This is a genomic window from Amycolatopsis sp. NBC_00345 (assembly GCF_036116635.1).
Classification (GTDB): Bacteria; Actinomycetota; Actinomycetes; order Mycobacteriales; family Pseudonocardiaceae; genus Amycolatopsis.
The window spans coordinates 2,051,717-2,107,331 of record NZ_CP107995.1; the positions used below are offsets into that span (position 1 = coordinate 2,051,717).

Sequence of the window (55,615 nt, forward strand, 5' to 3'; positions counted from 1 at the left end):
AGGTGCTGTTCTCGACCTCCGGCGGCGCGGCCAACGACCTGGTCATGAAGCTCGCCCGGCACTACCACGCGCTGCGCGGGGACACGGCCCGCACGCTGGTGTGCGGTCTCCGGGGCAGCTATCACGGCCTGACCTTCGGCAGCTTCGCCCTCACCGGCGAGGACCTCGGGCAGCGGCTGTACGGCGTCGACCAGCGGCTGGTCCGCCACGTCACGCCGAACGACCCGGCCGAGCTGGCCACGCTGATGGAACGCCAGGGCAGCCGGATCGCGGCCGTCGTCGTGGAGCCGGTGCTCGGCAGCGGCGCGGTGCCGTTGAGCGAGGAGTTCCTGGCCGAGCTGATCCGGCTGCGGGAGCGGTACGGCTTCCTCCTGGTCGCCGACGAGGTGGCCACCGGATTCGGCCGCACTGGCAGCTTCTTCGCGTCCCAGCGCTGGGCGAGCCGGCCCGACCTGCTGGTCACTTCGAAAGGCCTGACCAACGGGACGAGCGCTGCCTCGGCCGTCGTCGTGTCGCGCCGGGTCGCGGAGGTCTTCACCGCGGCCGACGCGATGCTGAGCCACGGGGAAACCCAGGCGGGCACGCCCGTCACCTGCGCCGCGATCCTCGCCACGATCGACGAAATGCGCCGCCTCGACGCGGTGGCCGCGGGCCGGCGCCTGTCCGCCCGGCTCGACACCGAACTCGCGGCGCTGGTGGCCGAGGACCCGCACGTCGAGTCGGTCACCGGCCTGGGCTGCTTCCGCGCGGTGCGGCTCCGGCGGCCGGACGGGAGCCCGCTGCCCCAGGCGGAGGTGCCCGAGGTCGTCACGGCGATCCGGCGGGCGGGCGCGCTCGTGCACCCGGGGGTCAACGGTTTCCAGCTCATCCCGGCGCTGACCTACTCCGAAGAGGACCTCGCGGAACTGCTGGCCTGTGTCCGGGCGGGTCTCGCTGCCCACTCGGGCGCGTCGCGGTGAACCCGGTGGGCGTGCTGTACAGCCCGACCAGGGTGCTGTTCGGCTGTGACGGGCTGCCGAGCCGGCTCGCCGGGCGGCCGGAGCGGCGGGTCACGCTGCTGCTCGACTCGGGGGTCGCCGACAGCGTCATCGCGGCGACGATCCGACGGCAGCTGACGCACGCGCGGCTGCAGGCCGACGTCGTCGTGCTGACCGGTGCCGGCACGCTCGAGAGCGTCCTCGGGCTGGCCGACCGGCTGGCGGGCACCGAGCTGGTCGTCGGCGTCGGCGGCGGTTCGCTGCTCGACCAGGCGAAGCTGGCCACGACGCTGCGGGACAACCCGGCGGCGCGGCGGCATCTCACCGTGCCGCAGCGCACCGGCCTGCTGGCGCTGCCGCCCCACATCGTGCGCGCCGTCCCGCTGGTGCTGGTGCCGACGACGCTGGGGACGGGCTCGGAGCTCAGCACCTCGGCCTGCCTCGACTACCCGCAGGGCAAGCGGCTGATCATGGGGGAGGCGCTGCTGCCGGACGTGGCGGTGCTCGACCCGGCCGCGACCGCCACGCTGCCCGGTGAGCTCGTCGCCGAAGGGGTGCTGGAGGCGTTGTGCCGCCTGATCAACCCGTACGTCGGCGGCCACGACGACCAGGTGACCGAGGACGCGCTGGTCGAGGCGATCGCGGGGCGGCTGATGACGCTGGGGCACCGCGTCGGGGCCGCGGTGACCGGCGCCGTGCCAGACGCGGTGCCTGACCCCGTGCGGGCCGAGATCGCCAAGCTCAGCGGGCTGAGCCACAGCGGCTGGGTCCACCAGGGCCGCAGCCCGTACTCGGTGAAGGGCTGGCTCGTCACCAACGAGCTGTCCTCGGTGCTGGGCGTCCGCAAGATGACCGCGGTCGCCGCGTTCCTGCCCGTGCTGTGGCAGGCCGTCGCCGACGGGGACACCCGGCTGGGGTCGGCGCCGCGGCTGGCCCGGCTGTGGGAGCGGCTGCGCGTCACCGACCTCACGCTGCCGGCGGACCCGGTCGCGGGCGCGCGGGCGCTGATCGGCTCGTGGGGCGTGCACCACCGGCTGGAGGCGACGCCGGAGCAGCTCGCCGAGGTCGCGCGCCGGGTCGTCCGGTCCTGGGGCGCGGGCCTGCCCATGCTCGGCGGGCTCTCCGCCGCCGAAGTCCTGGCCATGGTGACCGACGCGGCGGCGGCCGCCAAGACTTCCGTGCCGTGATCGGCGGTGCGGGACTTGAAAGACGACTGGAGGGGGAGGAGGAAAAACCAATGCAGGACAACAACACTCTCGCGCGCCCGGCTCTCGAGCTCGGCATGCAGGAGCTGGAAGCCATGGAGGCGCCCGGTTTCTGGGACACCGTCGGAGGCATCTTCACCGGCGTCTCGGTGGCCAGCGCGGCCAGCTACGTGAGCTACGCGGTGAGCGTCGCGACCGTCGCCACCTGATCCGCACCGGATCGCTGTCCTCCGCTCGTGCGGAATGGGGAGGGAGGTAACAGATGCAGGAGAACACCGTGGTCCAGCCGGAACTCGAGCTGGGCATGCAGGAGCTGGAGGCCATGGAGGCCCCCGACTTCTGGGGTGGTTTCACGGCCGGCCTGACGATCAGCGGCATGGGGATCGCCAGCGCCACCGTCGTGATCACCTGATCCACCTGGTGAGATGAAGGTCCTGTGGTGGTGCGTACACGGCACCACCACAGGACTTGTCAGCATACCGAATCCCGGAAGGACTCATGAGTTCGATGAACGAATCCCGCCGCAAGCTGTCGCCGGTGGTCACCTTCGCGCCCGTGATCATCGCGCTGGCCATGGCGATCTCCTTGCTGTGGCTGAAGGGGACCGCGATGGTGATCGCCTTCGTCGTCCTCGGTGTCGCCCTCGTGGGCTGTGTCGCGGTCATCGGCGCGCAGGCCAAGCGGCGGCAAGGACGATGAGCGGCGGCGTCGCCGTTTTCCACGGCTTGACCAAGCGCTACGGGCCGGTGACCGCCGTCGAGGACGTCTCCTTCGCGGTCGCGCCCGGCCGGGTCACCGGTCTGCTCGGCCGCAACGGTGCCGGGAAAACGACGTCGCTGCGTATGGCCCTCGGCCTGGTCCGGCCGAGTTCGGGCTCCGTGACGCTGTGGGGGCGGCCGTACGCCGGACTCCCCGGCGCCGCGCACCGGATCGGCGTCAGCATGGACGGCATCGGCCCGCTGCCGGGCGCGACCGGCCGTCGTGACCTGCGGATCTGGGCCCGGACGCTGGGGCTGCCGCGCACGCGGGCCGACGAGGTGCTCGACCTCGTCGGGATCGGCGGGGCGGCGGACCGGCCGGTCAAGGGGTACTCCACCGGCATGCGGCAGCGCCTCGCGCTGGGGACCGCGCTGCTGGCCGACCCGGAACTGCTGGTGCTCGACGAACCGGCCAACGGCCTCGACCCGGACGGCATCCGCTGGCTGCGCCGGTTGCTGCGCGGGCTGGCGGACGAAGGCCGCACCGTCCTGGTCTCCAGCCACCTGCTCGCCGAGGTCGAGCAGACCGTGGACGACGTCGTGATCCTGGACCGCACGGTGCGGTTCGCCGGCTCGCTCGCCGAACTCACCTCGGCCGGCGCCGAGCGGCTGGAAGACCGTTTCTTCGCACTGGTCGGCGACCGGGCCGGGGGGTACTGATGGCCACCGGATTCCCGGACCTGCTGGCGGCCGAGTGGCTGAAGGCCCGCACCGGGCGGCTGTGGTGGCTGCTCGCGCTGGTCGGCGGCTTCCTGGTCCTGGTGTCGAACCTCGGCCTGCTCAGCCAGGGCGTCGAACAGCTCGACGCGGGCACGACCACGCTCGCCGAGCTCACCGACGTGCCGGTCCGCAACAGCATGGCGATGCTGCTGCCCGCGGCGCTGTTCGGGGCGGTCTTCGTGACCAGGGAGTACACCGGCGGCACCATCGGCCGGTCCGCGCTGCTCAGCGGCGGCCGGGACCGGCAGTGGGCGGCGAAGCTGCTCGTGAGCCTCGCCGCCGGCGCGTTGTTCGGCCTGTTCGCCCTGGTGCTGGGCATCGGCTCCGCCTGGGCGTTGCTGGCCGGGCACGGGCACGCGCCGCTCTGGACCGGCGAGACCTGGCTGATCGCGCTCGGCGTGTTCGCGGTGAACGTGCTCGGCGCCGCGTGGGGCGTGTTCCTGGGCTGGATCCTCCGCAAGGACATGGTCGCGGTCGCCGCGCTGGTCCTGCTGGTGCTGGGGGTCGAACCGGCGCTGCACCGCTTCGTGCCCGAAGTCGGCAAGTACTTCCTCACCGTCGCGATGAGCTCGGTGTACCGCGACACCCAGCCGGACCTGCTCCCGATCCCGTTCGCCTGCCTGGTCATCGCGGCCTGGCTGGCCGCGGCCGGTTACCTGGCCCGGAGACTGGTGCGCTCCCGGGACCTCACATGAGCCCCAAGACCGTCGACCGCGCGCCGGACCCGGCGTTGTTCGCGCGGCCGCGCCTGGCCGGCGACGTCCAGGTGCACGAGCCGTCCGGAGAGGGCGCGCCGTGGGTGGTGCAGCGCTCCGGCCCGAAGTACTTCCGGGTCGAGAGCGACCTCGCCCGGCTGATGCGGGTCATGGACGGCGCCAGGGACCACGCCGAACTCGCCGCCGCGCTGGGGCAGCCGTGGGCGGCCGAGGACGTCAGCGGCGCGGTGGCCAAGCTGTCCGCGGGCGGCCTGCTCGCGGACGGGACGGTGCGGAAGACCCGTACCCGCCGCGTCGTCTTCGTGCCTCCGCTCACGGTCCAGTTCACCCTGCTCAAACCGGGCTGGCTGACGCGCCTCGCGCCGCTCCTGCGGCTGCCCGCGAACCGGGCGGGGGCGGTGCTGGCGGCGATCCCGGGCTTCGGCGGTCTGGTCGCGCTGGCGCTGCTCATGCCCGAGGTGAAGGCCGCGCTGGGGCACCCGCTGGCGCCCGGCGTCTACCTCGGCCTGATCGGCGGCCTGCTGGTGACCACCGCGCTGCACGAACTCGGGCACGGCGCGGTGCTCACCTACTACGGCGGACGGCCGAGCCGGATGGGCGTGATGCTGTTCTACCTGGCGCCCGCGTTCTTCTGCGACGTCTCGGACGGCTGGCGGCTGCCGCGCACGGACCAGCGGGTCCGGGTCGCGCTGGCCGGGATCGTGACGCAGTCGGTGATCGCCGGGGCGGCGGCCGTCACCGCGCTGTTCCTCGACCCGTCGCCGGGCCGTGACGGCGTCCTGCTCTTCGCCGTGCTCGCCTACACGACCGGTGCGCTGAACCTCGTGCCGTTCGTGAAGCTCGACGGCTACCTCGCCCTGATGAGCCATCTGGACCTCCCGCACCTGCGGGCGCGGACCATGACCGACGCTCGCCGGTTCCTCGCGCGGGTCCTCTTCGGCGGACGCTACGCGCGGGAGCTGCCGCAGCGGTGGTCGGTCGGCTTCGGCTTGGCCTGTATGGCTTTCCCGCTCTACCTGGTGGGCAGCGCGATGGTGCTCTGGGCCCCGCTGTTCCAGGGGCTGGGGATGCTCGGCGCGTCGGTGCTCGGCTTCGGCGCCTGCTACCTCGTCTACCGGTTCTGGAAGGCCTTCAGCGGCTTGATCGGCCTGGCGCACAAGGCCGGTGCGCGGATCTGGCGGATCATCGCCGGGACGTCGGCGGTGGCCGTGGCCCTCGCCGCACCGCTGCTGTTCGTCACGGTGCCGTACACCGTGACCGGGGGTTACGTCGCGCAGCACGGCCGGGTCGAGCTGGTCCTGCCCGCCACGGCGGACCAGGACGCCGGCCGGCCCGGCAGCGCTGTCCGGCTGTATCGCGCCGGGGTGGTGAACCGGGAGCAGGTCGCCGCGGCGACCGTCGCGGGGCCACGGGCGAAGGAGTGTTCGGCGCCGTTCTCCGCGTTCGCGCCGATGCGGACCGACGTCATCAGCCTGCCGTGTCTCGGTTACGAGCTCACCGCGCCCCGCGGTTCCCTCGAGCCGACCGGGGCGGCGGAACTGGACGCCGGGCGGCTGCCGCTCTGGAACTGGCTGTACGCCAAGTACCTCGCCCCGGCGGGGCGATGGTGAAGCCGCGCTTCTCGGTGATCTGCCCGGCCTTCAACCGGTCCTCGGCGATCCGCGACACCGTCGCCTCGGTCCGCGATCAGTCCGAAGTGGACTGGGAGCTGATCGTCGTCTCCGACGGGTGCACCGACGACACCGAAGACCACGTCCGGGACCTCGTGGCCGCGGATCCGCGCGTCACCCTGCACCGCACCGGACCGCACGGGCACCCGAGCGAACCGCGCAACGCCGGGCTGGCGGCCGCTCGCGGCGAGTTCGTCGCGTACCTGGACCACGACGACCGCTGGCGCCCCGACCATCTGGCGAGGCTGCTGGAGGCGTTCGACGACGGCGCGAACGTCGTCGCCACCGGCTTCGAACGCCGGGACCTCCAGGACCGGACCGTCGCCACGACGATTCCGCTGACCATGCACTGGCACCCCGAAACCCAGCTCGTCGCGCCGCTGTTCGAGCCGTCCCGCGTGGCGCATCGAGCGGGATTGGCGGAACGCGTGGGCGGCTGGCGCGAGGGCGTCGGCCTGGAGGATTGGGACCTGTGGGTCCGGCTGGCCGACGCCGGGCTCCGCTTCACGACACTGATGGCGCCCACCGCGTTGCTCTTCGACGACGGCAGCACCCGGATCAACCGCACGCCGCGGAAACACCTGCTGGTCCTGTCGTCCTTCGACGACGTCCACCAGGCCCGCGACGCGTCCCTCGCCCTGCGCGCGCCGGAGAACGCCGACGCGTTCCGCGCCGCGACGCAGGAAGACCTGGAATCCTGGTACGCCAGGCTTATCCGGTCGGGGGAGCTGATCAGGCCGCACGGCTGGGACGGGGATCTGGACGCCGAGATCGGCGCGGTGTCGGACGCGGTGAGCGAGAGCGCCACCTGGCCCGACCTCGTGCTGGTGCCCCAGCGCGGCCGGTACGTCCTCGCGCTGGCGCTGTGGTGCGGCACCGCCGGCCACGCCCGCCGGGTGGAACGGCTGACCAGGGACGTCCACACCGCGCAGTTCTCGCTGGCCGAGCGGTTGATCGCCGCTTCGGCGCGGACAGTGCTTACCAGGAAAGGGTTTTGACGGTGCAGACCTCGGTTTTCTATCCCCTTCAGCCGTCCGACCCCGGGTCGATGGTGCGGTTCGGCGAGTTCGCCCAGGAGCACGGGGCGCGGCGGCTGTGGATGGGCCAGTCGCTGCGGCTGGAGTCGCATCTGGTGCTCGCGGCGCTGGCCGCACGGGTGCCGGGGCTCGCCCTCGGCACCGGGGTCGCGTTGACGCCGCTGCGGCATCCGTTCACCGCGGCCGTGGACGCGAGGACCCTCGCGGCGCTCTCGGGCGCGCCCTACGTGGCGGGGTTCGGGCCGGGCCAGCCGTCGTTCCAGGGGTCGGTGCTGCCCGCGCCCTACGACCGGCCGCTGCGGGCGGTGCGCGAGTACGCGACCGTCATGCGCGGGCTGCTGGACGGCAAGGTCGTGGACCACGACGGCGAGTTCTACTCCGTCCACGGTGGACTGGAGCCGATCCGGTCGCCCGAGGTGGAGATCGGGCTGGGTGTCCTGCGGTCCGGGATGGCGAGGACCGCGGGACGGGTGGCCGACGTCGCGATCACCTGGCTGACGCCGCACTGGTACCTCAGCGGGGACATCATGCCCACGCTCGCCGACGGCGCCGCGGACAGCGGCCGGAAACCGCCGCGGGTCGTGTCCGTCGTGCACGTCGCGGTCGACCGGCCGAAACGGAACCTGCGCCGCGCCGGCCGCGTCGCCGCCGGCGCGCACCTGGGCTCGGACCACTACACCGACATGCTGCGCCGCGCCGGGATCGCGGCGGACCCGGCGGCCCCGGTCAAGGGCGTCGAAGCGCTCATCGAAGCGAACATCTTCGCCACCGGCACTCCCGAGGAGATCGCCGCCGAGGTCCGGAAGTACTACGACGCGGGCGTGGACGAAGTGGTCCTCAACGCCTGTGGTGTGTTCGCCACCGAGGGGGAGACGGCCGCACTGCGCGATCTGCACGAGATCCTGGCCGCGCTCGGTGCGCGGGAAGAAGTGGGGTAAGGGAGCCATGGACTTTCGGTATCAGCGGTTCTGTGTCGCGGACCGCGCGTTCTACGACCTGCCGGGAGCCGCGCCCGCGGACACCGAGACCTGGGCGGCGGCCGGCCGCCCGCTCCCGGACGGCTGGCGCACCCGGTCCACCGGCGACTGGGCCGGGGTGCTGCCGCCGGCGGTCACGCTGCCGGGGCAGGGCTGGAAGATCCACGTCTCCGCGTGCCTGGACAACGCCGAGACGATCCTCGACATCGTCTGGAAGTACTGCGTCGAGGGCGGGATCTTCTTCAAGTACGTCCGCGGCGCCGAGACCCTCAAGATCCGCAACAGCAAGTACGGCGACCGCAGCGCCAGCGGCAAGTTCGTCACCCTGTACCCGCTCGACGAAGCGCATTTCGAGCGGATACTGACCGAGCTGGGCGACCTGCTGGACGGCCAGGAAGGGCCGTACATCCTCAGCGACCTGCGCTGGCGGTCCGGCCCGCTGTACGTCCGCTACGGCGGCTTCGTCGCGGAAATGGGCCCGTCCGAAACCGGCGATCTGGTGCCCTGTATCAGGAATCCGGACGGTGAGCTGGTGCCCGACGTCCGCGGTCCCGGCTTCCGGCCGCCGGAGTGGGTGCGGCTGCCGGACTGTCTCGCGGAGCCGCTGGCCGCGCGCAACGCGGGCACCCTCGAAGACTTCCCGTACCGGGTGACGAAGGCGCTGCACTTCTCGAACGGTGGCGGCGTCTACCGCGCCACGGACACCCGGTCCGGCGACACCGTCCTGCTCAAGGAGGCCCGGCCGCTGGCCGGCCTCGACGGCGACGGCGCCGACGCGATCACCCGCTTGCGTCGCGAGCACTGGGCGCTGGAACGGCTCAGCGGCCTGTCCTGTATGCCGGAGCTGGTCGAGTACCGGGTGGGCCGGGAGCACCATTTCCTGGCGCGTGAGTTCTTCGACGGCCAGGCCCTCACCTGGGAGATCCTGCGCCGCAACCCGTTCCTCACCGGCGAGGGCACACCGGCGCGGTTCGCCGAGTACGCCGAGTGGGCGCTGGGGATCCTGGACGAGGTCGAGCGTGGCGTCGAGGCGATGCACGGGCGTGGCGTCGTCTTCGGGGACCTCCACCCGCACAACATCCTGCTCCGTCCCGACGGCGGGATCGGCTTCATCGACCTGGAGGCGGCCAGCGAGATCGAAGCGGAGGCCGGGCAGAGCATCGGCGCACCGGGGTACCGCGCGCCCGCGAACTACGCCGGGGCGGCCGTCGACCGTTACGCGCTGGGGTGTCTCCGGCTGGGGATCTTCGTCCCGCTGACCATCGTGATCCCTTGGGAAGCAAGGAAAGTCGACCAGCTCATCGAACTCGTCACCGGCCGGTTCCCGCTGCCGGCGGGCTTCGCCGACCGGGTCTGGGCCGATCTCGGGCCCGCGCCCCATCCGCCGGGGACCCGCTCCGCCCGCGCCGAACCACTCTGGCCGGGCGACGGCACGCTGGGCGCCGCGCTCGGTGACGGCATCCTGAACACCGCGACCCCGGACCGGGCCGACCGGCTTTTCCCCGGTGACGTCGAACAGTTCGCGCCGGGTGGCGGGGTGAACTTCGCGCACGGAGCCGCGGGTGTGCTCTGGGCGCTGGCGGAAGCGGGCGTCCCCGTTCCCGACGACCACGTCGACTGGCTGACCGCCGCCGTCGGCCGGTTGCCGGACCCGCGGCCGGGCTTCTACGACGGGCTGGCCGGGATCGCCTACGCGCTGGACCGGCTCGGCCGCCCCGCCGAAGCCCAGGAGCTGCTGGAACGCTGCGCGAGCGCACCGCTGGACCCGGCGAACGCGACGCTGTTCGACGGCCTTTCCGGCCTCGGGCTCACCTACCTGCGGTTCGCGCGGCTCGACCAGGCCGGCCGGATCCGCGAACACGTCCTCAAGCTGCTCGGCTCGAAGCCCGGCAAACCTCGTCCCGGCTTGCTGCGCGGGGCGACCGGCCCGGCGCTGTTCCTGCTGCGGCTGTACGAGCAGACCGCCGACCGCACGCTCCTCGGCCCGATCGAAACGGCGTTGCGCGGCGAACTGGCCGACCTCGGCTGGCATCCCGGCGTGCCTTCGTCACCCGAGGCGCCTTGGCGCAAGGTTCCCCTGCTCGGGACCGGCAGTGGCGGGCTGGGCATGGTGCTGCACGATTTCGTCGCCCACGTGCCCGACCCGGAGCTGTGCGCGGCTCGCGACGACATCCGGACCGCCGCGTGCCTGCCGTTCCTGAACAACTCGGGGCTGTTCCACGGACGCGCCGGGACGGCACTGGCCCTGCGGCACCTGGCCGACGGCACCCCCGAGGTGGACCGGGCGTTGCGGCAGCACCTCACCGGGTTCGGCTGGCACGCGGTGTCGCACGAGGGAAACCTGCTGACGCTGGGCGACCAGGCGCTACGCCTTTCGACCGACCTCGGCACCGGCTCGGCCGGCGTGCTGCTCGCCGTCCGCGCCCTGCTCGGCGAATCCGCCTCCGGCCTGCCGTTTCTCTGAGCGCACGCCGCGGGGGTCAGAGCCAGCCGACGCGTTCGGCGACGCGGACGGCGTCGACCCAGTTCTGGGCCTGGAGCTTGGCGATGACCCGGGTGAGGTTGTTGCGCACGGTGCCTTCGGCGAGGTTGAGCCGCAGGGCGATCTGGTCGGCGCTCAGCCCGCGCGCGGCCAGCCGCAGCACGCTCCGCTCACGGGGCGTCAGCGGGTTGTCCCCGACTTCGATGGCCGCGGCCATCAGGTCCGAGCTGATCACGCGCTGGCCGGCGTGGACGTTCTTGATCCCGTCGACCAGCTCGGCGAGCGAAGCGCCCTTGCGAAGGAAGCCGCGCACCCCGACGGACAGCGCTTCCCGCACCGTCCCCGGGCCTTCGAGCGCGGTGAGCACGAGCACCCGGCAGGCGGGCAGTTCGCGGCGCAGCGCGGCAGAGACCTGCAGTCCCGTCTCGCCGGGCAGGCCGAGGTCCAGCACGGCCACGTCGGGTTCCGCCAGCTTGGCCAGCGGGACCACTTCGTCGCCGCGTTCGGCCTGGGCCACGACGTCGATGTCCTCGTCGGAGTCCAACGTCGCGACCAGCGCTTCCCGCACCACGCGCATGTCCTCGGCCACCAGCACGCGGATCACCGGCTCGCTCCTTCGAGCTCCGGGGCGGGGGCGGTCCGCGAGGCGCAGGGGACCGCGGCCTGCAGGGTGAACCGGTCGTCGAGCAGCTCGACGGTCAGGGAGCCGCCGCGCTCACGCACTCGCGCGGACAGGTCCTCCAGGCCCTGCCCGCCGTGGGAGATCGACTCACCGTGGGCGCCGTCGTTGGTGATCTTCAGGCAGAAGTGGTCGTCGTGGAGCCCCAGGACGATGGTGCAGAAGCTCGCCTCGCTGTGGCGCACGATGTTCGTGACGGCTTCCCGCAGCACCCAGCCCAGCGTCTCCTCCGCGTCGGCGTCCGGCGGACCGGCGACCTGGACTTCGCACCGCGTGCCGATGGCTTCGAGCAGCCCGGTGGCGCCGGCCAGCTCGCGGTCGAAGCCGGCCTTGCGGGTGCCCTGGACAACCGCGCGCATGTCCCGGAGCGCCTCGTCGGCGATCCCGCGTACCTCGCGCAGCTCCCGCCGGGTGGCCGGCGGGTCCTCCTCGGCCAGCCGCTCCGCGAGCTCGGCGCGCAGGCTGATCGACACCAGGCTGTGCCCGAGCCCGTCGTGCAGGTCGCGCGACATTTCCGCGCGGGCGTCCGCGACGGCGAGCGTGGCGATGTAGTTCCTGGCCTTGCTGAGCTTGCCGGCGAGGTCGCCGATCCTGAGCAGGCTCTGGAGCAGGAAGCCGGACAGCAGCATGACGACCGCGGCGTAGGCGTTCAACGTCCAGTTCTCGGTGATCCACATGAGCGCCGAGCGGGCGACGATGGCGAGGAAGAACAGCCAGGACCACGGCGGCCGGACCACGATCAGGATCAGCCAGCCCAGCAGCATGTCGGCGCCCTGCCAGTGCGGCCCGAGCCAGAAGAACGGCGTCAGCGTCACCAGCGCCTGCGCGCCCAGCAGGACGGCGAGCTCGGTGCGGGTGCGCAGCCCGGCCCGGGTCCGGCGGACCACGCCGACGCACAGCAGGACCGTCGCGATGGTCATCAGGATCCCGGCCTGCAGCGCCTCGGCGTAGCTCTGCTCCTCGACCAGCGACCACACCGTCGGCACCGAGACCACCAGGGAGGCCAGCGCCGCGGCGCCGGTGCAGGCGAGCAGGACGGAGTGCGCCGCCGCCGCCCGGCACCACGAAGACAACGAGGCCCATTGCGTCCGCACGATTATCATGTCCCCATCCCGGCGACCACCGACCTTGGTCGGGTATTCGGCCCGCGCGCCGTCCATTGCCCGCCGCAGCTCGCCCGCGACGATATACGTTCCCCGCCGCTGTTCCTGCCTCGCCGGCTTGTTTCACCCGGCGACTGTGACGCGGCTAACTCCGTCATAAGCGCAGGTCAAGGCGCGGTCACGGGCCACGGGAATGGTCGTGGCCGGGTATTCCGGTCCGTGTGAGGGGTGTGGTGAATAAGGCCCGCACGAGACGGCGGGGCACTCACCACTTGATGAGGTACCACTTTCCTTCGCGCAGTTCCATGGTGGCCTCGGGCAGTTCGGTGTCGGTGAGCTCGGCATCGGCTTTGACCGCTTCGGCGGGGATATGGACCTGCGTGATCGACTCGGTGACGAGGGACCGGTCCACCGTGGCGCCCTGCAAGGCCGCCTTCTCCGAAGCGGAGTACATCTGGAAGGTGAGCAGCAGCGATTGTTCGCACGGGCCGAAGCCGTCGTCCTCCGACTTCTTGGCGGCGTCCCTGCCGATCTCACAGGCCGTGGTGACGTCTTCGTTGCCCATCGCGTGCAGATAGGTCGCGTACCGCCCGACCGCGTCGTCGCCCTCCTTTTTCGTCGGGGGCTTGGCCTCCGAGGTCGCTGAGGTCGCCGCGGTGTCGGAGGCGGAGGACCCGGCCGGTGGCGAGGCGTTGTTCGAAGTGGCCCCCGAGGTGCCGCTCCCGCCCGAGCAGCCGGCGATCAACAGGGCGACCGGCAGGGCGAGGCCCGTGGCGAGCAGGGGGAGTGCGCGAGCGGACATGGAGCACCTCTCAAGTCGGCGAGAACGGCCGGAGCATAAGGGACAGCGGCTGCGTAGCGCGGTGGAACCGGACCAGACGCGGCGCCGAGGGTAACGCCCCCACCAGTCAAGAGTGACACTTTCGCCTGAATTGCCACGCGGGGGTCGACGGCCCGCTATCGCCCGGCCGTGCCCTGCCGGATACTGCCTGTGACGGCGGCGCAGGTCGCTTGCCGCGGCTCGGCCGGCCGGGCTCGGCGCGGCTTTTCTTCCGAAGCCCCGGCGCAAGTGTGACAATTGTGGATAGGATGCCACATCCGGGCGGCGGAGCCGGTGGATCCGGGTCGGCTGCCCTCCGCGAGGCGAGGGCACAGCGAGGGGAAGCGGCGGGGATGAGCGACACCTGGCGTGTGCCCGGGTACACCGAGGTGGACGTGCTCGGCACCGGCGGTTTCGGGCAGGTCGTGCTGGCCAAGCACGAGGCCTCGGGGAAGATGGCCGCGATCAAGTACCTGCGCGCGGAGTTCCTCGCCGACGCGCGGATCGCGGACGGGCTCCGGCAGGAGGCGTGGCTGCTGTCCGGCGTGCGGAGCCCGCACGTGGTCCGGCTCTTCGACTTCGTCGAGACGCCGCAGGGGGCCGCGCTGGTCATGGAGGCGGTGCCCGGCGTGTCGCTGCGCGCGCTGCTGGCGGCGGAGAACGTCCTGGCGCCCGAGGCGGCGCTGACGATCCTGAAAGGCTCGCTGCTCGGCCTCGCCGACGCGCACGCGGTCGGCGTGGTCCACCGGGACTACAAGCCGGGGAACGTGCTGGTGTCGCGGGAGGGCGCGTCGAAGCTGGTCGACTTCGGACTGGCCACTTTGGACGGCCACAACGGACTGACCGCCGGTTCCCCGTCCTACATGGCGCCGGAGCAGTGGGCGGGCCGGCCCGGCCTGCCCGCGACCGACGTGTACGCGGCCACGTGCGTGTTCTACCAGTGCGTCACCGGGCACCGGCCGTTCGAGGCGGACACGAGCGAGCAGCTGCGCGCCATGCACGGGGGAGCGCCGGTGCCGCTGGAAGCGGTGCCCGAGGCGCTGCGCCCGCTGATCGCGCGGGGCATGGCGAAGGACCCGGCGTGGCGGCCGGCGACGGCGGACGCCTTCGTGACCGAGCTGGAAGCCGTGGCCCGCAAGGCTTACGGGAAGAACTGGGAGAAGCGCGGCTGGAAGCGGCTGGCCGCCTCGGCCGCGGCGCTGACGGCGCTGACCCCGTTGGCGCTCCTGACGGCCGCCGGCACGGCCGCCGCACCGGTCGCGGCGGCCGGCGCCGGGACCGGCGTGGCGGCGGGCACCGCGCCAGGCGTGGCGGCGGGCACCGGGGCGGGGGTCGCCACGAGCACCGGGGCCGGGGTGACCGCGACGGTGGCGGGCAAGATCGCCATCGCGGTCGCGATCGTCGGCGGGCTGGTCGCCGGCGGGCTGGTGGTCTTCCAGCGCGGGGACGACCCGCCCGCCCCGCCGCCCCCGCCGCTGTCGGTGGCCATGCAGACCCTGTCCGGCCGGGACCAGGCGCTGCCGATCAGCTACGAGCTCCAGTACCCGCAGGTGTCCGGCGGCCCGGACGCCGCGCTCCGGCAACGGATCAACGACGCGTTGCGCGCGCCGATCGACAAGCGGCTGAAGGCGGTGCGGGACGGGATCGCCGACCCGGACATCGTCGAGCGGATCCGGCAGGAGGACGGAACGGCCGCGCTGCACTCGTCCGCGCGGATCCTGCTGCGGACGCCGAGCGTGCTTTCCGTGCGGTACAACCATGATCTCGACTCGGACGTGCTGGGCCACACCACGTGGCGGTTCCCCGAAGCGTTCTCCGTCGACCTCACCACGGGAAAGGTGCTGGGCCCCCAGGACATGTTCCGGCCCGAGATCCTGACGGCCGCCGGCATGCGGACGCTGACCCAGCGCCTGACGCCTTACACGGGCGATTTCTGCACCGTGCCCACGGTCGAGGGGTATCCGACGCGGCAGGTCAGCATGGACGCCGCGGAGCTGCCCGGGGGCGGTGACCACGTGCCGGCCTCGACGTTCGGGTTCACCGAGACCGGGGCGGAGTTCGAGATCCTCTGGTACGTGCTCGGCTGCGCCAGTGCGGCCGGGAGCGAGAGCGTGGTGCTGCCGTACGCCGGACTCGAAGACCTGCTGCTGCCGAAGTTCCTGACGATGCTGGGCAAGACGGCGCCGTCCGCTTCTTCGACAGCACCATCGACGCCGGGACAGTCCGGTGACGGGGCCACGTACACGAACTCCCGCTTCGGGTTCACCACGCAGGTGCCGCCGGGCTACACCGCGTCGGCGTGGACCCCGGAGAACGGCGCGGGGATGACGTACAGCGATGACGGTATCGGCGCGATGCTCTACGTGTGGGGAACCAACTCGGCCGGCCGGCCGGCGGACAAGCTGGCCCAGCTGGTCACCTCGCTGGAAGGGAACGGCGGCCGGGTGACCTTCAAGTCCGCCGACAGTGACGGCTACACGGTTTCCGGCTACCAGGGCGACGGCAAGATCTACTACGAGCACGAGTCCGTCGGAGCCGGTTCGGCGGCCGGGCTGCGCTGGGTCTACCCGGCCGCCCGGAAGACGGACCTGGACAAGCTCGTCACCGACACGGTGCGGGCCTTCAAGCCCGGTGATCTCTCCCGGCCGCACTGACCGGCCACCGCGCTACTCCGTCGGTCCCCGGAAGAAGACCCGGACCAGGACCCGCAGGCCGAGCACGAAACCGATGAACAGGAACGTGTAGCCCAGGAGCGGGTACAGCCGCACCGTCGACGTGAGCGCCGGACCGGCGTCACTGGTCAGCAGCATGATCGCGCTGACGCTCGCGGCGGCGGCCAGGATGGTCAGCATCACCTGCTGCACGAGGCCGGTGATGAACGCGCGGTCGCGGCGGTCGGCGAGCGCGCGCACCTGGATGGTGAACCGGCCCTGCTCCAGGTCCTCGGTGATCTTGTTGATGCGGTGCGGAAGCCGCTGCATGATCGGCAGCAGGTTGGCGAGCTGGCTCTCCAGCGTCTGGCGGATCTCGGCCGGCGCGGTCACCGCCTTCATCAGCTCGCCGGCCTGCTCGCGGGCCATGCCGAGCAGGTCGGAACCGGGGGACAGCAGCGTGACGGTCCCCTCGACCGCGGCCATCGCGCGGAACGCGGCGGCGACCTGCGCCGGCACGGCGAAGCGGTGCGCGAGAATGAGTTTGAACAGCGCGTTGAACACCCCCATGGTGCCCTGGGTGCCGAGGCCACCGCGGAAGCGGACCATCAGCTCGCCGATGGACCGCTCCAGCGCCCGCTGGTCGATGTCGTCCGGCCGGCCGAGCAGTTCGACCAGCGCTCCGGTCGCGGCCAGCGGGTCGTCGTGGTCGATGGCGAACAGCAGCAAGCCGAGCGCGGTCCGCGCCGGCCGGTCGAGCCGGCCGACCGAGCCGAAGTCGAGCAGGCCGACGGTCCGGTCAGGACGGATCAGCAGGTTGCCCGGATGCAGGTCGGCGTGGAAGATCCCGGTCACCACGATCTGGTGCAGGACCGAGCCGAGGACCAGGGTGGCCAGCTCGTGCCGCTGCTCGGCGGTGAACCCGGCCAGCAGGCCGGCCGCCGCCGTCAGCGGGGTGCCGTCCAGCCGCTCCATGACGAGCAGGGTCGGCGCGGACAGGTCCGCGAAGGTCTGCGGGACGGTGATGCGCTCGTTCCCGGTGAGGGCGGCCGCGACCGCGCGGGTGTTGTCCAGCTCGACGGTGTAGTCGAGTTCCTCGCGCAGTGAGCCGGCGAATCCTTCGGCGAGGCCGAGGATCCCGATGGACCGGCCCCACTGCGTCACGCGGTCCAGCCGCCGGGACAGCTGCAGGATGATGTCCAGGTCCGCGGTGATCTGGCGGCGCGCGGCCGGCCGCTGCACCTTGAGCACCACCTCCCGGCCGTCGTGCAGCCGCGCCAGGTGCACCTGGCCGACCGAGGCCGCCGCCAGCGGCTCGGGCTCGACGCTGGTGAACACCTCGTCGATCGGCCGGCCCAGCGCGGCGGCGATCGCGGGCTCGATGTCCGACCACGGGGCCGGCTGCGCCTGCGCCTGGAGTTTCGAGAGCTCGTCGATGAACGCGGCGGACAGCAGGTCACGCCGGGTGGACAGCATCTGGCCGAGCTTGACGAACGCGACTCCGGCCCCCTCCAGCGCCTTGCGCAGCGCCACTGCCGTCGCCGGCCCCGCCTGGCCGTTGGACCGGCCGAACCGCGCGCCGGCCCGCACGAACCGGCCGAGGCCGTGCCGGGCGGCGATACCGACGATGACGGTGTAGCGACGGGCCCGCCGGCGCTGCCGCCGCCACCGGCCGAGCAGCTCGATCGGATGGGGGACGCTGCCGGTCGGCAGGATCATTTCCACGATCACCAGCGCGGCGAGGCCGAGCACGAACATCCAGGCCACCGACAGCGTGGCGATCAGCATGCCGACGAGCGGATCGACGGCCAGCCGGCCGTCGACGATCAGGCCGGCCCGGACGGCCACGTAGCCCAGCAGCGACGAGTCGATGCCGATCGAGGCGATGCCGAACACGATGGCGCGGAACCAGCCGACGGGTGCGCCGAGGATCCGGCGGGCCAGTCCGGCGAGCAGGAAGACGAACACCACCGTCAGCACCGTGGTGATCACGCCGAACACGACCTGCATCAGCTCTCCCCCGGTAACGCCGGTCCCGTGCCCGGCGGTGTGATCAGCCTGCCTTGCCGCGCTGATTGCAGCACAGCCGGCTACGACTGGCTGCGACCGCCGCGACCACGCAGCGGTGACCGGCCGGTGCCCGCGATCGCCGCCGGCACGAACAGCGCGCGGTGCCGCACGGGCGGTGCCGCACCGGGATGAGTGGCTTTTTCGTTACTGGCAAACGATTCCGCCGGGCCGGAACGCCGGGTAACGGATCGGGACCCATCGGGCCGCGGCCGCCGTTTCCTGTTGCATCCCGGGCGGGTCCGCCGACTGGGGGGTACGGGAACACCGGCTACACGGAGGCGACGACATGAACAGGATGAGCTGGGCGGTACCGGCACTGGTGCTCGCGGCGGCAGGACTCGCCGGGTGCGGCACCGCCGTGCCCGGGCTCGCGGCGCCTGCGTCGCAACCGGCGGCCGGGCAGGAGATCGCGCCGACGACCGTGACGGCGCCCGCCCCGGTGACGGTGACCGCGCCGCCTCCGCCGGTCGTGGTGGTCCAGCCGCAGACGACCGTGATCCGGCCGCCGCCGGCCGCCCCGGCTTCGACCCCGTGCCAACGGCTGCTGGCCGACGGCTACTCGTACAGCGACGCCTACAGCGCATGGGCGAAAGCGGGCTACCCGCTGAGCTGGGACGCGGACCGGGACGGCTATCCCTGCGAGCAGTCCTACGGAAACAGGAACTGAGAGCGCCCGGCCGGGTTTCCGCTCAGGGGCACGTGTGTGCGGCGGGGACTCCCGGATGCGGAGGTGCCGCGGCCGCGATGTCGAGGGCGTGAAGGACCGCGCTGCGGCCCGCGCCGAGCCGGACCGCGTTGGCGAGGTGCAGCCGTACGCCGGGCAGGTAGCGGTGGGCCGGGGTGGCGTCGGCGGCCATGGACATCAGTTCCTTGACCCGGCCCCGCACCGCGCCGGTGCGCCAGGGCACGGCGGTGTAGGCGAAGAACGCTTCGTAGGCTTCGGGGGACAGGCGCAGCAACGCGTCGAGGAATCCGGGGACTTCGCGCTCGAAGTCGTTCCAGTAAGGGTCGTCGCCTTGCATGCGTGAGCGTAGCGCCGCGCGATCCGCGTCGAGCGGCTGGTCGAGCGCCGTCTCGCCGCGTTCGCGCAGGATGCCGGCGACGCGACGGGAACCTTCCATGAGGGTGTGCACGCCACGCCGGCGTCGAGGGCGCCGCGGATTGCCCGGTCGATGCCGTCCCAGTCGAGGGCCGACACCGCGGCGTTGACGGCGAGGGTGATCAGCGCGGCGGCGGACGGGTCGAGGCCGGCCGGGGCGCTTCCGGCAGCTGCGCCCGGAGCGCCCGTTTGCTGATCTTCGTGGCGGACATCGGCCACCGCCCCGGCTCGACGAACCGCACCGCGCGGGGGATCTTGAACCGGGCGATCCCGCCCTGACCGGCGGCCCGCGGGGAGTCAGCGTCCGCATGGTGTCCACAGCGCAACACATCCGACGGACCGTTCCTCGAGCGAGACAGTCGCCCGGCGGGGTGCTCGCTCAAGTCCCCAGGCGCTGTCCTCAAGTGGCTTCTGAGTGGTCTTCGTCGGCGCGGTGCGAGCGTGACCCAGGTCCCGGCCAGGTGGAACCGGCCGCGCTCGCCGACGCGAAGGAGTGCTCGTCAGCATGGCCATTGAACTGCCGATAACGCCGGTGCCCGCCCGCCACGAGAAGCACGAGAAGCACGAGGAGCCCGTGCCGCGCGTCCGGCGCGCTCCTGCCAGCCCGGGGCCGGGCGACGCGCGCCGGCCGGTCTACCTGGTCCAGCAGGGGGTCTGGAACATGTCGCTGGAGTCGATGCCGCTGGCCGCGGGGTACCTCAAATCGGTCGCGCTGGCCGACGACGAGCTGCGGGCGGCGTTCGACATCGAGATCGTCAACTACCGCGGCGGGCTCACCCGGACCCAGATGGCCAACGAGCTCTACGGCCGCCCGCTGCCGGACGTGCTGGCGTTTTCCGTGCTGGGCTGGAACTTCGAGACCTTCGGCGCGCTGGCCCAGACCTACAAGCAGTTGTACCCGGACGGCTGGGTGATCTTCGGCGGCACGCACGTGGCCAACCAGGCCGAGCGGGTGTTCCGGTTGTACCCGGAGGTCGACGTCGTGGTCAACGGGGAGGGCGAGCTGATCTTCCGCGACCTGCTGCGCGCTCGCCGGGCCGGGGTGCCGAAGGGGGAACTCGACCGGATCACCGGGATCTCCTTCCAGACCGCGACCGGGGAAGTGCGCACCACCGCGGACCGCGAGCGGATCGACGACCTGGACGTCATCCCGTCGCCCGTGCTGACCGGCGCGATCGACTTGACCGACGACGAAGGCCGGTTCCGTTACGACGTCGCGCTGATCGAAACCAACCGCGGCTGCCCGTACAAGTGCTCGTTCTGCTACTGGGGCGGCGCGACCGGGCAGCGGATGCGCGCGTTCTCCCGGGCGCGGCTTCGCCAGGAACTCGAGGTGTACGCCAAGCACAAGGTGCACACCATCGTCGCGTGCGACTCGAACTTCGGCCTGCTGCCGATCGACGAGGAGTTCGTCGACGACCTGATCGAGATCCGCGAGCAGTACGGCTACCCGCGGGCGCTCGAGACGTCGTGGGCGAAGAACAAGTCGAAGACGTTCTTCTCCATCGTGCGCAAGATGAAACAGGCCGGCATGCGCAGTTCGTTCACCCTCGCGCTGCAGACGCTTTCCGGCGACGCGCTGGCGACGATGAACCGCAAGAACATGAAGGTGAACGCCTGGGAGGACCTGGCGGAGTGGCTCGAGCAGGAGGGCCTGGACTGCTACGCCGAACTGATCTGGGGCGCGCCGGGGGAGACCGTCGAATCCTTCATGACGGGATACGACAAGCTCGCCCGGCACGTGTCGCGGATCGCGGTGTACCCGTTGCTGTTGCTGCCCAACACCGAGTACGCGGACAAGAAGGACGGGTACGGGATCATCTCGGTCCGCGGCGACAACGACGACTTCGAATACGTGCTCGCGCACGACACGATGACCTTCGCCGAGAACCAGGAGATGGCGCGGTTCATGTTCTGGGCCCGGGTGGTCGCGGAGAACGCCGTCCTGCGCTACATCTGGATCGGCCTGCGCGAGTTCGCCGACGTCACCCAGTCGCAGGTGCTGCGCGACCTCGACCGCTGGGTCTCGGGCTGCGACGACGAGGCGGCCGTGGTGCTGAAGGAGATCGCGATCCGCTCCATCGGCGGCAGTGACGTGCTGGGCGAGGCGATCGGCTACCTCTACGGCTACCCGCAGGCGAAACGGCTGCTCCGGAAATGGTGGGACGAGAACATCCTGCCGCGGGCGAAGCCGGAGGCGGCGGGCGTGCTGGACGCGTTCTTCGGCTACGACCTGCTGACCCAGCCGATCTATCACCCGGACGACGCCGAAGGGCCGGCCGAGGACCTGCCGGTCGTGCGGGTGCGCGGGGAGGAGTACTTCCTCCGCCGCGACGTGCGGCTGGACTACGACGTCCCGGCGATCCACGCGGCGCTGCGGGCCGGGGAGGAGCCTCCGCTGGAACCCCGGCCGGTCACCCTCGACCTCTATTACCGCACCGGCGCGGACGCGGTGGCCGCTTCGACCAACCACGAGGTGATCGTGCACTTCATGGGGATGACCCGGGACGAGGTGCTCCGTTCCGCGGCCGCGTCGGGCACCGACGAGCTGCCGGCGGCGGGCTGAACGCGGTTTGCAGACAACAGAAATCGGGGCGGGTGCCGCGGCACCCGCCCCGATCTTCCTTTCAGAGCATCAGAAACCGGCGCGAGTCTCCGCGTACTCCTTGGCCAGCCGGAGATTGCCGAGGCTGTTCGTGCCCAGCACCCGGCGCAGGTAGTTCCGCGCCCCCTGGACGGTGGTGCCCTCGCCGAGCAGGTGCGTCCGGTCCGGGATGATCGTGGCGGTGTGCCGCGCGCGCGACTCCACGCCCTCGGGCGTCCGCACGAACTCCCAGTGCCCGGTGTGCGCCGCCAGCATCGGCGGGGTCTTGATCTGCTTGTACACGATCTTGTGGTGCGGCAGGCAGATCCGGACCGAACGCGTGGTGTGCGCGGCCCCGTCCCCGGAGACGGTGTCCATGTCGAAGAACTGGATGCCGGGCGCCGGCTCCTCGAGCGTCAGCGCCTTGACGTGCGGGATCCGCTCCGGCCACTTGTCGGCCTCGTAGAGGTACTGGTAGGCGTCCTCGATCGCCCCCGCGATGAAGAGCGGATCCACGAACGAGATGATGCTCTGGGACAGTTCCTCGCGGTTCTCCGCGGCGTACCGCAACGTTTCGAGATAGACCCCGCTGCCGCGGCTCATGGCCTCCAGCCGGCCCGCAGCCAGCGCGTCGTCCTCCTTCAGGAGCGCGAACTCGTGGTGCATGTGGACGAGCGTGCTGTCGTCTTCCCGGGGCTCGAACGTGAATCCGCCGCCCATCATGGCGAACGGCGCCGCGACCGGCTCGTGGCGGAACACGATCCGGGCGCCGTCGTCCTCGCTCCAGCGGCGGGCCCGCCACGTCCGGACGGTGTGGTCGTCCACCAGCGACCAGTGCTGGATCAGCTCGCTCTCGGCGGTGCGCTCGAGGTATTCGGCGTGGATCGCGGCCGGGTGCAGCTGGGGCCAGCTCTCGACGTCGAGCACGAGTTCGCGCACGACGTCGATCGGGGCGTGGATGAGGAGCTTCTCCTCCGTGGTGTGCTTGGTCGATGTCGACACCGGTCGTCCTTTCTGTGCCAACGCATGGCTGCCTCGGACCCACTGTGTCCACCCGCGCTTGAAGGTGGCTCCAACCCGGGTTGACGACGCCGTTCCACAGCCGTTCCAGTGCCCTTCGACTCGGTCCGGGCACGCTGGGCGCCGAGAATCCTCGTGAGATCAGGGAAACGGAGAGCATCGTGACCGCACAGCTGACCCAGCCGGGGGAAACCGCGTCCGGCAGCCTCTACGTGGAGGTGCAGCAGTTCTACGCCCGGCACATGCAGCTGCTGGACTCCGGCCAGGCGCGGGAGTGGGCGCAGACCTTCGCCGAGGACGGCACGTTCGACGCGCCGACCATGCCGGAGCCGATCCGCGGGCGGGCGGCCCTCGCCGCGGGAGTGGCGAAGGCGGTGGAGGAACGGGCGGCCGCGGGGGAGACCCAGCGGCACTGGCACGGCATGGTCGATGTCCAGACCCGGGACGACGGGGCCCTTGACGTCCGGTGCTACGCGCTGGTCTTCAGCACGTTCAAGGGACAGGAACCGCGGCTGCACCGGGTGTGCGTGTGCACGGACGTCCTGGTGCGCGTCGACGGCCGGTTGCTGGTGTCGGCGCGCAAGGTGACCCGCGACGATCTCTGACGCCGGGCTCGCGGCGGCGCCGGCCGGTCCGGCGCCGCCGCGGGGTCACGCCCGCGCGAGCAGGTGGGCGCCGGTCAGCAGATCCTCCGGCGATGCCGTGGATGTGGTGCTGGCCGCCAGGTATCCGTCCGGCCGGATCAGCGCGAACCCGCCGCCGGCCAGCCCGAACGACCGGGCGAGCGCGTCGCCGGGATCGGGCAGGTCCGCCCCGCCGGCCCGGCGGACCGCGACCGCGCCGCCGTAGTGCTTCTCGACGCGGATCAGCTCGTCCTCGTCGGCCGCGCCGAAGGCGAGCAGTGTCCATCGTGGATCGGTCAGGCCCTCGCAGAGCGCGGTCCAGCCCGCGGACGCCTGTGCGGTCTCCGCGGAGCAGCCGACCCGGTCGCCGGGCGCGAACCCGCCGGCGGACGGGGCCGGTCCCGGCGCGGTCAGCGGGCTCGCCGCGTAGTTCTGGGCGAGGCCGGACATGCCGCGCAGGATCTTGCGCTCAGCGCGTTTCTTCGCCGGGGTCAGCCGGTTGAGCACGCCGAGGCCGATCGGCAGCAGCACCGGGGCGAGCACGTTGCGCAGCGCGATGAGCGCGGTCGCCGTCTTCGTCGAACCGAGCAGGAGCTGCCCGACCGGGACGCGCTCGGCTTCGTAGCTGTCCAGCAGTTCCTCGGCGGCGTTCCCGCGCAGCACGTCCGCGAGCTTCCAGCCGAGGTTGACCGCGTCCTGCACGCAGGTGTTCATCCCCTGGCCGGAGGCCGGGCTGTGCACGTGGGCCGCGTCGCCGACCACGAAGCACCGGCCGACCCGCATCTGCTCGATCATCCGCTGCTGGATGGTGAACACCGAGATCCAGGTCGGTTCCGCGACCTGCACCTTCCGCCGCAGCGCGAAGGAGATCTTCTGCTGTAGCCGGGCCCGCACGACCTCCGGCTCGTCGGAGGTCGTGGCGTCCGCGGTGTCCAGCAGCCGCCACTTCCCCGGCTCCGGGAACGGGACGAGCAGGATGGTGCCCCGGCCGGTGTGCATCCAGTGCAGGCTGTCCCGGGGCAGGTCCACGTCGAGGTGCGCGTCGGCGATCAGCCACTTCTCCGTGGAGTCGCCGAGCAGGCGCAGGCCGAGCCGCTTGCGGACGGTGCTGTGCGCCCCGTCCGCGCCGACCAGCCACGGCACCCGGCAGGTCTCCTCCCGGCCGTCCGCGTGCCGGAGCTTCGCCACCACCTCGGCGCCGGTGTCCTCGAACCCCGCCAGCGTCACCGACCATTCGACGGCCACGCCGTGGGTGGCGAGCTTGTCCCGCAGCACCTGCTCGGTCAGCACCTGGTCGATCTGCAGGGTGAACGGGAACCGGGTGGGCAGCTCGGAGTAGTCGGTGCCGAACCGGATCAGCCGCCGTCCGCGCAGGTGCATGGAGAAGTTCGCGACCCGGTGGCCCCGGGCGAGGATCTCGTCCAGCACGCCCATCTGGTGGTAGGTCTCCAGGGTGCGCGCGTGGGTGGCCGTGGCGCGGCTGGTGACCGCGGGCGCGGCGGCCTGGTCGACGACGCGGACGCGCAGGCCGCGCCGGGCGAGCTCGTGGGCCGCGGTGAGCCCGGCCGGCCCCCCGCCGACCACGAGGACGTCGGTCGGGTCGTTTCTCGTGCCACTCATCGGTCTCCTCCAGGCGCGGTGCGAGCGGGTCGCTCGAGCGTGCCGGTGCCGACTCGATGGGCGGCCGAAGCCGGGTGGAGGGCGCGCCCGGCGGGGCGGCGGGTTTCGACCGGACCTGGATCCGCCGCCGAGCCCGGTCCCCGAGCCTCACCGGAGTCGCTCAGCACAGGAGGCAGCCGATCATGACGTCCGACACCGGCACCGCGGTCAGCGCGCTTTCCGGTCCGCCGCTGGAGGTGCTCGGCGACCTGCTGCACGGCCCGCGCATCGACCACCTGCTCACCCGCGCGGCCGCCGCGGCCGGGGAACGGGAGGCGTTGCGCACTCCGGAATCGGCGATCAGCTATGCCGAACTCGACGCGGACACCGACGCCCTCGCGGCCGCCCTGCGGCAGCGGCTGGGCCGATCCGGCGTGACGGTGGCGATGGCGATGGAGCTGTCGCCGGCGTACGCGCTCGGGTTCTTCGGGATCACCAGGTCGGGTAACACCGCGGCGCTGGTCAACCCGCTGCTGCCGCCGGACCGGCTGGCGCACGTGCTGCGGCTGTCCGGCGCGGAGGCCGCGATCCTGCCCGCGGCCGCGTACCGCCGGATCGAGCCACTGCTCGGCACGCTCCCGGCGCTGCGCCTCATCGTGACCACCCAGGAGGAGGCCGGGCTGCCCAGCTTGGCGGAGCTGGTGCGCGAGGGCCGGGGACGGCCGCTTCCCGAGTCCACTATGGACATCGAAGCGGTGGCGTGCCTGCAGTTCACCAGCGGGACCACCGGCCCGGCGAAGGCGGTCCGCCTCACCCACCGGAACCTGCTGGTCAATGCCGCGCAGACCGCCTACGGCCACCGGCTCGACGCCACTTCGGTGCTGTTCAACCACTTGCCGGCGTTCCACATCATGCACCTGACGATCGGCACCGCGGTGGCCGCGACGCACGTGCTGTGCGCCGAGCCCGACGTGGCCGAGGCGGTGCGGGCCGCGGCGCGCGCGGGTGCGACGCACTTCTACAGTCTTCCCGCGAGGTTCGCCAAGCTGGCCGGCGACCCGGCGCTGTCCTCGCTGCGGATCCCGTCGCTGCGGGCGATGCTCTCCGGGGGTTCGGCGCTGTCGCCGTCGGCCGCCGAAGTCCTTTCCGGACAGTTCGGCGTGCCGGTGGCGCAGGGGTTCGGGATGGCCGAGACCTCGCCGATCACCCATCTCGCCGACCTGCGCGAAGGCGCCGTCGTGCCCCGCGGTTCGGCGGGCGTCCCGGTGCCCGGTGCGCAGGCGCGGATCGTCGACCTGGAAACCGGCGTGGTCGTGCCGATGGGGGAGACCGGGGAGCTCCAGCTGCGCGGGCCGCAGCTGATGAAGGGGTACCTCGGCCGGGAACCCGGCGAGGACCTGACCGCGGACGGCTGGCTGCCGACCGGGGACGTCGCCCGGTTCGCCGCCTCCGGTGACCTGTTCATCGTCGACCGGATCAAGGACTTGTTCAAGCGGGACAACGAGATCGTGTCCCCGGCGCTGGTCGAAGCGGTGCTGCGCGGGCATCCGGCGGTGGCCGACTGCGTGGTCTTCGACCATCCGCACCCGCTCAGCGGCGCGGTGGCGCACGCGCTGGTGGTCGCCCGCGGCCCGGCCGTCGAAGCCGAGCTGGCCGCGTTCGTCAACGCCCGGGTGGCCGGGCACGAACGGATCGAGCACCTGGAATTCGTCCCCGCGATCCCCCGGTCGCCGACCGGCAAGGTCCGGCGGGGCGAACTGCGCGAGCAGTACGCCTCCGCGGAGAAACCTTGACCCAGCAAGTCATCCGTACTTGATACCGTCCACTAGGGAGAGAGAACATGTTCACCTTCATCAACCGTTTCACGGTGTCCGGCGACCCCGTCGAGTTCGAGCAGGTGCTCGCCCGCCTGCACGGATTCATGAAGGCCCAGCCGGGTTACGGTTCGCACCAGCTGTACCGGTCGAAGAAGGATCCCCAGATCTACGTGGAGATCGCGCACTGGGACGACCCGGACGCGCACCGGACCGCCGTGTCCTCGCCCGGATTCGCCGAACGGATCGGTGAGCTGCGGCAGCTGACCACGGCCGATCCCGCGCCGTTCGCCGCGGTGGAGTTGGCGGAGGTGCCGGCCTGAACTGGACCCGGACCCGCTCCGGCCCGGCCCGGTGGCTGGTGGCTCTGGCTGGTTTGCGCCACATGGAGTTCTTCTCAGTGGGCTGGGTGGGGTGTGTGTTGTCGTGGGGTGAGGTGTGGGGCCGCTGGTAGGGCTGGGTTTGTGAAGACCGAGTCTTGGAGTCCAGGGGCCCTACGTGGTTTCCTGTGGTGCCACGTTTGATGTGGCGCGCGAGTGAGCCTTGTTCGTCGCCGGGACGCGGCGTGTCGAACGTCGGCATCGGGGCACTCGTATCGGCAGGCAGTGCTGGTGCTGCGGTGGTTCCGCGACGCCACCCCCGTCCATGGCCTCGCCGCCAAACCCCGGGCCTGCTCGCTACATGTCGGGGTCAGGCGGCTGCTTCGTGCCCGGCCTCGCCCGCGGCGTCTCTCGCCCGGCTTTCGTGCAGTGGTGGTGGTGTTGTCGTGTACACCCGCCCGGTCGGTGTGGTGATGGTGCCCTCGCCGCCGGGTGCTGTGGTGTAGGTCCAGTCTGGTTCGTCTTTGAGGCGGTGGTGTCGTCGGCAGCGTGGGCCGAGGTTGTCTTCGGCGGTGTGGCCGCCTTGCGCGAAGTCGCGGGTGTGGTCGATGTCGCTGTACTGCGAGGGACGATGACAGCCGGGGTGCTGGCACACCCGGTCCCGTGCTTGCACGAGGTCGGCGAGGGCGGCTGGTGGCCGGTAGCGGGTGCGGCCGACGCTGAGGACCTGTCCGGTGTCGGGTTCGGTGATGATCCGCCGCCACACCGAGTTCGAGTCTGCGGCGAGTGTCCGCGCCAGCCACGCCGGAACCGTGCCACAACCCGACAACTCGGCGGGATCCTCGTTCAACCCGGCCAGCGTCAAAAGGTCCACATACAGGTAGACAACGGGCTTGACGCCACTGTCACCCGGCGCCCGGTTCAGCAGCCGATCGACCAGGACATCCGCACGCAGTTGATCCAAAGTCCGGACCTCACCGCCGCGGCGGAGCTTCCGTGCTTGGTGGTCGAGGGTGGTGTAGATCGCCGATGCTTGTTCGACGGGCAGATCGCACAGCAGGGTGGACATGGTCTCGTCCTGGTGAATCAGGCAGATGTTACGGTCGCGCCGTCGCGCCCGGGATCTTCGCTCGTATCCTTCGGCATCCACTTTCTGCACTACCCGATTCACCGCGGCCCGTAACGATGATGGATTCTTCCCCGCCAGCCGGGTCGCGATAATCGTGTCGACTTGACGGGCCATTTCGTCGGACAGGGCGATCGTCGGCTCGAATACCATTCGCGCTTTAAATGCGTCGATCTCCCCGCGCTGGAATGCCGCGAACGTCTCCGGTAACCGGGTTGTCAATGCTTGCGCCAACGCGACATCGGCCCCAGCGCGTCGCTCTGTCACCGACAGCTCTAACGCCAGCTCCGCCGTCACCGACCGGGCAGACCCGCCCGTCGCCGCGAACAATGCGACATCAGCAGCCTGCTCGGCCTCCAGCTGCGCCACCCGGATAGCCCGTTCATGAATCCGAGACAACAAATCGGAAGAAGAATCCCCATAACAGCTCACCCCATAATGTTACCGACGCCACCCACCAAAAACGTCACCAAATCGAGTGAACAAAACATCTCCATATAGCGACCGCCACGACAAAAACGCTCGGCCAGAACAATCCCGGCCGAGCGTTTTCCCCAACCCAGCTCAGACTTTCTGCCGCATCGCCTCGTCGATCGCCCGGAGCAGGTCGCCGGGGGTGGCCACCTCGCCGACGACGTCGTCCGGGAGGGCTTTGCCAATGCGCTGCTCGATCCGGCCGACCGTGTTGAACAACGCGAGCGAGTCGTAGCCCAGTTCGTCGAACGCGACGCCGGCGATGTCGCCGCCGAGGTCGACGCCCTCGTCCGCGCCCGCGCACTCCACGAGCACTTCCACCAGGTCTTTCAGGGTGAATTCGGTCATGGAACCTCGTCCCTTTCTCTCTCGTCGGGGTTACACCGCGCGGACGACCACCGCGGCGTTGGATCCGTCGTATCCGCGCGCGAGGACCAGCGCCGCGCGGAGCTTCGCCGGGCGTGGTTCGCCGAGCACCAGGTCGAGCAGCTCGGGAAAGCGGTCGTTCGCCAAGTGCACGGCGCCGGGCACGACCTGGTCGCGCAGGGCCAGGCAGGCGGTGGCGAGGTCCAGCCCGCCGCCGCCGGCGAGCAGCCGCCCGGTCATCGTCTTGGGGACCGAGACGGGCACCGCGCGCGGGCCGAACACGGCGGCCAGCGCTTCGGCCTCCGCCCGGTCGAGCTCGGGCACCCCGCTGGCGTCGGCGAAAACGACGTCGATGCCGTCGGGGCCGAGTTCGGCGTCGGCGAGCGCGAGGTCGATCGCCCGGCGCAGGCCCGGCGGGCGCGGCGAGCCGGGCGGGGGGTCGAACGTCGCCGCGTACCCGGCGATCTCGCCGTAGGGACGGTCGATGCCGCGGAGCCGGGCCGCTGCGGGATCCTCCAGCACGAGCAGCGCGCCGCCCTCGCCGGGGACGTATCCCGCCGCCGCCGAGTCGAACGGCCGGTAGGCGGTGCGGGGGTCCGTGCCGGTGCTGAGCCGGCGCGAGCGGATCATGCACACCAGCGACCACGGGCACAGCGAGCCGTCCACCCCGCCCGCCAGCATCAGCGGGGTGCCGGTGCGCACGTTGCGCCGCGCCTTGGCCACCGCGTCGAGCCCGCCGGACTGCTCGGCGCTCACCGCGCTGCCCGGCCCGCGCAGGCCGTGCCGGATGGAGATCTGCCCGGTGTTGACCGGATAGAACCAGGCAAACGACTGGTAGGCGCTGACGTGCGCGTTTCCCTTGTGCCACAACGCCTGCAGCTCGCGCTGGCCGAATTCGAAGCCGCCGCCCGACGCCGCGGTCACGGTGCCGGCGGCGAATTCGGGCAGCTGCGCCGGATCGGCCCCGGCGTCGCCGAACGCCTCGTCGGCCACCAGCAGGGCGTGCCGGGTCATGTGGTCGGTCTGCGGCAGCAGCCGGTTCGGCAGCCGGCCGGTGAAGTCGGTGTCGACCTGGCCGGCGAGCTGGGTGGAGTAGCCGGCCGGGTCGAACCGGCTGATCCGGCCGACGCCGCTGACCCCGCGCAGGGTCGCGGCCCAGTACTCCTCGGCGCCGAGCCCGTTCGGCGCGGCCACGCCGAGCCCGGTGACGAGCGGGCGGATGGTGGCGACTGCGGTGGTCATCGTTCTCCCAACCGGGGTTTCTCCAGCACGATCGCGCTCTGGAAGCCGCCGAACCCACTGCCGACGGACAGCACGGTGTCCACCCGCGCCTCCCGCGCCTCGAGCGGCACGTAGTCGAGGTCGCAGTCGGGGTCGGGCTCGTGCAGGTTCGCCGTCGGCGGGATCACCCCGTGCTCGATGGTCAGCGCGCAGGCGGCGATCTCCAGCGAACCGACCGCGCCGAGGGAATGCCCGATCATCGACTTGATCGAGCTGATCGGCGTGCGGTAGGCGTGTTCGCCGAGGCTGCGCTTGAACGCGGCGGTCTCGTGCCGGTCGTTCTGCTTGGTGCCCGAGCCGTGCGCGTTGACGTAGTCGATGTCCGCGGGCGTGAGCCGGGCGGTGCCCAGCGCGGCCCCGATGGCTTCCGCGAGCTCCTTGCCGTCCTCGCGCAGGCCGGTCATGTGGAAGGCGTTGCAGCGGGAGGCGTGCCCGGAGATCTCCGCGTACACCCGGGCGCCACGGCGGCGGGCGTGCTCGAGTTCCTCCAGGACGAACACCGCGGCCCCCTCGCCGAGCGCGAACCCGTTGCGGCTGCGGTCGAACGGCCGGCACGCGGTCGCCGGATCGTCGTCTCGCGGGGTGGTCGCCTTGATCGCGTCGAAGCAGGCGACGGTGATCGGCGAGATCGCCGCGTCCGAGGCGCCGGCGATCATCACGTCCGCCGAGCCGTCGGCGATGAGGTCGGCCGCGTGCGCGACCGCGTCGATGCCCGAGGTGCACCCGGTGGACACGACCCCGACCGGGCCCTCCGCCTCGACCTTCCACGCCACCTCTTTCGCCATCGAGGACGGGAGGAAGTAGTCGTAGAGGTACGGGCTGCCGTGCCGCTCGTCGACGAGCCAGGCCGCGCCCTCGTCGCTGACCACCGCGTACTCGTTGTCGAGGCTGATGGTCATGCCGCACGCGGTGCCGAGCATGACCCCGGTGCGGACCGGGTCGAGCCCGTCGAGCACCTCGCTGTCGGACACCGCCTCGCCCGCCGCGACCACCGCGAACTGCGTGGTGCGGTCCCAAGCCCGGGCCTGCCGCCGGCTCAGCCCGGCGGCCAGCGGGTCGAAGTCGCATTCGGCGGCCACCCGGGACCGGAACGGCGTCGCGTCGAAGCTGGAGATCGCGCGGGTGGCCGTGCGGCCACTGGTCAGCAGATCCCAGTACTGCTTCGTGCCGAGCCCACCGGGAGCCACCACGCCGATCCCGGTGATCACGACTCGGCGGTCGTCACCTCTCACCATCATTCTCCCGTCCTCCGCGGCATTCTCTGCCGTGGTCACCAAGAATCGTCACCACAGGGAGTGCAGGCACGCCAGCAGCGTGCGGGCCTGCACGTTCACGTAATGGCTGTGCCGCACCAGCTCGGTCAGCTGGTCGACGGTCAGCCAGCGGTAGTCCTCCGGCTCGGCCAGCGGGAAGTCGTCGGGCACCTCGACCACCAGGTACCGGTTGCGGGCGTGGAAGAAGCGGCCGCCCTCCTCGGACAGCACCGTGTCGAACAGGACCCGGTCCGGCCCGGCCGCGAGCACCTCGTCCAGGTACCGCGGCCGGTACCGGGAATCCGCGTAGTTGGCGGGCATGCACTGCACGGTCGGCGCCAGCTCGGCGCCGTTGACGTAGCCCGGTTCCATCCTGGCCTGCACCAGCACGTGCGGACGGCCTTCGATCCGCCGGGCCAGGAACGCCGCCACACCCTGGTGGTGCGGCACCAGCAGCGGCTGGGTCCAGCCGGGCACCTCGCGGGTGTCCGCCCGGACCGAGACCGCCTGGATGCTGAAGTACTTGCGGTCCTCGCGGTAGATCTCGTCCGCGCCGCGGCGCCAGACCGGCACCTCCCGCAGCGGGATCGCGGTGGCCGTCATGGTGTACCGCGAGCGGATCTCGGTCAGCCAGCTCAGCACCTCGCCGGTGGTGTGCAGGGCCCCCTCGCCGGTCGCCGCGATCGGCATGCAGGACAGCACCGTCCTGGCGTCCATGTTGACCAGGTCGTCGCGCCGGAGCAGCTCCACGACCTGGCCGACGGTCAGCCACAGGAAGTCCTCGTGCGCCGGGACGTCCTCTTCGGTCTCCACCACGATGTTGCGGTTGCGCTTGCGGTAGAACCAGGAGCCCTGCTCGGACTGGATGCTGTCGACCAGCACCCGGCCGCGGCGGGCGCCGGTGAAGTGCTCGAGGTAGCGGATCGGCGAACCGCGGTGCACCCGGGTGTAGTTGCTGCGGGTCGCCTGGACCGTCGGCGAGAGCTGGACGAGGTTGACGTTGCCCGGCTCCATCTTCGCCTGCATCAGGCAGTGCAGCACGCCGCCGATCTTCTTGGCCAGGATGCCCAGCACGCCGATCTCCGGCTGGGTGATGATGGGCTGGGCCCACCGCCCGACCGGGCCGTGGTCGGTCTCCACGGCCAGCCCGCCGATCTGGAAGAACTTCCCGCTGTCGTGCCGGAGGTCGCCGGTGGCCGGGTGCTCGTGCCAGCCGCGCAGCTCGTGGAAGGCGACCCGGTCGACGGCGAAGGAGCCCGCCGCCGACCGTTGCGCCCACCACTGGTCGAAGCGGTCGTCCGGGGTGACCCCCTGGCTGGTGGCCGACCGGCGTAGCTCCGCCGCCGTGCGGAGGTCCTCGGACCGCAGCCGGCGCAGCGGGGTGCCGAGGGTCATCAGGCGCTCTTCCGCCAGTAGACGCCGGACCAGTCGATCTCCACGATCTCCTCGTCGATGCCGAACTTCGTGCGGTAGTCCTCCACCGCGAGCTTGCACGGCTCGAGCGCGTAGTCGTCGATGGTGACGAAGCCGCCGGGGGACAGCTTCGGGTACAGGTGCACCAGAGCGTCCATTGTGGATTCGTAGAGGTCGCCGTCGAGGCGGAGGTAGGCCAGCCGGTCGATCGGCGCGGCGGGCAGGGTGTCCCGGAACCAGCCCTTGAGGAACTCGACCTGGCCGTCGAGCAGGCCGTAACGCTCGAAGTGGTCGCGCACGTGCTCCTCCGGGACGCCGAGCACGGTGTTCGCCCGGGTCAGGTCCCAGCCCTCGTCGGCGGGGTAGGAGTCGCCGTCCGGTGCCGGCATGCCCTCGAACGAGTCGGCCACCCAGACCTTCCGGTCGGTGACGTCGTGCGCGGCCAGCAGCGCCCGCATGAAGATGCACGCGCCGCCGCGCCACACGCCGGTCTCGATCAGGTCGCCGGGGACGCCGTCGGCGAGGATCGTGGTGACGCACTCCTGGATGTTGTCGAGCCGCTTCACCCCGATCATGCTGTGCGCCTGCATCGGCCAGCCGTTCCCGAGCGCGCGGGCTTCGGCGTCGTGGTCGAAGACCTCGGTGCCGCGGTAGCCGGTCCCGGTGTCCGGCGCGATGCGGAAGACATCGCGGTCCTGGTAGATCTGGTTGAGCACGGCCCTCTTGACGAGGTCGAGGTACAGCTGGACTGCGGTGGGCACCGAGGCCTCCTAATTGGTGAGCTGTCGAGCGGTGCGGTCGGGGTGGGGCAGGACGCCGGTCGAGCGGAGGTAGCGGTCGACGACCTCCCGGTGGTAGCCGGGACCGAAGCCGAGCCCGGCCGCTTCGGGCAGGGCGGACAGCAGCTTCGTGGTCGAGATGTCGTGCCGCTGCGGCCGTTCGACGAAGGTCTTCTCCGCGGTGGCGCCCAGGCGGTCTTCGAGCAGCGCGACGATGTCCTCCGCGGCGACCGGGAACCCGGACGCCACGTTGAAGACCTCGCGGCCGATGCCGCGGCGCAGCAGCCCGTCGACGATGGTGACCACGTCGGCGGCGTCGATCAGGTCGCGGCCGGCGCCCCGGTGCACGGTCAGCGAACCCTCGCGGATCTGCCGGATGAACGAGGGCAGCAGCTGGTGCGGCCGCTGGTGGGCGCCGACGGCGTGCGCGAGCCGCAGCACCAGGAACTCCACTCCGGACGCGGCGAGCACCGCCTCCAGCGCGAGCTTGTGCCGGCCGAACGGAGAGCCCGGGAACACCGGTCCGTCCTCTTCGGACGGTCCGTCGCCGTACATGCTCGCCGAGGCGGTGGACAGGTAGACCAGCCGCCGCCGGTCCGCCTGGCAGCGGCGGATCACGTCGTAGAGCAGTCCGGCTTCGCGGGCGTAGTCCTCGAGGCTGGTGTTCGCGGTGCTGGACACGCCGGCCGCGAACACCGTGGCGTCGGGATGACGTTCTTCGAGCACGCGGAGGTTCCGCGCCAGGAAACCCCGCCCTACGATCTCCATCCGGGTCACTCCTCGTTTCGCGCCACTCGCACTCCTCCGGTGCCGGGTTCCACCGTCGACAGCGGCGCTCGAAGACGAATCGCACCGTGATCTCAGCGGGGCGTCCCGGCCGGGTTTCAGCGGCCTTGGACCCGTTCTCGTTCGCCCGCCGCGAGCGTGGCTGAGGTCCCGAGACCCCGAGACGAGGAGCGAGCCGGTGTCTGACAGGAAGGTCGCGCTGGTCACCGGCGCGACACGCGGCGTCGGGCTGGCCCTGGCGCACAGGTTGTGTTCGACCGGCTACGACGTCGCGGTGAACTTCGCGCACGACGCCGGGTCCGCGGAAACGGCGGTGCGTTCGCTCGGCGAGCACGGCACCAAGGTGGTGGCGATCCGGGCCGACCTCGGCGTGGCCGCGGACGTGCACCGGATGTTCGACGAGGTCGCCGAGACCTGGGGCGGGCTGGACGTGTTCGTGCACAACGCGGTGAGCCTGCACCGGATGTCGCCGGTCGCACCGGACGCGGCGGGGATCGCGGCCGACCGGGCGGTGGTGCTCGGCCCGTTCGAGCACGGGGCCGCGCGGCTGGCCGCGCTGCTGCCGGACCGCACCGGCCGGGTGATCGCGATCTCCAGCGTCGGCGCCCGCGGGGTGATTCCCGGTTACGTGAGCCTCGGCACCGCGAAAGCGGCGCTGGAGAGCTACGTCCGCTACCTCGCGATGGAGCTGGCGGGCCGCGGCGTCACGGTCAACGCGATCGCGCCCGGCAAGCTCGAGGGCAGTACCGGCCCGGAGGCCGACCGGGTGCGGGCCAGGACGCCCGCCGGCCGGCTGACCACCGAAACGGACGTGGCCGACGTCGTGGAGCTGTTGTGCCGCCCCGAAGCGGGCCACCTGCACGGGCAGGTGGTCACCCTCGACGGCGGCCTCGGGCTGTGGCCGTGAACCGGAGGCACGTGAAACGAAAAGGAGGCCCGCCGTGCGGCTGATCGACCTGTCCACCCCGGTGGACGCGAAGCAGTGGGAACCGAATCCGGTGGTCCACGAGGTGCTCACCCCGGCCGAGGGCGCGGTGCACATGGCGGAGGAGATGCTCGCGCACGAGAACGTCGAGTTCGACCCCGCGGTGCTCCCGGACGGGGAGCTGCTGTCCCTGGACACGCTGACCCTGACCACGCACACCGGGACCCACGTCGACGCGCCTTCGCACTACGGCAGCAAGGCCGCGTACGGGACGCCGAAGCACATCGACGAGATGCCGCTGGAGTGGTTCCTGCGGCCCGGTCTGCTGCTCGACCTGACCGGCCGGCCGACCGGCACGGTGGACGCGGCCTTCCTGCGCCGGGAGTTCGACCGGATCGGCCGGGCGCCGGAGCCGCTGGACATCGTGCTGCTGCGCACCGGGGCGGACGTGCTGTCCGGCACGCCCAAGTACTTCAGCGAGTTCGTCGGGCTGGACGGCTCCGCCACCGAGCTGCTGCTCGACCTGGGCGTGCGGGTGATCGGCACGGACGCGTTCAGCCTCGACGCCCCGTTCGGCCACATGATCGCCGAGTACCGGCGCACCGGCGCGCGGGAAGTCCTGTGGCCGGCGCACTTCGCCGGACGGCGGCGCGAGTACTGCCAGATCGAACGGCTGGCGAACCTCGACCGGCTGCCCGGGCCCACCGGGTTCACGGTGTCCTGCTTCCCGGTGAAGATCGCCGGCGCCGGGGCGGGCTGGGCCCGCGCGGTGGCGCTGGTCGACGAGCAGGCGTCCGGATGACCGCCGCCGGACACGACCGTTTCGAGAGGAAGGGAGCCCCATGCGTGCGTTGATCGTCACCTCGACCGTGCCGTCCCACCTGACCGCGATGATCCCGCTGGCCTGGGCGTTGCGGGCGGGCGGGCACCAGGTCCGGGTGGCCTGCCAGCCCGACCAGGTCGCGGCCGTCCGGTCGGTCGGGCTGCCCGCGGTGCCGCTCGGCGCGGACACCGGGTTCGCCCAGCGGCACCGGGACAGCGTCGACGGAACGCCGGGACGGCCGTACTACCGGGAGCGCAACACCCTGGTGGACCAGTTCGCGGCGGTCTCCGAGGACATCGTCGACGACCTCGCCGCGCTGGCCGAGGTCTGGCAGCCGGACCTGATCGTGCAGGACCCGCTGACCTTCGCGGCCGAGATCGTCGCGGCCGCGAACGGCATCCCGGCGCTGCGCCACCTCTGGGGCCCAGACATCTTCGGCACCATCCAGGGCAAATGGCTCGCCGGCCAGGTGCGGGAGCGGCTGCTGCCGGTCGCCGAGCGGCTGGGGGCCGGCCCCGGCCCGTGGAGCGAATGGCTGATCGACCCCACCCCGCCGCGGCTGCGACCGGCCGAACCGGGCGCGGGGGAGCACCTGCCCGTCCGGTACGTCCCCGCGGACATCCCCGGCACGGTCCCGTTGTGGGCCTTCGAAACGCCGGCCAAGCCGCGGGTGTGCGTCACCTGGGGCACCTTCTCCGAGGGACTGCCGGAGAAGAACCTGGTGCCGGACATCGTGGCGGAACTGTCCGAATTGGACATCGAACAGGTCGTCGCCATCAAGGAGAGCGAACGACACTTGGTCGGCGCGGTGCCCGACACGGTCCGGGTGGTGTCCGGCCTCCCGCTGCACGCGGTGCTGGCGACCTGCTCGGCGGTCGTGTTCCACGGCGGCGGCAACACCATGCTCGGCTCGATGCTCGAAGGCGTGCCCGCGCTGGCGATCAGCGCGAACTTCGAGCGGACGTTCAACACCGGGCACATGGTCGAGGCCGGTGCCGGTCTGCTGCTCAACCCGGACACCCTCGGCCCGGGGGAGGTCTCCGGCGCCGTGCGGGCCCTGCTGGAGGACCCGGCGTACCGCACGGCCGCGGAAGCGGTGCGTGACGAAATGCTGGCTCTGCCGACCCCGGTGGAGCTGGTTTCCACACTGGAGGACATCGCGGCGGGCCGCCGGGTCCCGGAAAAGGAAGGCGTGAGCCGATGACGAGTTCGACCGACACCGGGGTGACCGTGGCGCAGCTGCACGGGATGACCCGGGGCTTCATGAACACCAGCCTGTTGCGGACCGGGGTCGAGCTGGGCGTGTTCGACGCCCTCGCGGACGGCCCGCGCTCGGCGGAGGAGCTCACCGGCCGCCTCGGCACCCATCCGCGCGGCACCCGGGTGCTGCTCAACGCGCTGGCCGCGATCGGCCTGCTGCGCGTCGAGGGCGAACGCTACCTGCTGCCGCCCGGCGGCGCGGAACTGCTGGTGAGCACCGGCTCCGGCTACTTCGGCAACGCGGTCCGGCTCGGCGCCACGGACTGGGAGTGGGACGCGCACAAGCGGCTGGCCGACACCGTCCGCAAGGGCGGCCCGGTGCTGGAGCACAACGCCGAGGACAGCGAGTTCTCCTACTTCACCCTGTGGGCCGAGCACAGCAAGGACTCCTCGTTCAACATCGACGGGGCGGACGCGCTGGCTGCGTCACTGGCACCCTGGGTGGCAGAACGGTCCACAGTGGACGTTCTGGACATCGGCTGCGGCTCCGGCTACTACGGGTTCGCCCTGGCCAAGCGGGAACCGCGGGCCCAGCTGGTGGAACTCGACCGGTCCGAGGGTGTCGTCGAGCTGGCGCGCAAGCACGCGGAGGAACTCGGCCTGGCCGACCGGGCCACGTTCCTCGCGGCGGACGCCTTCGCCGACCCGCTCGGCGGGCCGTACGACCTGGTCCTGATCGCGAACACCCTGCACCACTTCTCCGCGGAGCAGTGCACGCAGCTGCTGGGTCGGGTCTCGGAGGTGCTCAAGCCCGGCGGCCGGGTCGCGGTGTTCGGCCACGTCTACGTCGACGACGTGGCCCCGGCCGACAACCCGGTGCAGCACATCTTCTCGTTGATCATGCTCACCATGACCGAGGGCGGGGAGGCGCACTCGCTGCGCAGCTACCGGGAAATGCTGGCGGCCACCGGTTTCGGCGAGCCCCAGCTGGAGCCGCTGACGAAGACCCGGTACAAGTTCTTCGTCGCGGACAAGCTCTGAAACCGGCGCCGTGCGCGGTTTCCGGCCGCGCACGGCGCCTTCAGCCACTGCCAGGGAGGCAAACCGTGCCGAAGAGGGAATTCCGGCTGGGAACCAAGGACATCACCCGGATCGGCTATGGGGCGATCCATTTGTGCGGGCCCCGCGCGTGGGGCCCGCCCGCCGACCCGGCGGCGGCCGCCGCGGTGCTGCGCCGGGCCGTGGAGCTGGGGGTGAACTTCATCGACACCGCGGACTCCTACGGTCCCGGGTCGAACGAGGAGCTGATCGCCGACGCGCTGCACCCGTACCCGGACGGCCTGGTGATCGCCACCAAGGCCGGCCAGAGCCGGCCGAGCCAGGCGGAATGGCGCCCGCTCGGCCGCCCGGAGTACCTGCGCCAGCAGGTGGAGCTGAGCCTGCGGCGGCTGAAGGTGGAGCGGATCGACCTGTTCCAGCTGCACCGGATCGACCCGCTGGTGCCCGCCGACGAGCAGTTCGGCGCGCTCGCCCGGATGCGCGAGGAGGGCAAGATCGACCAGGTCGGCCTGTCCGAGGTCACCGTCGAGGAGATCGAGGCCGCCCGGCGGCAGGTGGACGTCGCCGCGGTGCAGAACCTGTACAACCTGGCCGACCGCAAGTACGAGGACGAGCTCGCGTACTGCGCCGCCGAGGGGATCGCGTTCATCCCGTGGCGCCCGATCGCCCGTGGCGAGCTGGCCGAGCCGGCCGACGAACGAGTGCGGGCGCTCGCGCGGCGCTGCGGCGCGACGCCGGCGCAGGTCGCGCTGGCCTGGCTGCTGCACCGGGCTCCGGTGGTGGTCCCCATCCCCGGCACCGCCTCGCTCGAACACCTGGCGGAGAACGTCGCCGCCGCGGACCTCGACCTCGACGACGCCCAGCTGGCCGAGCTCGACGCTTCCTGAACGCGAAACGACGAACCGGGTGCCTGCTCGAACAGGCACCCGGTTCGTCGTTTACGGCGTTTCAGCCCGCCAGCCGGGCGACCACCTCGGCCGGCGTCGGCTGGGCCAGCATCTGCGCGCGCAGCCGGGCCGCGTTGTCCGAAAAGGACTGTCCGGTGAGGACGGACCGGACGGCGGCGCGGATCGACGGCACGTCGATCGAAGTCCCGGTGAGGTGCAGGCCCGCCCCGGTCGGCGCCAGCCGCTCGCCGTTGAGGTCCAGCTCGGGGATCTGCGTGAGAGCCACCTGCGGGACGCCGTAGCAGGCGGCGGTCAGGGTGGTGAGCGCGCCGCCGTGGTGGACCACGGCCGCGCACCGCGGCAGGACCGCGTGCACCGGCAGGTTGTCCACGACGCGGACGGACGGCGGAACCGGCCCGAGCAGCTCGCGCTGCGCGGGCGTGGCGGCCACCACGACCTCGACGTCGAGCCCGGCCAGCGCTTCGAGCACCTGCGGGACCAGGAACAGGGTCAGCCCGCCGAGGTCGTTCGACGTCAGCCCCCAGGTCACGCAGACGCGCGGCCGTTCGGGCGGGGTCTCGGTCCACGGCGGGGCGGCGCCCGGCCCGTTGTACGGGATGTAGCGGATCGGCAGGGTCGAGCCCGCGGGCGGCGGCTGCATCGCGGCCGGCGCGGGATCGAGCGTCCAGGTCGCGGGGTCCCCGTCGACGGCGACGCCGTGCCGTTCGAACATGCCCAGGAATCCCGGCATACCGGGGAGTTCCGCGGCGCCCTCGGCGGAGCCCAGGGTGTCCGGGCCCCACAGGTGCCGGGCCGAGGGCACGCCGAGCACCCCGGCCGTGACCAGCGCCCCGGGCGACATCGGATCGCCGATGACCAGGTCGGGCCGCCACGAGCGGCCGAACGCGACGAGGTCGTCGGTCATCGCGTCCACCGCCTCGGCCATTTCGGCGAGCGCGCCGGCACCCGCCGCGTCGTCGGTGTAGCCCGACGGCGCGGCCTCGTCCGCGGCGGGCAGCGCGAGCAGCTTGCGGCGGATGGCGAGCAGGTCCCGGTCCGGTCCAACGGCCACCGGCTGGATGCCGGACCGCGCGATGACGCCGGTGATCGCGGGCTGCCCGGCCGCGCGCACCTCGTGCCCGGCCGCCCGGAACGCCCAGGCGAGCGGAACCATCGGGAAGTAGTGCGTCGGGCGCGCCGACGTGGCGAAGAGAACCTTCACGACGCTCCTCATGTCTTGTGACTCCGGCGTTTTTTGCGCCCCAATGTGGCGTTCGGTGCGTCCAACGCACCCAATGTGGCGTTCGGTGCGTTCAACGCACCCAATGCCACATTGGGGCGCTCCCGGCCAAGCCGGAGGTGGAGCACGGCGGCCAGGCAGAGAGAGCGTGATCGCGCGGCACCGGGCTCAGTTCGGGCGCTTGCGCGGGATCCAGCTCGGCAGCGTGCCCTCGGCGTTCATCTTCTTCTCGATCACCAGCAGGTTGTGGTAGAAGTGCAGCGCGAAGATCGAGCGGTCGGTGTCCTGGGCGGCCCGGGCCTCCGGCGGGATCAGCTCCTCGTGGTTGAGGCCGTCGATCAGCTCCTTGGTGAAGCCGACACTCGTGCCGGGGTCGGTCAGCGCGTCGCTGGTTCCGCCGAACGACGGCCAGTACGAGGTCTGCATGTCCTCGATGACGTAGAGCCCGCCCATCCGCACGTGCGGGAACAGGTGCTTGAACGAGGTGATGATGTCGGACGAGCAGTGGCTGCCGTCGTCGATCACGATGTCCAGCGGCCCGGTCTCGGCGACCAGCTCGGCCAGGAAGGCCGGATCGCTCTGGTCGCCCTTGAGCACCTTGATCCGCTGCTGGGCCAGCGATTCCTTCTCGACGATGTCGACGCCGTAGATCATGCCGCGGTGGAAGTAGCGTTTCCAGGTGCGCAGCGAACCGCCGCCGGACTGCGGGTCGTCGTAGCCGCCGACGCCGATTTCCACGACGGTCGCCGGGATTTCGCGGAACCGGGAGAAGTGCTCGTCGTAGCGCGGCAGGTAGTAGTGCAGGCCCCATTTGTCGGAGCCGAACCGCAGCGACAGCTCCGGCAGGTCGTGCGTGATGTCCTCGGCGCCGCGCAGCAGGCGCCGCACCGTGGTGAACACCCACGGCTGCTGGAACAGCGAACCCGGTTCCTCGAGGTGGTTCCAGGTGATCACCCTGGTCGGGCTGTTTCGCCGCACACTCGGGCCGAAGACCGCGCGCACGAGGTCGGTCAGGTCCTGCGTCACGACCGCCTGCGGTTCGGCGTCGCCGTCGATCCGGTGCAGCACATCACCTTTGGCGATGGTCAGCTCGTGCCGCACGAGACCGCCGTCGAACCGGAGGTCGAAGCGGGCGGTGATCGGCGGGTAGTCGAGCAGCTCGCCGAAGTCGGCGCGGCTGACGAGTTCGTCGATCAGCAGGTCGGCGGCGTGCTCGGCGCCGATACCGCGCACGGTGGACGTGATCGCGTCGTCGTCCGTGTCCGCGGCGGCGATCAGGCCCCGCACGGTGCTTGGGGACGTGTCGGCCATGTCGCTTCCTCCAGCTGCTCCGGTGATGGTGCGGCCGACTCTGGTCCGGCCGGCTCGAAGCCCGGTCGACGTTCCGTGCACCGCTGCGGGTTCGAGCCGGTTTCCACCGGCCGCCGTTACCTTCGCCGCGACGGCGAGGGAAAGGACAGGCCGAAATGGACAGTGGACTGGACGGCAAGGTCGTGCTGGTGACCGGCGCGAGTTCGGGGATCGGGCTGGCGGCGGCGCGGGCGTTTTCCGCCGAGGGGGCCAAAATCGCGCTCACCTACGCGTCCGATGCCGACGGGGCGGCGCGGATCGCCGAGGAGCTCGGCGCGGCCGGGGACCGGGCCTTGGCCGTCCGCTACCGGCTCGGCGAGCCGGATTCGCCGGCGGAGGCGGTGGAAACGGTGCGACGGCGCTGGGGCGGGCCGGACGTGCTCGTCGCCAACGCGGTCCGGCGGACCGGCCGGCGGGCACCCGGCACGCGCCACGAGGACGTCGACCCGGCGGCGTGGCGCGAGGCGCTCGAAGACAACCTCGCCGACACGCTGCGGACGGTCCAGCTGGTGCTGCCGCACATGCGGGACGCGGGCTGGGGCCGGATCGTGCTGGTGTCCTCGCACGTGGCGCACGACGGCGCGCGGGGGCAGGAGTTCTACGCGGCGGCCAAAGCGGCACTGCACGGGTACAGCCGCAGCCTCGCCTGGGACGTGAGCGCGGACGGGATCCTGGTCAACTCGGTGTGCCCCGGGCTCACCACGACCGACGGGGTCCTCGCGAACCTGCCGGCCGGGGTGCTCGACCGCGAACGGCAGCGGACCCCGACCGGCAGGCTGAGCACCCCCGGGGAGATCGCGAACGCGATCGTGTTCCTCGGGTCGGCGGCGAACGGTCACATCACCGGCGAGACGCTCACTGTGGCCGGCGGCCGGTGATCCGCGCGGCGATGCCGTCGAGCAGGCAGTCGAGGCCGAGCCGGAAGCCGGCTTCGGTCTCGGCGTGCTTGGCGCCCGCCTGCAGGAACCGTGCATAGGACGGGTAGTCGCCACTGGCGATCACGCCGCCGAGGAACTGCCCGACGATCCGGTGCACCTGCTCGTGGTCCCAGGTGTCGGCCTCGCCGGGGCTGGACAGCTCCTCCTCGGCGTCGGTGAGTGACGCGCCGCCGACGTAGCCCGAGATCAGGCTGACGTACCCCATCGCCTCGGTGATGTCCGGGACCACGTCTTCCAGCGTGGCCACCGCGACATCCAGGAACCGCATCGAGTTCGGCCCGAACAGCGGGCGGGTGTGCAGCGCGGCGGCGAACCACCGGTGCCGCCGCTGCGCCGCGCGCAACGCCAGCGCGATCTCCCGCAGATCCGCCCGGTAGTCCCCGGAATTCCCGGCCGGCGGCAGCGCCTCGCCGAACGCGGTGTCGAGCGCCACGTCGACCAGGTCGCAGTCGAGCCAGATGTGGTGCGGCAGGGAGGGGGCCCGGGAGCCCAGCACCGCGCCCGCCCGCTCGATCGTCACCGCGTCCAGGCCCTCGCGGTCCGCGATCCCGACCGCGACCTCGGCGATCTCCGCCCGGCTCAGCGGCGGGTCGAGGTCCTCCGGCTCCGGCCGGGCCCAGTAGAGGTCCGTCAGCCGCGGACGGGACTCGGTGTCCTCGGTGGTCATCGTTCTCCTTCGGTGTGCTCCGCCGGGCGGACGAGGTTTTCCAGTGCGCGCACGGTGTCCATCGGGGTCGGCTGCCCGGCCATCGCGTCCCGCAGCCGCTCCGCACCGTCCTGATAGGACGGATCGCCGAGCAGCGCGGCGACCTCGTCCCGCAGCAGCGCGACCCCGGCGTCGCCTTCGGGGATCTCGAAGTTGTGCAGATGCCGGCCCGCGCCGGTGGCCGCGAGCCGGATGCCGTTGATCGACGGCTCGGGCCGCCGGGTGATCCCGAGCTGGGGCACCCCGGCCGCCACCGCGGTCAGCGTGGTGCCCGCCCCGCCGTGGTGGACCACCGCGTCGCAGCTCGGCAGGACCGCGTTGAGCGGAACGGAGATCAGCGTCCGGGTGCCTCCGGGCAGTTCGCCCGCGAGATCCCGCAGGGTGGCGTTCATCGCCACCACCACCTCGGCGTCGAGGCCCGTCACCGCGTCGATCACCTGCCGGAACAGCGCGACCATCTGGGCCCCCAGCATCATCGAGGTGGACGCGCCCCAGGTCACGCACACGCGCCGCCGCCGGGGCGGGTCGAACAGCCAGTCCGGGATGGTGCCCTGGCCGTTGTAGGAGATGTAGCGCTGGCCGAAGCAGGGCGCGCCGTCGATCGGGTACCGCATGCCCGGCGGGCACGGGTCGACCCAGGCCGAGGGCTCCGCCCGGACCTGGGCGCCGACCCGCTCGAACAGCGCCTGGTAGCCGGGCAGCGGTTCGGTGCCGAGCCCGCGCAGGTGGATGCGCTGGGGACCGGGGCTGCCCCACAGGTGACTGACGTTCGGCACGCCCAGCGCCGCCGCGACGACCGGGCCGGCGAAGCTGACCGCGTCGTGCACGACCAGGTCGGGCCGCCATTCCCGGGCGTAGCCGACGAGGTCGTCGATCATCGCCTCGGCCATGGTGAACTGCAGGCCGGCGATGTTCTCCAGCAGCGCATGGTGGCCCTCGTCGAGCCGGTCGGGGCGCACCGGCCAGTCGTCCGGCCAGCGTTCCTGCTCGTGCCAGGACTTCAGCCGGCCGGCGGTGGAGATGCCGGCCAGGTCGATGTCCTTGCCGACCGGAACGGCGGGCAGGCCGGAGCCCACGATCGCGTCCACGAGCGAAGGGGTGCTCGCGACCCGCACCTCGTGCCCGGCGACCCGGCACGCCCACTCCAGCGGAACCATCTGGAAATGGTGTGATGCCAACGGAAACGTCACGAACAGGATGCGCATCGGCCCCGTCCTCCTGCGGCTGTCGGATTGGCTTGGCCGAAGGCTGGCCCCGGCGGCTCGAACGAGAGTCCAGGAAGGCTCGCGAGGCCGCGGGCAGCCTCCGGGCACCGGCGGCGCCGGAACCAACTTGACAACATGAATCTAATGACGTGATACTAACAACCTGAAGTTAGTGACAGGAAGCTAATGACGTGAATCTAACGCGACTGATGACCCTCGGGCTGCTGGCGAGCGGCGGCCCGCAGCACGGACACGAGATCCGGCTCCACGCCGAACGAAGCAACGTCAGCGCGTGGGGCGGGGTGAGCGTGGGCGCGCTGCACCGCGAGCTCAAGACCATGGACGGCGTGGGCATGATCGAGGCGGTGCTCACCGAGTCGGTGAACGGCCGCCCGCCCCGCACGATCTACCGGATCACCGAAAAGGGCCGGGAAGAACTGCACGCGCTGCGCACCGCGGCGATCAGTGAGCCGCACCTGGGGCCGGACCGGCTCGGAGTGGCGCTGCTGTTCGGCATGATCAGCGACGCGGAGGTGCTGGCCGGGCTGCTGCGCCAGCGCCGGGCGAAGCTCGTGGCCGACCGGGACGGGGTGGTCGCCGAGTGGACCCGGCTCTCGAATCTGGCCGGCGCGCTCGGCAACTTCGGCGCGAAGTCGATGTTCCGGCGCCGGCAGCTGCAAATAGAGGCCGAGGTGGCCTGGCTCGACGAATGCGAGCAGGACCTCCTGAGGGCGGTCTCGTCCACTGACGATGAGAAGAGCAGGAGCTGAGTATGGAGATGATCACCGCACGCGGTCTGGCGCGGTCGTTCCAGAACAAGAAGGGCGAGACCGTCCACGCGGTCAAGGGGGTCGACTTCTCCGTGCGCACCGGGGAGATCGTCGGCTTCCTCGGCCCGAACGGCGCGGGCAAGACCACCACCCTGAAGATGCTGACCACCTTGCTGAAGCCGACCGCGGGCAGCGCCGTCGTCGCGGGCTACGACCTCGCGGCCGACCCGCAGGGCGTGCGCACAGCGATCGGCTACGTCGGGCAGTCCAGCGGCACCAGCCCGATGGCCTCGGTCCGCGAGGAGCTGGTCATGCAGGGGGAGTGTTACCGGATGTCCCGCACGGAGGCCGCGGCGCGCGCCGACGAGCTGCTGCGCGACCTCGACCTCACCGAGCAGGCCGGCACCATGACGATGCTGCTGTCCGGCGGCCAGCGCCGCCGGCTGGACATCGCGCTCGGGCTGATCCACCGGCCGCAGCTGGTCTTCCTCGACGAGCCGAGCACCGGCCTCGACCCGCAGAGCCGCAACAACCTGTGGGACCACATCCGGCGGCTGCGCAAGGACCACGGCGCCACCGTGTTCCTCAGCACGCACTACCTCGACGAGGCGGACGCGCTGTGCGACCGCGTGCTGATCATCGACAAGGGCCGGGTCGTCGCCGAGGACAGCCCCGAAGAGCTCAAGCAGCACATGGGGCACGACACCATCAGCGTCGAGGTCGAGTCCGAAATGGACCGTGCGCGGGCGGCGCTGGAGAACCGGCTCGGCGCGCAGAACGTCGCCGTCGAGGGCACCACGCTGCTGCTGTCCGTCGAGCACGGCAACCGCCGGATGATGGAGCTGCTGCGGATGCTCGACGAGGCGGACGTGGTGCCGCTTTCGGTCCAGGTCTCCCGCCCGAGCCTCAACGACGTCTTCCTGAACGTCACCGGCCGCTCCGCCGAACAGGCCGCGGCCACCGCCTGAGTCCCCTCACCGATAAGGACCACTATGCGTTTTCTCGCCGACTGCGGGATCATCTTCCGCCGCCAGATGTCCACTTTGGTGCGCAGCAAGCTCTCCATGACCGCCGCGCTGATCCAGCCGGTGCTCTACCTCGTGCTGTTCGGGCCGATGCTCAAGGGCGTGGTCAGCTCCACCGGCGCCGACCCGTGGAAGGTCTACGTGCCGGGCCTGCTGGTGCAGCTCGCGCTGTTCGGGGCCGGCTACGTCGGCTTCGCGTTGATCCCGGACCTCAACGCCGGGGTGATCGAACGGCTGCGGGTGACGCCGATCAGCCGGTTCGCCCTGCTGTTCGGCCGGGTCGCGCGCGACGTCGTGCTGCTCGGCGTGCAGGCGATCGTGCTCACCGCGATGGCTTTCCTCCTGGGCCTGCGCGCGCCGATCGGCGGGCTCGTGGTGGCCATCGTGATCGTCGTGCTGCTCGCGGTGAGCCTGTCCGCGCTGTCCTACAGCCTGGTGCTGGCCCTGCCGAAGGCCGCCGAGCACCTGTTCGCCCCGGTGGCCAACACGATCCTGCTGCCGCTGATGCTGCTGTCCGGCATCCTGCTGCCGATGTCCTTCGGGCCCAAGTGGCTGGACATCGTCTCGCACATCATCCCGTTCCGGTTCGCGGTGAACGCGATGCGGGACCTGTTCGACGGCCAGTACCTGACCGCCGCCGTCGGCGAGGGGGTCGCGGTGACGGTCGGCCTGGCGATCTTCTCGGTCGTGCTGGGCAGCTGGACGTTCAACAAGGAGAACGCCTGATCACGCCGCGGTGAGCGCCCGCAGGCGGGGGACCAGGCTCGCGACGGGTGGCTGGGCGGCGATCTCGTCGCCCAGCGCCCGCGCGGCCGCGCGGTACGAGTGCCGGTCCAGCACCGCGGCGCAGGCGTCGCGGACGGTGCCGGGCGTGGCTTCCTCGCGGGGGACCAGGATTCCGCCGCCGGTCGCGTGCAGGCGTTCGGCGTTGGCGCGCTGGTCGGCCTGGACCCCGGGGAGCAGCACCTGCGGGACGCGGTGGGCCAGCGCGGTGAGCATCGTGCCGGCGCCACCGTGGTGCACGATCGCCGCGCAGGTGGGCACGACCTCGCTCATCGGCAGCCAGGCGGCGAGGCGGACCGAGTCCGCGGTCCGCCCGGCGAGCGCGGCGACGTGCGCGCTGGTTCCGGCGACCACCACCTCGGCCTCGAGCCCGGCCAGCGCGCCGATCAGGTCGGCCAGCTCCATTCCGCCGAGCACCGCGGGGCCGACCGTGCCCAGCGTGACGCAGACCCGCGGCCGGTCCGGGCGGCCGTTCAGCCACCGGGGCACCGCCCCGCCGCCGTTGGAGGGCACCGGCCGCACCGCCCGTGCCGGCAGCGCGTCCGGGAAGCGCAGGCTCGGCGGGCTGGGATCGAGCAGCAGCGCGGGGTCCGGGAACGCGTCGAGCCCGAGCGCGGCGAGTTCCGGTGCCAGCTCGTCGCGGCCCGCGTCCCGCAGCACGGTGGGCCGGGACAACGCGGGGCCCCAGTGGTGGTCCACCCACGGGATCCCGGCCGCCACGGCGGCGATCGGACCGGCGAACTCCATCGGCTCGGAGATCACCAGGTCCGGCCGGTAGCGCCGGACGAGTTCCCGGGTGCCGGGCAGCTGCCGGGCGGCCAGCCGGCCGAAGCCGCGGCCGCTGCGGCTCAGCGCCGCGTCCGGATCGGCCGGCCGCGGCACCGGGACGCCGTCCCTGGTGAAGCCCATCATCCGGCCGAGGTCCGCCTCGGGCGCCACCACCGCGGGCGGCAGCCCGGTGTTCGCCGCGGCTTCGAAGCCGGCCGAAGACGCCACCAGCACGTCGTCCCCCTGCGCGCGCAGGGCCCAGGCCAGCGGGACCATCGGGTAGAAGTGCCCGTACAGCGGGCAGGTCGTGATCAGGACACGCATGTCACCGTCTTCCTCCAGCGAGATCGGCCCCGAAGGTCGCAGCGTCCGCTGGAACCTCGCTCGAACCCGCCGCTCGCACTGGCTCCACTCTGCTTCCAGTGACCCTGTTTTCCAGTGACCCCCCAGGCGGCTTCCAGCGACCTCCCAGGCGGGCGGCCGAGCATGGGCCCGGATAACGGTTACCAGGTTTGCGAGGAGTGACGAATGGTGAACACGACTGCCGACCCGGTGCTCGACGCCCGGTCGGTCATCGAGGTGAACACCGCGTACACCAGGGCCAAGGTCCTGCAGAGCGCGGTCGAGATCGGGCTGTTCGAACTCCTCGCCGGCGGCGCCAGGACCGAGCCGGAGATCAGGGCGGAGCTGGCTCTGCACGCACGGCTCACCGGCGATTTCCTCGACGCGCTGACGGCGATGGGGTTCCTGCGCCGGGAGGGGCAGGGGTTCGGGAACAGCCCGCTGGCGCAGGCCTACCTGGTCGCGGGCGAACAGAACTACGTCGGCGGGACGGTCGCCCGCGCGGCCACGCACAACTACGCGATGTGGGGCCGGCTGACCGAAGCGCTGCGGGACGGGAAGGCGAAATCGGCCGGGGTCGCCGGGCCGGACGCCTTCCGCCAGACCTACCAGAACCCGGAGCAGGCGCGCCGGTTCCTCGCGCACATGGACGCGAACAACAGCTTCGTGGCGGCCGGGCTGGCCGAATCGGTGCCGTGGCAGGACTACGACTCGTTCCTGGACCTCGGCGGGGCCCGCGGGAACGTCGCCGCCGAGCTCGTCCGGCGGCGCCCGCACCTGCGGGGCGGTGTGTTCGACCTGCCGGACATCGAGCCGTACTTCGCCGAGCACATGCGCGCGCTCGGCACCGACCGGGTCCGGTTCCACGGCGGCGACTTCTTCGCCGGCGGCCTGCCGGGCACCGACGTGGCGATCTTCGGCCACGTGCTGCACGACTGGGCGCCGGAGATCCGCGCCAAGCTGCTGAAGATCGCGTTCGACGCGGTCAACCCGGGCGGCCTCGTGGTGGTCTACGACCAGATGATCGACGACGAGCGGCTCGACGTCTCCCGGATCCTGCAGAGCATCAACGTCCGGCTGGTCCGCGACGGCGGCTCGGAATTCACCGCGAGCGAGCTGCGCGGCTGGGCCGAGGAAGCCGGATTCGCCTACCTGCGGACGGTTTCGCTGCACACCGTCGGCAAGGATTCCGTGTTCATCGCGCAGAAGCCGCGGTCGTGACGAACGGCCGGGCCGCTGTCCTTCGGGACGGCGGCCCGGCCGGGGCTCGGGCTCACGAGGCGTGGATGCGCTCCTGCGGGGCACTGCCGAGGTCGCGCGTCAGCTCCGCGAAGGGGGCCGGCAGCCGGTAGACGAACGCGCCGTCTTCGGTCCCGTCGGTGGTGCCCTCGACCACCGCGAGCCGGAAGGTGACCAGCTCTTCGAGCAGGTTCACGGCTTCGGGTTCGGTGATCTCCAGCAGTTTCGCGGTGAGCTCGGCCGACACCGGGTCCTGCCACTCGCCGAGGAACAGCAGGGCCTCCTGGGTGGTGGGCGGCAGCGCTTCGAAGGTCCGCCGCAGGCTCCGCAGGAGGTTGCACTGGTTGTGCCGCCAGTACGCGTGGTCCACTGTGGACATCGCGTGCACCAGCCGTTCCATGGTGTAGTGCGGCTGGGTGGCCAGCTGGACCGCCGCCCCCTGCAGGGCCGCGGGCATCCCGCCGCACAGGTCGGCCAGCTTGGCCGCCGCCTGCCGGTCGAAGCCGGTGCACTGCCCGCCGAGCGCCTCGGCGAGCATGCGCGCGCCGGTCTCCCGGTCGAACGGCGTGAGGCTGACGTTCGCCGAGATGTGCGGGTCGAACAGCCGCCGCCGGCTCGTGGCGAGCACCGCGCAGCCCGGCCCGATCGGCAGGAACGGGATCAGCTGGTCGCTGCTGACCAGATCGTCGAGCACGACCAGTACCCGCCGGTTGACCGTCCAGTCGCGGAACAGCGCGACCCGCTCCTTGACCGAGCCGAGCAGCGCAGAGGGATGCGTCCCGATCGCCCGCAGCAGTTCGGTGATCACCTCGGACGCGGCGGCGGCCGGGTCGGCTGCGGAGTCGAAGGACGCGTACAGCTGGCCGTCCGGGTAATCGGCGCGGATCCGGTGGCCGACATGCGTGCAGAAGGTGGTCTTGCCGACGCCGGGCGCGCCGTCGACCACGACGACCGGCGCCGAGCAGCGCGGGGTGCCGAGCGCCGCCTGCGCGGCCTGCACCTGCTCCGCGTGCCCGACGAACCCGGGTACGTCGGGCGGCAGCTGCAGCGGGGTCGGCGGGACCTCGCGCGGGCCGCCGAACGGCGAGTCCGGCTGGACCGGCCCGAGGTCGAGCGAGGGTGAGCCGTCGAGGATGTTGCGGTGCAGGCGCTGCAGGTCCGCCGAGGGCTCCAGGCCGAGCTCCTCGTTCACCGCCTGGCGTGCCTGGCGGAACACGCGCAGCGCGTCCGTCCGCCGCCCGCAGCGGTAGAGCGCCAGCATCAGCTTCGCCTGGAACGCCTCGTGCGTGCGGTCCTTGGCGACCGCCTCGGTGAGCTCCCCGATCAGCTGGTGGTGGCGCCCCAGCATCAGCTCGGCGTCGATCTGCTGCTCGTGCACGGTCTTGCGGAGCTCTTCGGCCGACACCACCGAGGCTTCCAGCGTGCTGCCCACTTCGACCCCGGTGAGCGCGTTGCCGCGCCAGAGCCCGAGCGCCTCGACCATCGTCTCGGCGGTGGCCTCCAGCTCGCCGGCCTCGACGTGCCGGTGGCCCTTGCGCGCGAGCTGGAGGAAACGCTGCAGGTCGACGGCCTCGGCCGGAAGGCTCAGCATGTAGCCGTTGTAAGTGGTGTGCAGCGTGGGGGAGCCGGGGCCGCCGGCGTTGTCCGGCGCCCGCCGGCCGGTGCTCACGTCGAGCCGGTACAGCTTGCGAAGCTGGTAGATGTAGGTCTGCAGGGTGGTCGTGGCACTGCGCGGCGGGTTGTCGTGCCACAGCTCTTCGATGAACCGCTCGACCGCCACGACCTTGTTGACGTGCATGGCGAGCAGGGCCAGCACCTGCCGGAGCTTCGGTGCCGACGGCGTGACATCCGTTCCGTCCCGTAATACCTCGAATGGACCCAAGACGTTGATATGCATACTGTCCCCAGAATATGTCGCAATAAGCCGAAATAAAAGGCGTGCCGCACCGAGCCCCAGTTCTCGTCGAATGGGGCACGCCATGAATAAATCGTCATATCTTCAAGTCTGTGAGACCGCTTCGCGGCCTCGATGTTCATCCCAGTTTGAGCGACGTCGCTTCGGGCGACGCTACGCGAGTTTCCGGATGCGTGCAATGCTCGTTAAATAATAACGAATGACTACAAAACGGACATAACGGCGGGCGTGGAGGGATTGCGGCTGGTGGGCCCAGGCTGTCGCTCCGGTGGTTTCGAGTGATCTTCAAGCCGCCGCACCCTCGGGCCGCGCCGGTGCCCGGTCGGTCCAGCTGTCCTCCAGGGACTTTCGAGTCAGCCTGGCTGAAGGGCTCTTGCGGTCCTCTGTGGGCACTCGCGCCCGCGGGGCCAAGCTTGTGCGACCGAGGGGCGGCGGCGCCGGCCTCGATCCACTGTGGTGACTTCCTGCGGCTGTGCTCGACGTATACCGCCTGTCGGCGCGGCGTGTCCAGCCTGCCTGGCGGCCGGGCTTCGAAGAAGGACGTGGTCCCCGTTCGCGGAAAGCCTCTCCGGCCGAAACGGAATGGGGAATCGATTTGTGAATTCGCTGTTTCGGGCCGGCCTGGATTGATGTGATTGAAAGATCAAACTTCGGCGGCTATCGGAAACTTGAGTCGCGGGGCGCAAGTTCCGCTATGGGTCGAATGGCGCCGCCGCCGGTCGGCGCGGGGTGCGTGCCCCGGTGAGCGGGACGCCGCGGTCCTGGGCGTGGTGGGCGAAGCAGGGTTGCCTCCGATCCGGAGGCCGAGGCGATCCGCGCGCTCGGCGACAAGATGATCTCGATGTCGAGCTTCCGGATCGAGGGTGTAACAGCCGTCTGGATCGCTGCGACCTGTGTGTTGCGATCAAGAAGTGGAGCGGTCAGATGTCGCTGCTTCCCCATGCTCTCGAAGGGCGTCGTCGGCGTGATCGCGTTGTCGCGGTGATGAGAACGGGAGTTCCATGATGCGTTCGCGTTTGCTCCTTCTGTTCTGTGCCGGCACGTCTGCAGCGGTCTTCTCGGCTGGCTGCTCTGGGGACGGTGGTGTCACTGCGACGAGTGCGCAGACGACGGTGACCGTGACCGTCACTGCGGAGCCGTCGCCTTCTGCACCGACGACGTCCGAGGTGGCGTCGGATCCGGTCTCGACCGGTCCGCGTGGCAATCCCGTCAAGAAGGTGGGTGACGTCGTGCGTTACTCGCGGACGTCGGCCGGCGCGGCTACCGATCCGTCCTTCACTGTCACCAAGATCGCGAAACAGCGGTCGAAGTACGACTCCGGACAGGTCATGGCGGTGATGTTCCATGTGGAGACCGGCGCGGACACTGAACTCAACAGCGAGCTGGGCGCAGCCTTGGACCCGGTCGTCTACCTGACGGATCCGGACAGTGGTGAGAGCAAGTCGCCGGGCAGCGCGATGCAGTTGGGGGAGAAGCCGGGGACGCTCGGCCGGGACAAGAAGTACGATTTCGGCTTCGAGTACCACCTGGCCGACGTCTACGACCACGGGTGGCTGACGATCAACAGCAACGGTGGCGCCGGCGCGGGGGTCGACATCCAGTACGACCTGCGTTGAGCCTGTGCTGAGTTGATCCGCATGTGCTGCTGGAGCGGCTCTTTCCCCTGATCACCCCATGGGAGGCTCGCTCAGCAGGCGCTGCAGTCGAGGAGAATCGTGAAATGACCGTGCTGACGCTCGGCCTCGGCTCGGCACGCTGCTGTTCGCTGGAACCGGCGTGGCCTCCGCTCAACTACCCGCCGCCGGTGCGGCCTAGGCCCAGATCGGGCCCAGCCGGCGGGCGGCGCGTCGTACGTCGGCGTAGGAGCGGGTCGAGCTCTTGGCCTGGCTGGTGATGTTGACGCCGAAGGGAGCCGCGACGAGTGAGCGGAGGAGCGTGACGGGGTTCTGGTAGCGGATCTGCCCGCCGATCCAGGAAATCGCGTCCGCTTCGGGGCGCCAGGCCGCGTCGTAGCGGGCGCCGGCGGTGGCCAGGAGGCCCGAGGCGAGGCACTGGTCGAGCACCATCGCCGATTCGAGGGCCGCGTTGCCGCCCTGCCCGACGGGCGGGAACGCGGCGGCGGCGTCGCCGAGCAGGACCGCGCGGCCGGCGTGCAGGCGGGAACAGGACAGCCGCTGCCCCAGATTGACGGGCGCGCGACGGGCGAACTCGGCGACCGCCTGCTCGCCAGTCAGCTCCAGGGCCCGCGGGACGTGCCGGCGCAGCCACGAGGCGGCCTCTGCGGGAGAGGCGAACGTGATCGGCTTGTTCACCCCGATCACGCACAGCCAGCGCACGCCGTCCGGCTTGTCCTCGTCGGCGATCACGGCGGCGAGGGCCAGCGGGTTGACCGCCAGGCCGTTCAGGTAGTGCTTGTCCAGCGCGCCGCCGACCTGGTCGAGTTCCAGCAGGAGCCCAAAGTTGGGGACGGCGGAGGTCGCCACGGTGAAACCCTCGGCCTGCTCCCGCATCGCCGACCGCACGGCCGAACCCGCGCCGTCCGCGCCGACGACGAGGTCGAACCGCCGGCCCACCACCTCGCCCGCGTGCACGTCGACCGTGCCGATGTCACTGTGGAAGACGAAGTCGATCAGGCCGCCGTGCCGCTGCTCGGCCAGCGACATCAGCGCCCGCGTGATGTCCCCGCGTGAGCCGATCCAGCCGGGTTCGCGCCAGTGGTCGAGCACCCGGCGCCCGTACTTGATCCCGCGGAACGGGGTGAGGTGCGCGTCGAAGTGCGCGAGTGCGTCGATGTGCCGCAACGCCTTGAGGCCGTGGCCGGTGATGTCGATCGGGTAGGACCGGTCGGGGTTGAAGCGCGGGATGCGTTCGGGGTGGGCGTCGCGCTCGAAGACCGTGCTGGGGATGCCGCGCCGGGCCAGCGCGATGGCCGCCGTCAGCCCGCCCGGACCGCCTCCGATGATCGCGATGTCCGGCACGGCGCCTCCTTCGTTGATTTCAAATCAATGATACTGGATCGACTAGGCTGCGCGCCATGAGCACCAGCCGAGCGGAACGGGCGGCCGAGACCCGGGGCAAGCTCCTCGACGCGGCGACCCGGCTGTTTCTGGACAAGCCCTACGACGAGGTGTCGGTCCACGACCTCGCCGATACCGCCGGGGTCGCTTACGGCCTGGTCGCCCACCATTTCGGCAACAAGCGGGGCATCCATCAGGAGGCCATGCGGCAGCTCGCCCGCCGTTTCGCACAAGGCCCGCCGCCGCCCGGCCCCGCCGGCGCGCGCGTCCGGCACCTCCTCGGCGACCATTGCGCGGCCATCCGGCAGAACCCGGCCGCCTACCTCGGACTGGTGCTCGGCACCGATCCCGACAGCCGGGTGATCGTCGATTCCGCCAGGCAGCTCGCCGTCGAGGCGATCGGCGAGATCCTCGATCTCGACCCGCGCCGGCCCGCGGTGCGGCTGGCGCTGCGCTCATGGTTCGGCGCGGTCCTCGAAGCGACGATCACCTGGCTGCAGGACGAATATCCGTTTCCCGCCGGGGAACTGGTCGAGCTGCTGACCGCGGCACTGGCCGAACTGCTCCGCCAGGCCGCGCGGCTCGACTCCGGCCTCGCCCCGCCGTCCCTGGAAAACCCCGGCGCGTAGCCGAAATCCCGTGGTGCGGCTCAGCCCGCGGCGGTCGCCGACAGCCGGGGCAGCAGCGTGCGCGCGTTGCCGTGCATCACCTGCGCGAGCAGTTCGGGCCGGTCCGCGAAGTAGGCGTCGACGTTCTTGGTGTACCAGCCGGCCATGCCCGGAGTCACGGCGGGGAAGTCGGTGCCGAACAGGATCTGCTCCGGTGGCACGAAGTTCTCCAGGGTGACGAGGTTCGTCTCGAACCCGGACAGCGCCGTCTCGAAGTAGAACGTGCGGAAGTCGGCGATGATCTCCTCCGGGCTGAGTTCGCAGCCCAGGTGCGGGGCCAGCCCGGCGACTCGTGCGGCGAGGAACGGCGTGCTTCCGCCGGAGTGCGAAAGGATGATCCGCGCGTTCGGGTA

51 protein-coding genes (2 of these 51 cut by a window edge) are annotated in these 55,615 nt (G+C 71.5%); 29 read left to right on the top strand and 22 right to left on the bottom strand.

Annotated features, from left to right (window positions below; genetic code table 11):
* The 11 genes from mpaD to lanKC form a co-directional block, all read left to right on the top strand.
* A protein-coding gene (mpaD, locus tag OG943_RS09090) for a daptide-type RiPP biosynthesis aminotransferase (RefSeq protein ID WP_328609261.1) crosses the window boundary here: on the top strand, positions 1 to 959 show its 3' portion. It extends 289 nt beyond the left edge of the window; 959 of the gene's 1,248 nt are visible here — the last part of the coding sequence; its start codon lies beyond the left edge, outside the window; it ends in the stop codon at positions 957 to 959.
* A 5-nt stretch (positions 960 to 964) separates the two neighbouring features.
* Complete coding sequence (mpaC, locus tag OG943_RS09095) at positions 965 to 2,164, top strand: daptide-type RiPP biosynthesis dehydogenase (protein WP_328609262.1); 1,200 nt, start codon at positions 965 to 967, stop codon at positions 2,162 to 2,164.
* Positions 2,165 to 2,214: 50 nt separating this feature from the next.
* Positions 2,215 to 2,391 (top strand): daptide-type RiPP, encoded by a 177-nt coding sequence (locus tag OG943_RS09100; RefSeq protein WP_328609263.1) that lies wholly within the window; start codon positions 2,215 to 2,217, stop codon positions 2,389 to 2,391.
* 53 nt (positions 2,392 to 2,444) lie between these two features.
* Entirely contained in the window at positions 2,445 to 2,594 is a 150-nt protein-coding gene (locus tag OG943_RS09105; RefSeq protein WP_328609264.1) for a daptide-type RiPP, read from the top strand.
* Positions 2,595 to 2,689: 95 nt separating this feature from the next.
* Positions 2,690 to 2,881 carry a hypothetical protein gene (locus OG943_RS09110; protein WP_328609265.1) on the top strand — a complete coding sequence of 64 codons (192 nt, stop codon included), beginning with the start codon at positions 2,690 to 2,692 and terminating at the stop codon, positions 2,879 to 2,881.
* Positions 2,878 to 3,600, top strand: a complete 723-nt coding sequence (locus OG943_RS09115) for an ABC transporter ATP-binding protein (RefSeq protein WP_328609266.1) — start codon at positions 2,878 to 2,880, stop codon at positions 3,598 to 3,600. The genes OG943_RS09110 and OG943_RS09115 overlap by 4 nt, the downstream gene beginning before the upstream one ends.
* Positions 3,600 to 4,355 (top strand): hypothetical protein, encoded by a 756-nt coding sequence (locus OG943_RS09120; RefSeq protein ID WP_328609267.1) that lies wholly within the window; start codon positions 3,600 to 3,602, stop codon positions 4,353 to 4,355. Before OG943_RS09115 ends, OG943_RS09120 begins: the two co-directional genes overlap by 1 nt.
* Positions 4,352 to 5,986: a daptide biosynthesis intramembrane metalloprotease gene (gene mpaP / locus OG943_RS09125; protein WP_328609268.1), complete on the top strand. Its 1,635-nt coding sequence runs from the start codon at positions 4,352 to 4,354 to the stop codon at positions 5,984 to 5,986. The genes OG943_RS09120 and mpaP overlap by 4 nt, the downstream gene beginning before the upstream one ends.
* Positions 5,980 to 7,044 carry a glycosyltransferase family 2 protein gene (locus tag OG943_RS09130; RefSeq protein ID WP_328609269.1) on the top strand — a complete coding sequence of 355 codons (1,065 nt, stop codon included), beginning with the start codon at positions 5,980 to 5,982 and terminating at the stop codon, positions 7,042 to 7,044. The genes mpaP and OG943_RS09130 overlap by 7 nt, the downstream gene beginning before the upstream one ends.
* A 2-nt stretch (positions 7,045 to 7,046) precedes the next feature.
* The gene (locus OG943_RS09135) at positions 7,047 to 8,021 is read left to right on the top strand and encodes an LLM class flavin-dependent oxidoreductase (RefSeq protein ID WP_328609270.1); all 975 of its coding nucleotides are present in this window, start codon (positions 7,047 to 7,049) and stop codon (positions 8,019 to 8,021) included.
* A 7-nt stretch (positions 8,022 to 8,028) separates the two neighbouring features.
* Positions 8,029 to 10,524, top strand: coding sequence for a class III lanthionine synthetase LanKC (gene lanKC / locus OG943_RS09140; protein WP_328609271.1), 2,496 nt, complete (start codon positions 8,029 to 8,031; stop codon positions 10,522 to 10,524).
* Positions 10,525 to 10,540: 16 nt separating this feature from the next.
* Here lanKC and OG943_RS09145 read toward each other — a convergent pair whose 3' ends face one another.
* From OG943_RS09145 to OG943_RS09155, 3 genes are all read right to left on the bottom strand, one after another.
* Positions 10,541 to 11,146: a response regulator transcription factor gene (locus OG943_RS09145; protein WP_328609272.1), complete on the bottom strand. Its 606-nt coding sequence runs from the start codon at positions 11,144 to 11,146 to the stop codon at positions 10,541 to 10,543.
* Complete coding sequence (locus OG943_RS09150) at positions 11,143 to 12,324, bottom strand: sensor histidine kinase (RefSeq protein WP_328609273.1); 1,182 nt, start codon at positions 12,322 to 12,324, stop codon at positions 11,143 to 11,145. The genes OG943_RS09145 and OG943_RS09150 overlap by 4 nt, the downstream gene beginning before the upstream one ends.
* A gap of 265 nt (positions 12,325 to 12,589) precedes the next feature.
* Complete coding sequence (locus OG943_RS09155) at positions 12,590 to 13,126, bottom strand: hypothetical protein (protein ID WP_328609274.1); 537 nt, start codon at positions 13,124 to 13,126, stop codon at positions 12,590 to 12,592.
* A gap of 371 nt (positions 13,127 to 13,497) precedes the next feature.
* On the opposite strand from OG943_RS09155, the gene OG943_RS09160 reads away from it, so the two are divergent.
* Positions 13,498 to 15,798, top strand: coding sequence for a protein kinase domain-containing protein (locus OG943_RS09160; RefSeq protein ID WP_328609275.1), 2,301 nt, complete (start codon positions 13,498 to 13,500; stop codon positions 15,796 to 15,798).
* Positions 15,799 to 15,810: 12 nt separating this feature from the next.
* On the opposite strand, the gene OG943_RS09165 is transcribed toward OG943_RS09160, so the two are convergent.
* Positions 15,811 to 17,805 carry an ABC1 kinase family protein gene (locus OG943_RS09165; RefSeq protein WP_328609276.1) on the bottom strand — a complete coding sequence of 665 codons (1,995 nt, stop codon included), beginning with the start codon at positions 17,803 to 17,805 and terminating at the stop codon, positions 15,811 to 15,813.
* A gap of 346 nt (positions 17,806 to 18,151) precedes the next feature.
* Between OG943_RS09165 and OG943_RS09170 the strand changes: the two genes are divergently transcribed.
* The gene (locus tag OG943_RS09170) at positions 18,152 to 18,532 is read left to right on the top strand and encodes a hypothetical protein (RefSeq protein WP_328609277.1); all 381 of its coding nucleotides are present in this window, start codon (positions 18,152 to 18,154) and stop codon (positions 18,530 to 18,532) included.
* A gap of 22 nt (positions 18,533 to 18,554) precedes the next feature.
* Here OG943_RS09170 and OG943_RS09175 read toward each other — a convergent pair whose 3' ends face one another.
* On the bottom strand, positions 18,555 to 18,986 hold the full coding sequence (locus tag OG943_RS09175) for a carboxymuconolactone decarboxylase family protein (RefSeq protein ID WP_328609278.1): 432 nt from the start codon (positions 18,984 to 18,986) through the stop codon (positions 18,555 to 18,557).
* 483 nt (positions 18,987 to 19,469) lie between these two features.
* On the opposite strand from OG943_RS09175, the gene OG943_RS09180 reads away from it, so the two are divergent.
* Positions 19,470 to 21,530 carry a KedN5 family methylcobalamin-dependent radical SAM C-methyltransferase gene (locus tag OG943_RS09180; protein WP_328609279.1) on the top strand — a complete coding sequence of 687 codons (2,061 nt, stop codon included), beginning with the start codon at positions 19,470 to 19,472 and terminating at the stop codon, positions 21,528 to 21,530.
* A gap of 69 nt (positions 21,531 to 21,599) precedes the next feature.
* On the opposite strand, the gene OG943_RS09185 is transcribed toward OG943_RS09180, so the two are convergent.
* Positions 21,600 to 22,550, bottom strand: a complete 951-nt coding sequence (locus OG943_RS09185) for an aromatase/cyclase (protein WP_328609280.1) — start codon at positions 22,548 to 22,550, stop codon at positions 21,600 to 21,602.
* A gap of 179 nt (positions 22,551 to 22,729) precedes the next feature.
* On the opposite strand from OG943_RS09185, the gene OG943_RS09190 reads away from it, so the two are divergent.
* Positions 22,730 to 23,173, top strand: coding sequence for a nuclear transport factor 2 family protein (locus OG943_RS09190; protein ID WP_328609281.1), 444 nt, complete (start codon positions 22,730 to 22,732; stop codon positions 23,171 to 23,173).
* A 45-nt stretch (positions 23,174 to 23,218) separates the two neighbouring features.
* Here OG943_RS09190 and OG943_RS09195 read toward each other — a convergent pair whose 3' ends face one another.
* Entirely contained in the window at positions 23,219 to 24,811 is a 1,593-nt protein-coding gene (locus OG943_RS09195; protein WP_328609282.1) for an FAD-dependent oxidoreductase, read from the bottom strand.
* A 182-nt stretch (positions 24,812 to 24,993) separates the two neighbouring features.
* Between OG943_RS09195 and OG943_RS09200 the strand changes: the two genes are divergently transcribed.
* Together OG943_RS09200 and OG943_RS09205 are read left to right on the top strand one after the other, a co-directional pair.
* Positions 24,994 to 26,583: a class I adenylate-forming enzyme family protein gene (locus tag OG943_RS09200; protein WP_328609283.1), complete on the top strand. Its 1,590-nt coding sequence runs from the start codon at positions 24,994 to 24,996 to the stop codon at positions 26,581 to 26,583.
* A gap of 47 nt (positions 26,584 to 26,630) precedes the next feature.
* Positions 26,631 to 26,927 (top strand): antibiotic biosynthesis monooxygenase family protein, encoded by a 297-nt coding sequence (locus tag OG943_RS09205; protein WP_328609284.1) that lies wholly within the window; start codon positions 26,631 to 26,633, stop codon positions 26,925 to 26,927.
* A 367-nt stretch (positions 26,928 to 27,294) separates the two neighbouring features.
* Here OG943_RS09205 and OG943_RS09210 read toward each other — a convergent pair whose 3' ends face one another.
* From OG943_RS09210 to OG943_RS09240, 7 genes are all read right to left on the bottom strand, one after another.
* Positions 27,295 to 28,419, bottom strand: a complete 1,125-nt coding sequence (locus OG943_RS09210; RefSeq protein WP_328609285.1) for an HNH endonuclease signature motif containing protein — start codon at positions 28,417 to 28,419, stop codon at positions 27,295 to 27,297.
* A 195-nt stretch (positions 28,420 to 28,614) separates the two neighbouring features.
* The gene (locus OG943_RS09215) at positions 28,615 to 28,872 is read right to left on the bottom strand and encodes an acyl carrier protein (protein WP_328609286.1); all 258 of its coding nucleotides are present in this window, start codon (positions 28,870 to 28,872) and stop codon (positions 28,615 to 28,617) included.
* Positions 28,873 to 28,902: 30 nt separating this feature from the next.
* Complete coding sequence (locus OG943_RS09220; protein ID WP_328609287.1) at positions 28,903 to 30,132, bottom strand: ketosynthase chain-length factor; 1,230 nt, start codon at positions 30,130 to 30,132, stop codon at positions 28,903 to 28,905.
* A complete protein-coding gene (locus OG943_RS09225) occupies positions 30,129 to 31,409 on the bottom strand; it encodes a beta-ketoacyl-[acyl-carrier-protein] synthase family protein (protein WP_328609288.1) in 1,281 nt (426 codons plus the stop codon). Before OG943_RS09225 ends, OG943_RS09220 begins: the two co-directional genes overlap by 4 nt.
* Positions 31,410 to 31,454: 45 nt before the next feature.
* Positions 31,455 to 32,819 carry an NDP-hexose 2,3-dehydratase family protein gene (locus OG943_RS09230; protein ID WP_328609289.1) on the bottom strand — a complete coding sequence of 455 codons (1,365 nt, stop codon included), beginning with the start codon at positions 32,817 to 32,819 and terminating at the stop codon, positions 31,455 to 31,457.
* Positions 32,819 to 33,598: a TylF/MycF family methyltransferase gene (locus OG943_RS09235; protein ID WP_328609290.1), complete on the bottom strand. Its 780-nt coding sequence runs from the start codon at positions 33,596 to 33,598 to the stop codon at positions 32,819 to 32,821. The genes OG943_RS09230 and OG943_RS09235 overlap by 1 nt, the downstream gene beginning before the upstream one ends.
* A gap of 9 nt (positions 33,599 to 33,607) precedes the next feature.
* A complete protein-coding gene (locus OG943_RS09240) occupies positions 33,608 to 34,384 on the bottom strand; it encodes an NAD-dependent epimerase/dehydratase family protein (protein WP_328609291.1) in 777 nt (258 codons plus the stop codon).
* Between the two features lie 196 nt (positions 34,385 to 34,580).
* Here OG943_RS09240 and OG943_RS09245 point away from each other — a divergent pair, with 196 nt between their 5' ends.
* From OG943_RS09245 to OG943_RS09265, 5 genes are all read left to right on the top strand, one after another.
* On the top strand, positions 34,581 to 35,309 hold the full coding sequence (locus OG943_RS09245; protein ID WP_328609292.1) for an SDR family oxidoreductase: 729 nt from the start codon (positions 34,581 to 34,583) through the stop codon (positions 35,307 to 35,309).
* A gap of 34 nt (positions 35,310 to 35,343) precedes the next feature.
* Positions 35,344 to 36,129, top strand: a complete 786-nt coding sequence (locus tag OG943_RS09250; RefSeq protein WP_328609293.1) for a cyclase family protein — start codon at positions 35,344 to 35,346, stop codon at positions 36,127 to 36,129.
* Positions 36,130 to 36,169: 40 nt separating this feature from the next.
* Complete coding sequence (locus OG943_RS09255) at positions 36,170 to 37,354, top strand: nucleotide disphospho-sugar-binding domain-containing protein (RefSeq protein ID WP_328609294.1); 1,185 nt, start codon at positions 36,170 to 36,172, stop codon at positions 37,352 to 37,354.
* A complete protein-coding gene (locus OG943_RS09260; protein ID WP_328609295.1) occupies positions 37,351 to 38,391 on the top strand; it encodes a class I SAM-dependent methyltransferase in 1,041 nt (346 codons plus the stop codon). The genes OG943_RS09255 and OG943_RS09260 overlap by 4 nt, the downstream gene beginning before the upstream one ends.
* Before the next feature lie 65 nt (positions 38,392 to 38,456).
* Positions 38,457 to 39,296 (top strand): aldo/keto reductase, encoded by an 840-nt coding sequence (locus OG943_RS09265; protein ID WP_328609296.1) that lies wholly within the window; start codon positions 38,457 to 38,459, stop codon positions 39,294 to 39,296.
* Between the two features lie 61 nt (positions 39,297 to 39,357).
* On the opposite strand, the gene OG943_RS09270 is transcribed toward OG943_RS09265, so the two are convergent.
* Both OG943_RS09270 and OG943_RS09275 read right to left on the bottom strand, forming a co-directional pair.
* Positions 39,358 to 40,518 carry a nucleotide disphospho-sugar-binding domain-containing protein gene (locus OG943_RS09270; protein WP_328609297.1) on the bottom strand — a complete coding sequence of 387 codons (1,161 nt, stop codon included), beginning with the start codon at positions 40,516 to 40,518 and terminating at the stop codon, positions 39,358 to 39,360.
* 186 nt (positions 40,519 to 40,704) lie between these two features.
* Positions 40,705 to 41,847: a class I SAM-dependent methyltransferase gene (locus OG943_RS09275; protein ID WP_328609298.1), complete on the bottom strand. Its 1,143-nt coding sequence runs from the start codon at positions 41,845 to 41,847 to the stop codon at positions 40,705 to 40,707.
* A gap of 155 nt (positions 41,848 to 42,002) precedes the next feature.
* Between OG943_RS09275 and OG943_RS09280 the strand changes: the two genes are divergently transcribed.
* Entirely contained in the window at positions 42,003 to 42,764 is a 762-nt protein-coding gene (locus OG943_RS09280; protein ID WP_328609299.1) for an SDR family NAD(P)-dependent oxidoreductase, read from the top strand.
* On the opposite strand, the gene OG943_RS09285 is transcribed toward OG943_RS09280, so the two are convergent.
* Together OG943_RS09285 and OG943_RS09290 are read right to left on the bottom strand one after the other, a co-directional pair.
* The gene (locus OG943_RS09285) at positions 42,742 to 43,491 is read right to left on the bottom strand and encodes a TetR/AcrR family transcriptional regulator C-terminal domain-containing protein (RefSeq protein ID WP_328609300.1); all 750 of its coding nucleotides are present in this window, start codon (positions 43,489 to 43,491) and stop codon (positions 42,742 to 42,744) included. The genes OG943_RS09280 and OG943_RS09285 overlap by 23 nt on opposite strands.
* Positions 43,488 to 44,687: a nucleotide disphospho-sugar-binding domain-containing protein gene (locus tag OG943_RS09290; protein ID WP_328609301.1), complete on the bottom strand. Its 1,200-nt coding sequence runs from the start codon at positions 44,685 to 44,687 to the stop codon at positions 43,488 to 43,490. Before OG943_RS09290 ends, OG943_RS09285 begins: the two co-directional genes overlap by 4 nt.
* A gap of 239 nt (positions 44,688 to 44,926) precedes the next feature.
* Here OG943_RS09290 and OG943_RS09295 point away from each other — a divergent pair, with 239 nt between their 5' ends.
* From OG943_RS09295 to OG943_RS09305, 3 genes are read left to right on the top strand one after another with little or no spacing between them, the layout of a single operon-like run.
* Positions 44,927 to 45,505: a PadR family transcriptional regulator gene (locus OG943_RS09295; protein ID WP_328609302.1), complete on the top strand. Its 579-nt coding sequence runs from the start codon at positions 44,927 to 44,929 to the stop codon at positions 45,503 to 45,505.
* 8 nt (positions 45,506 to 45,513) lie between these two features.
* The gene (locus OG943_RS09300; protein ID WP_328612036.1) at positions 45,514 to 46,473 is read left to right on the top strand and encodes an ATP-binding cassette domain-containing protein; all 960 of its coding nucleotides are present in this window, start codon (positions 45,514 to 45,516) and stop codon (positions 46,471 to 46,473) included.
* A 24-nt stretch (positions 46,474 to 46,497) separates the two neighbouring features.
* Positions 46,498 to 47,256 (top strand): ABC transporter permease, encoded by a 759-nt coding sequence (locus tag OG943_RS09305; protein ID WP_328609303.1) that lies wholly within the window; start codon positions 46,498 to 46,500, stop codon positions 47,254 to 47,256.
* On the opposite strand, the gene OG943_RS09310 is transcribed toward OG943_RS09305, so the two are convergent.
* On the bottom strand, positions 47,257 to 48,405 hold the full coding sequence (locus OG943_RS09310; RefSeq protein WP_328609304.1) for a nucleotide disphospho-sugar-binding domain-containing protein: 1,149 nt from the start codon (positions 48,403 to 48,405) through the stop codon (positions 47,257 to 47,259). It lies immediately after the preceding gene.
* A gap of 204 nt (positions 48,406 to 48,609) precedes the next feature.
* Between OG943_RS09310 and OG943_RS09315 the strand changes: the two genes are divergently transcribed.
* Positions 48,610 to 49,644, top strand: coding sequence for a methyltransferase (locus OG943_RS09315; RefSeq protein WP_328609305.1), 1,035 nt, complete (start codon positions 48,610 to 48,612; stop codon positions 49,642 to 49,644).
* Positions 49,645 to 49,696: 52 nt separating this feature from the next.
* On the opposite strand, the gene OG943_RS09320 is transcribed toward OG943_RS09315, so the two are convergent.
* The gene (locus tag OG943_RS09320; RefSeq protein ID WP_328609306.1) at positions 49,697 to 51,643 is read right to left on the bottom strand and encodes an AfsR/SARP family transcriptional regulator; all 1,947 of its coding nucleotides are present in this window, start codon (positions 51,641 to 51,643) and stop codon (positions 49,697 to 49,699) included.
* A 935-nt stretch (positions 51,644 to 52,578) separates the two neighbouring features.
* Here OG943_RS09320 and OG943_RS09325 point away from each other — a divergent pair.
* Entirely contained in the window at positions 52,579 to 53,193 is a 615-nt protein-coding gene (locus OG943_RS09325) for a hypothetical protein (RefSeq protein WP_328609307.1), read from the top strand.
* 195 nt (positions 53,194 to 53,388) lie between these two features.
* Here the strand turns inward: OG943_RS09325 and OG943_RS09330 are convergent, their stop codons facing one another.
* Positions 53,389 to 54,555 (bottom strand): FAD-dependent oxidoreductase, encoded by a 1,167-nt coding sequence (locus OG943_RS09330; RefSeq protein WP_328609308.1) that lies wholly within the window; start codon positions 54,553 to 54,555, stop codon positions 53,389 to 53,391.
* 56 nt (positions 54,556 to 54,611) lie between these two features.
* Between OG943_RS09330 and OG943_RS09335 the strand changes: the two genes are divergently transcribed.
* Positions 54,612 to 55,223, top strand: coding sequence for a TetR/AcrR family transcriptional regulator (locus OG943_RS09335; protein WP_328609309.1), 612 nt, complete (start codon positions 54,612 to 54,614; stop codon positions 55,221 to 55,223).
* Positions 55,224 to 55,243: 20 nt separating this feature from the next.
* Here OG943_RS09335 and OG943_RS09340 read toward each other — a convergent pair whose 3' ends face one another.
* Positions 55,244 to 55,615, bottom strand: the final stretch of a protein-coding gene (locus tag OG943_RS09340) for an amidohydrolase family protein (protein ID WP_328609310.1). 630 nt of this gene lie beyond the right edge of the window; the window shows 372 of its 1,002 coding nt (coding positions 631-1,002); the start codon falls outside the window, past its right edge; it ends in the stop codon at positions 55,244 to 55,246.

What these genes read in the sequence shown, in the direction of transcription:
- OG943_RS09100 (WP_328609263.1), top strand. Translation starts at nt 2,215, where the DNA reads ATGCAGGACAACAACACTCTCGCGCGCCCGGCTCTCGAGCTCGGCATG.
- OG943_RS09105 (WP_328609264.1), top strand. Translation starts at nt 2,445, where the DNA reads ATGCAGGAGAACACCGTGGTCCAGCCGGAACTCGAGCTGGGCATGCAG.
- OG943_RS09110 (WP_328609265.1), top strand. Translation starts at nt 2,690, where the DNA reads ATGAACGAATCCCGCCGCAAGCTGTCGCCGGTGGTCACCTTCGCGCCC.
- OG943_RS09115 (WP_328609266.1), top strand. Translation starts at nt 2,878, where the DNA reads ATGAGCGGCGGCGTCGCCGTTTTCCACGGCTTGACCAAGCGCTACGGG.
- OG943_RS09120 (WP_328609267.1), top strand. Translation starts at nt 3,600, where the DNA reads ATGGCCACCGGATTCCCGGACCTGCTGGCGGCCGAGTGGCTGAAGGCC.
- mpaP (WP_328609268.1), top strand. Translation starts at nt 4,352, where the DNA reads ATGAGCCCCAAGACCGTCGACCGCGCGCCGGACCCGGCGTTGTTCGCG.
- OG943_RS09130 (WP_328609269.1), top strand. Translation starts at nt 5,980, where the DNA reads ATGGTGAAGCCGCGCTTCTCGGTGATCTGCCCGGCCTTCAACCGGTCC.
- lanKC (WP_328609271.1), top strand. Translation starts at nt 8,029, where the DNA reads ATGGACTTTCGGTATCAGCGGTTCTGTGTCGCGGACCGCGCGTTCTAC.
- OG943_RS09150 (WP_328609273.1), bottom strand. Translation starts at nt 12,324, where the DNA reads ATGATAATCGTGCGGACGCAATGGGCCTCGTTGTCTTCGTGGTGCCGG.
- OG943_RS09155 (WP_328609274.1), bottom strand. Translation starts at nt 13,126, where the DNA reads ATGTCCGCTCGCGCACTCCCCCTGCTCGCCACGGGCCTCGCCCTGCCG.
- OG943_RS09160 (WP_328609275.1), top strand. Translation starts at nt 13,498, where the DNA reads ATGAGCGACACCTGGCGTGTGCCCGGGTACACCGAGGTGGACGTGCTC.
- OG943_RS09165 (WP_328609276.1), bottom strand. Translation starts at nt 17,805, where the DNA reads ATGCAGGTCGTGTTCGGCGTGATCACCACGGTGCTGACGGTGGTGTTC.
- OG943_RS09170 (WP_328609277.1), top strand. Translation starts at nt 18,152, where the DNA reads ATGAACAGGATGAGCTGGGCGGTACCGGCACTGGTGCTCGCGGCGGCA.
- OG943_RS09175 (WP_328609278.1), bottom strand. Translation starts at nt 18,986, where the DNA reads ATGGAAGGTTCCCGTCGCGTCGCCGGCATCCTGCGCGAACGCGGCGAG.
- OG943_RS09180 (WP_328609279.1), top strand. Translation starts at nt 19,470, where the DNA reads ATGGCCATTGAACTGCCGATAACGCCGGTGCCCGCCCGCCACGAGAAG.
- OG943_RS09195 (WP_328609282.1), bottom strand. Translation starts at nt 24,811, where the DNA reads ATGAGTGGCACGAGAAACGACCCGACCGACGTCCTCGTGGTCGGCGGG.
- OG943_RS09200 (WP_328609283.1), top strand. Translation starts at nt 24,994, where the DNA reads ATGACGTCCGACACCGGCACCGCGGTCAGCGCGCTTTCCGGTCCGCCG.
- OG943_RS09205 (WP_328609284.1), top strand. Translation starts at nt 26,631, where the DNA reads ATGTTCACCTTCATCAACCGTTTCACGGTGTCCGGCGACCCCGTCGAG.
- OG943_RS09215 (WP_328609286.1), bottom strand. Translation starts at nt 28,872, where the DNA reads ATGACCGAATTCACCCTGAAAGACCTGGTGGAAGTGCTCGTGGAGTGC.
- OG943_RS09220 (WP_328609287.1), bottom strand. Translation starts at nt 30,132, where the DNA reads ATGACCACCGCAGTCGCCACCATCCGCCCGCTCGTCACCGGGCTCGGC.
- OG943_RS09225 (WP_328609288.1), bottom strand. Translation starts at nt 31,409, where the DNA reads ATGATGGTGAGAGGTGACGACCGCCGAGTCGTGATCACCGGGATCGGC.
- OG943_RS09230 (WP_328609289.1), bottom strand. Translation starts at nt 32,819, where the DNA reads ATGACCCTCGGCACCCCGCTGCGCCGGCTGCGGTCCGAGGACCTCCGC.
- OG943_RS09240 (WP_328609291.1), bottom strand. Translation starts at nt 34,384, where the DNA reads ATGGAGATCGTAGGGCGGGGTTTCCTGGCGCGGAACCTCCGCGTGCTC.
- OG943_RS09255 (WP_328609294.1), top strand. Translation starts at nt 36,170, where the DNA reads ATGCGTGCGTTGATCGTCACCTCGACCGTGCCGTCCCACCTGACCGCG.
- OG943_RS09260 (WP_328609295.1), top strand. Translation starts at nt 37,351, where the DNA reads ATGACGAGTTCGACCGACACCGGGGTGACCGTGGCGCAGCTGCACGGG.
- OG943_RS09275 (WP_328609298.1), bottom strand. Translation starts at nt 41,847, where the DNA reads ATGGCCGACACGTCCCCAAGCACCGTGCGGGGCCTGATCGCCGCCGCG.
- OG943_RS09280 (WP_328609299.1), top strand. Translation starts at nt 42,003, where the DNA reads ATGGACAGTGGACTGGACGGCAAGGTCGTGCTGGTGACCGGCGCGAGT.
- OG943_RS09285 (WP_328609300.1), bottom strand. Translation starts at nt 43,491, where the DNA reads ATGACCACCGAGGACACCGAGTCCCGTCCGCGGCTGACGGACCTCTAC.
- OG943_RS09290 (WP_328609301.1), bottom strand. Translation starts at nt 44,687, where the DNA reads ATGGTTCCGCTGGAGTGGGCGTGCCGGGTCGCCGGGCACGAGGTGCGG.
- OG943_RS09300 (WP_328612036.1), top strand. Translation starts at nt 45,514, where the DNA reads ATGATCACCGCACGCGGTCTGGCGCGGTCGTTCCAGAACAAGAAGGGC.
- OG943_RS09305 (WP_328609303.1), top strand. Translation starts at nt 46,498, where the DNA reads ATGCGTTTTCTCGCCGACTGCGGGATCATCTTCCGCCGCCAGATGTCC.
- OG943_RS09310 (WP_328609304.1), bottom strand. Translation starts at nt 48,405, where the DNA reads ATGCGTGTCCTGATCACGACCTGCCCGCTGTACGGGCACTTCTACCCG.
- OG943_RS09315 (WP_328609305.1), top strand. Translation starts at nt 48,610, where the DNA reads ATGGTGAACACGACTGCCGACCCGGTGCTCGACGCCCGGTCGGTCATC.
- OG943_RS09320 (WP_328609306.1), bottom strand. Translation starts at nt 51,643, where the DNA reads ATGGCGTGCCCCATTCGACGAGAACTGGGGCTCGGTGCGGCACGCCTT.
- OG943_RS09325 (WP_328609307.1), top strand. Translation starts at nt 52,579, where the DNA reads ATGATGCGTTCGCGTTTGCTCCTTCTGTTCTGTGCCGGCACGTCTGCA.
- OG943_RS09335 (WP_328609309.1), top strand. Translation starts at nt 54,612, where the DNA reads ATGAGCACCAGCCGAGCGGAACGGGCGGCCGAGACCCGGGGCAAGCTC.